We start from the raw sequence: 44,009 nt of genomic DNA, 5'->3' as shown, positions 1-44,009 counted from the left end.
TGTATATTCCTGCTTCGGTATCTTCATCATCTTCCTCTCCAATGTGACTTCGATTTTACATCACCCTTGGAAGACGATTTTTCGGGGGAAGCTCAACCCGTGAAACCAAGCAAAAGCTTGTTTTTACAAAGTCAGATACGGTTTGGTGTTGGGGAACCCAAAATATAATTAGGGAGACGTTTGGAACAGATACAAAAACTATAGAGAGTCGTGCTGTACCTCAGAATATTACTGCATCAGAGAATTTGCATGTAAAAGGATTTATTGAAGAGGCGCTGTGTGTGGCTTTATCACGCAACAGACCACTGCTGGCGAGAACAAACAAAGCATCAGCCTACCTTATCGCCGATCCACACACGGACAACGTTGATGCTCTTGAACCATTGGCACAGGTTGTTAGCAAAACCTCCGGCATAATACCGGGCCTTTTCGCAAGGCCTCATCCCGATGATGCTACGCAACAGCAGGTTGGTTGGTCGGAATCGGTACGTCTATCAATCGATTATAAAAATGGTCAGCTTTGGTTGCTGATCGATCCAGATGTATGGATTTGGCCTCTACGTGCTCGTCAGGATGCTAGAGAGTTTTTGGATAAAAGACGCGCCGATCGGTACAATAAAAAATATAATGAACTTCTGGATGCTTGGAGACAGATTATACTGGGTACAGGCGCTCTCAACGCAGAGATCAGTGTTTCTGCCTTTTCAGAGGGTGATGAAACGGAAAATCCAGTTTTTCTGATAGGAAGCCGCACAGCTTTCTCACGGAGGTTGGTAGTATGACCAGTGAGCTTTGTGGCTATTCCACAGTACCAGAGCCTGATCTGGTGTTTGCCCAAAACAAGACGAGTAAGCATCCGCTTCTCGGTTTAATAAATCATGGACCTTACGGTCTTAAGTTCGGCGCACCCAGTAGCTTACGCCTTGCACTGCTTGCGCCTACAAGAGAGATGCAGAAACTTAAGTCTCTGGTCGAAGAATTAAAAAGATCGGCACTACCAAAAGAAGCAACTAATTATTATCCGGAGTATCAAGGTTTTCAAAAGATTTTTCGTATACCAATTGCCAATCAGGATGATCGGCTTGTCATTAACTTTCCGGATCAGCTTGAAGTCCACGCCAACGCCAAAGCAAAAACTGATCTGGCCAAAGGTTTGTTTCAGTGTATAGCTCAACTACAGACCCTTAGAAGCAATTTTGACGTTGCTCTGATTTATTTGCCGGAAAGCTGGTCTGAGTGTTTTGAAGGCGAGAATTTTGATTTTCACGATTATCTCAAGGCATTTTGTGCACCTTCAAATATACCTATCCAAATCGTTAAGCAGGGCCGTTTTGATGCACGCTCATGTCGAGCCAACGTACTTTGGGGAATCAGTGTTGCTTTATACGCCAAAGCGGGAGGTATCCCGTGGAAATTGACTGGATTGAACAAAAACGAGGCATTCATAGGCATTAGTTATGCCATTAAAACCGCTCGCGACGGTAACGAATATACCACTTGTTGTAGTCAAGTGTTCGATCCAGATGGAACGGGTTTTCGTTTCGTTGCTTACGACGCCAGAGAATATACCAAGGAGGGAAAAAATCCTTTCTTATCCTACTATGAAATGCAATCTGTTCTGTCTCGTAGCCTTGAAATTTATCAAAGCGGGCATTCTGGACGTTTGCCGTCAAAGGTTACGATTCATAAAAATACAGAGTTTAAAGACGACGAAATACTCGGGGCTTTAGACAGTTTCCGTGACGGTACGGAAGTTGAATTAGTCCAGATTATTAAGGGCGTAAATTGGAAAGGAGTACGCTTCGGTACAAAAAATCCACCTGAACCGTTTGGTTACCCGATACAACGCGGAAGTTATTTCCCCGTGGCCCGAAATGAGGCGCTTCTCTGGACCCAAGGCAGCGTTACAGGCGTCCATGTAAGCAATTCTCAATACAATGTGTATAAAGAGGGGCCGTTAAAGCCCACGCCGTCTCCTGTTCTCCTGCGCCGATTTTCCGGACAAGGCGGTTGGCATGATACCTGTGCCGCAGTGATTGGCTTGACCAAGATGGATTGGAACAACAATACTCTTTACAAAAAACTGCCTGTCACGCTTATCTATTCCAAGGCTTTTTCTCAAATCATTCAGCAAAATCCCGATATGGTTAATAGCGTGTACGACTTTCGTAATTTTATGTGAAGGTCAATCTTCCGCAGCTGTTGGTACCAAAACGAAGGTTACAGACGAAAATATTTCATTTGGGTTAAGAATTGCCGAAAATTCATCGGTGGCCTCGTCATATATGATGTGTGATATGTCTGGAAAGGGGTCAACGGGATGAAGTGCATCAGGGTTGTGGTACATCACGATACTGTCACCCCATGCCTCTTCATAATCCGGATCATCGACGTCGGCTGCGAAAGGGATAGGATGAAATGACGAAGGGTCTGGGTGAGCCTTCATGCCCTGGCGGATCATTTTAATGTCTCTGCTTCCTAGTCCTGCCAGCTTCCCCATCCTATTAAATGTCGTGATAGTGGCAGCATTAGAATAAAGAACCGCACTTACATTTTCTGAGTTTGGCTGCTTGAAAAATTTTGACGGTATCGTCTTATGCTTATAAGTATGTTGTTCACTCTTAACAGTTTTGATCGTGGGTGTTGTGGACGGAGTCAAGAACACTGACCTTACTTGTCCATCAGGTCCGATCTCGACTTCATCTCTTATGAACTCAAAGCCAGCATTATATAAATAGACGTATAGATAAAGCTCCCACAGGCGAGCATCAAATCCGTCACTCTGAAATTGCTGGATATAGTTTCCATCTACATCAACAAAAGAATAGGCAATCTCTTTTATAAGGTTTCGGGCGGCTTCAAAGCGTTCTTCATTAGCGAGCATCTTGAAATATGGATGCTGCTTCTCCTCCTTTACAAAAGGACTAAAAATTTCATGGGGCGGTACAACTTCATCTCCCTGCGGATAGAAATCCTGACCATCATTTATAAATGGAATGATGGCAGTTTCTAAATCTGCATAAGCCTCTTCTGAGGTAGCAAAAAAATTTCCTGAGACGCTTATGCAGCGAAAAAGTTTTCGAGAATCTCTTCCTAAAATTATGTGTCCAAAGTCAGAATCTGTGCAATCAAAAACAATGAACGCAAGAAGCTTGCGATTTACAGCTTCAAACCATGCAATTTCCCGTGAGTAGACCCGGACAATAGGCTGCCTTACATAGCAGTAGGCATCAAACTGCTTTTTCGATATTGCTCGTAGCATTGCTCGGCCCTCGACGGCATTATTGGGGCAGTGACCAATCCACATCTGGCTCAATCTATAAAGATCTATAGATTGAAGTTTGAATGTACGTCAATCATTTCCAATGATCGTTCATTTCTTTTCTTTTACTTCCCCCGCTGGGAATAAATCAATTTAACACAGAACCTGCTTCCACCAAGTCATCCCCCAATCTTCCGCACGCCGTTTTACGGCGTTTGTGCAGACCGGGTGGTTCCCCCTGACTTGTCTCCACCAGAACCTGTGTTGTCGCTCGTACCACTCGCTTTTCTCTGGGGTTTTCCAACCCCAGCGGGGGGGTGTTTTTTAACCTTTGATAAAGCGAGGAAAAGCCATGAGTAATGAAATCAGAATTTATGTAGTTGATTTAGCCCCCTATAACGCCGGGCATTTGCATGGTGTGTGGATTGATGCCTGTGAGGATATCAGTGATATCTGGGAGCAGATCAAAACCATGCTGGTCGACAGCCCCGTTGAAAATTCGGAGGAATACGCCATTCACGATTATGAAGGGTTTGGCGGCTATGCCCTAAGTGAGTATGAAGGCATTGAAAACGCCCATGAGATTGCTTGCTTCATTGCCGAGTATCCGGATTTTGGGGGTGAACTTCTGAAGCATTTTGGCGGTGACTTGGAGGAAGCAAAAACAGCCACCGAAGACAATTATTGCGGCTGCTACCAATCTCTGGCTGATTATGCGCAGGAATTGACAGAGGAAACAACGCAGATTCCTGAGAGCCTGACTTGTTACATCGACTATGAGCGCATGGGCCGGGATATGGAGATGGGCGGTGATATTTTCACAATCGACCCCAGCTTTGAAACGGTGCATGTATTCTGGAGCCGTTAATATGGAGTAAACCAGATTAAATCTGGCGATACCTGTCAGATTTGGTCGTGACTTGAGACTGCTGTGAAGGACCGCGTTCGGCCAGAAGCAGCCCGGACGGTGTGCCTATACGACCGGCAGGTCAAGCCGCCTGATACCTGACGTTGGGGGATGCGGCACCGGGGCAGTTTCTAGGGCTCCTCCGCTGGTCCGATCCGCAGACGAGGAAGCTCGCCGCGTTCTCGTCCAACGTTGAAGACCTTATCGATGGCGGCAACGAACGACTCCTCACTGCTCAAGTGGGCCGTGTACATGGTGAGCTCGGAGTAGTCGAGTGCGATAAAGGGTACTCCAGTTTCCCTTGCGAGCTGCAAGATTGGAGGGCTGTAGCTAGCGAACTCATCGTTGAATAACTCCTTGACCACCGCAATTGCTCGCCAATGCAACCCCGCTACGTGCAAGGTCAGTTCTTGTCCGTCAATCACTATAGGCATTGGGTCTTGCCTTCTTGCATATCGAATGGCGCCGCGTAACTGAGCAATGGCTTTTTTGAGGCTCTTGAGTGCTGTCGCTCTCTTTCTCGAAAGCGGATTAGCTAAAACCTGTTCTGTGTTCGGGCTGTCTTTGGCTTGTATGAATATGAGGTGATTTTCGGTGACTACCAGAATGTCGGCAATCTCTTCTTTTTCGTATATCCGTAAGGGTCCTCTGATGATCTGCTCTGGCGTAAAGATGCGCCGCAGCAACAATGCAATGTCATGCTCGTGTAAACGTCCAGGCTCGTGCCTCACGAGAACGGTCGACGTGGCCAAAGCTGCGCCAACATAGGAGTTGTTGGTAATCGCTGCGTCGATCAGCGCAATGTCCTCTGGCATGAGCGATTCTACGAGTTGCACACTCACTGCCTCCAAGTCATCGGTCTCCGTGCGCACGGAAAACCAAGACTGCATCTGATCATCTACGCCTCTCCAAACATCGAGCGCGTACTTGCCAAACTGAGCTTGTTCAAGGCGACTGCGAGTCACTGGCGGAAGTGATATCTCCGCCCTGTAAGCCAGCATCTCGCGTGCATGTTCGTCAAAGAAATGCACGTCAATCTCAGGCGCTTGCAACATACGGACCAAGTGTTGCGAGTGAGCATCTTCCGCAAACAGCGGCGACCGAACAATCAGCGGTTCGTCTGGGATGTCAAAGAACGCCGTGATGAGTGCAATCGAATCAACACCGTCAACGTTCATAGGGGCCACATAAACGGCAAAGCTACGCTTTATACGAGCAGCTAAGATGGCTTCCTTCATCCCTTTCACGATTAAGACGAACCGGTCTACCTTTTCTGGCATGAGCACCATCAAACCAGCCGGAAAATTCTGTATGGCGGGGAGCAAGTGGGGATGAAGAATGGTCAGCACAATTGTACGTGCTCCATGAGGTGGGGCTGTTCGTGGTTCATGCGGGCTGGCTTCTTGATGCGATATTTACGAAATGCTCGGAGGTCCGCTTAGCTGCGGTCGTTAACGCTGGGAATAGAGGTTAGTGCACTTCGTGTGTTATGTCTGCCTCCGTTGCAAGCGGCCATCGAGGTAGTACCGCTGCGCTTACGCTTTGCGTCGAACCGCGACATTCATGATCCGACACATTCTATCAGGTCAAATCGCAACTTATAAAATTAATGCCAAATCGCTAGCGCGTCCATTCCGGGCCGCGCTGGCGAGGTAGCGGGCGGTCCCGGTTTCTTTCCTGGCGTTGTGTCTCAAGCTGTTCAAGGCGCTGATCGCGCATCGCCTGATATTGTGACCGGTCGTGTTCCAGTTCGTCCAGCCGGTAAGATTTCAGCGATTCCAGCCGCTCGATGCGTGCTTGCAGAGTACGGCGAGTCTCCAACTGCTGAAAAATCAGCGCATCACGTTCCTGCTGTTGGCGCACTTGGACCTGCCATGCGTCTAGTTCATTACGTTCCTCGATCTGTTTGCGCCTTCCCGTGAGACGGTCAAACAGGCCGCGCATGCCTTTGTTGAAATTGTTTTGCCATTCCTGATGTTTTTCCTGCCAGTAGGATTGCTGGATTGCTATTAATTTTTGCCGTTCAGCCTGATTCTGGCTTGCTAACGCTTGCCGCTTTTCTTCCAATTCAGCCCGGCGGGTTGCGAATACCGTCATTTGTTCCTGAGAGAGCGTATCCAGCCGCGCCGTCATATCCGTGGCAATCCGGATTCTGGCTTCATCGACCGATGGCAGGTTTTTTTCATCGGTGAGACGGGTCCGCACTTCCTTGGTTTTGATTCCAACCCATTTGGAAACGGCAAACACTTCGCCCCGGTGATCGACCGCTACAAAGCCGCGCCGGTCACCTCGGGCGAGGAGATATCCTTGTTCTTTCAGCGCATGGGCAAAAGCGTTCTGTGTTTTACCGAGCGACCAGCATTCCTGCAATACGGCTTTAATCTGCTTCGGGTCTTTGCCTATCCGCTTGGCCTGTTGCCATTCGGCCAGCGTGAAATTAAGTGGATCACGCGCATGAGCTTGCCTCAGTCCTGCGGGCATGGTCCAGCCGTGTTCCAGAAACAATTCACGGGATAAATCTATTAATCTTCGTTTGGAGAAAGAAAGCTGGACCGCTTTCATTTCGTCCAGCTTGATTCGTGACCACACCGCATGGCAATGCCTGCGCCCTTTTTTCTCATGAAAAACGATGGCGCGAGGCTGATCGTTCAGCCCAAGTTTTTCCTCGGCACGATCAATAGCCTGTTTGAATGTTTCGGTAGAAACATTCTCATGCTTGGGGGGATTGAGACTTAAGGAGAATAAAAACTGTTTGCAGCGCGTAGCGCGGCTGATGGCGTAGGCTTCATTGAGCGCAGCCATAAGATTATCCGAGGCAAACCCGCGCACCTCATGAACTTCGACATGCTCATTCTCTTGTTTGAGCAGGTGCAGGGCCAAATCCTTGGCCCCGCCGCGCTGGTTGCCGACAAGAATCATTCATCTTCCACGGACGCTACACCCAGCGCTGTAATCAGCAAAACCCGTATGGCTTGAATTTCAGCGCATGCCTGCACAATCTCACGTTCCGTCTCGGGTGTTACATCCAAAGTTCCTATATTGGCAGCTTTGGCGAGCTGGTTGATATTGGAGGCCAGACGCGACCGACCGAATTCGCCCAGTACCAGAGCCAGCAAGGCGGTGTCCGGTGTAGGTTTTTTCACTTTAAGGCGCTTCTCGGTCTGCTCGCCCAGCAAGCGGTCTCGAATATATGACCCCAGCGGCTGATTTCCCGCCAGTTCATCCAGCCGTTTACGTTCCTCGATGGTAAGCCGCAGGGAAAACGGAGGGGTATAACGCCGTTTAGATTTCTTTGGGGAAGATGCGGCAGCAGTGGAGAATGCCCGAGCTACCGATTGAAGATCGCTGGAGCCGCTCATGGTGACGGCTCCTGATAATACGAAACATTACTCTTGAGATAGTCGTTCCATTCCTCTAGAATTTCCAGAACGCGGTTCGAAGTTTCACACTCCGTCTCCGCCATTTGAATTACCAGGGAACCTCTGAATAAGTTCAGGTTTCCAAAGTTGACTCCCAAATCTTCATTTAACCGATGATCGCCCGGTGGCTTGTCCCCGGCGCATCATTCGCGCATAACCACGGCTCAAATGCATTACGGCTGAGCTGAGTGCCTTTCAAAAGGAGAAGTCCATTGGAGTTCGCCTATCCCCGCCCGCAGATGCAGCGCTCGAATTGGACTTCGCTCAACGGTACTTGGCGTTTTTGCTATGACGATGCCCGCGAGTTCGCGCAGCCGGCCCAAATCAAGTCCTGGCCGATGGAAATCAGGGTACCCTTTCCGCCTGAATCCAAGGCAAGTGGTATCGGCAACCGCGGCTTTCACCAATGGTGCTGGTACCAGCGCGATTTTGACTGCATGCCTATTTCCGGGCGGGTAATCCTGCGTTTCGGTGCGGTTGATTACAGCGCGCGGGTCTGGATCAACGGCTGTCTGGCGGTTACTCACGAGGGCGGTCATACGCCTTTCTGGGCCGATATTACCCACATGCTCGATCCGTCGGGCAAGCAGACGGTAACGGTGCAGGTGGAAGATGACCCGCATGAGCTGGCCAAGCCGCGCGGCAAGCAGGACTGGCAACTGGAGCCGCACGCCATCTGGTACCCACGAACCACGGGAATCTGGCAGACGGTCTGGCTGGAGCGGGTGCCGGACAACTATATTGAGAAGATCCGCTGGACGCCCCAGGTCGAAACCTATGCTATCGGTTTTGAAGCGCGGATCATCGGAGATGCGGCCAACGAGCTGACTGTGGATGTCGCCTTGCGGCATGGCAAAAGGCTGCTCGCGCGTGATCGCTATCAGGTGGTCGACAGGGAAGTAGACCGCATTATCGTTCTGTCCGACCCCGGTATCGACGACTATCGCAACGAGCTACTGTGGAGCCCGGAGCGTCCCACACTGATTGATGCGACCGTTCGGCTCATGCGAGGTGAAGAGGTGGTGGACGAGTTTACCTCGTACACCGCTATGCGGTCGGTACATATTCTGCGCGACCGGTTCATGCTTAACGGCCGCCCTTACATGCTCAAGCTCGTACTTGACCAGGGCTACTGGCCGGAAACGTTGCTTGCAGCGCCCGGGGACGATGCCTTAAAGCGGGATGTAGAGCTTGTGAAAGCGATGGGGTTCAATGGCGTGCGCAAGCATCAGAAAATCGAGGACCCGAGATATCTCTACTGGGCGGACAAGCTGGGACTCATGGTATGGGAAGAAATGCCGTCCGCCTATCGTTTCACGCGCAGCGCAATCAAGCGAATGGTGCGCGAGTGGACGGAAGCCATCGAGCGCGACTATAGCCATCCCTGTGTCATTGTCTGGGTCCCCTTCAATGAATCATGGGGAGTACCCGAGCTCGCCGCCGTAGGCAAGCAGCGCCATGCTGTGCAAGCCCTGTATCACCTGACCAAGACACTCGATGCCACCCGGCCGGTGATCGGGAACGACGGCTGGGAAAGCAGCGCCACCGATATCATCGGCATTCACGATTACGAGGCTAACGTCGAGCACCTGCGTCAGCGCTACGGCGCCGAGATTCAACCCGAACAGTTATTTGACCGGCGGCGGCCGGGTGGACGGCTTCTTACACTCGATGGCTATCCGCACCGGGGCCAGCCAATCATGCTGACCGAATTTGGCGGCATTGCTTTCGCCAAATGCCCGGAAGAGGGCGTCCGCCAGACCTGGGGCTATACAGTAGCCAAGGATAATGACGAGTTCGCACGGATGTTCGCCGATCTGATACACGCAGTGATCCATCTGCCACTCTTCAGCGGCTTCTGCTATACCCAGTTCGCGGATACTTTCCAGGAAGCAAACGGATTGCTTTGCGCGGATCGTACACCCAAGATACCCATCGAGTATATTGCGAAGGTGATGCATATGTCACGCACGCACATACCCGGAGGCGTCTGATGTATGCACTCGAGCTCATCAAGCCCGATGGACGACAGCTCACCCTATATTCTCACCAGCCGATCGACCCGCAAATTACCGCGCCGAGCCCGTTTGCCGAGCCGCTGAACGCAAGTCCCCACCTGCGGTGGCATCCGCTGCGAGGCGAGTGGGTCACTTATGCAGCGTATCGGCAAGGCCGCACCTTCCTGCCGCCTCCTGAATTCAATCCATTGGGTGTGACCATCGATCCCCTTCACCCGACCGAGGTCCCGGCTGGAGACTGGGACGTGGCCGTATTCGATAACCGCTTCCCCTCCTTGAGCCTATCCAGCGCGGAGCCTCCCTCACTGATCGTACCGAGCGCCCCGGCGCTCGGCCAGTGCGATGTTGTGGTCTTCACAAAAGACGCGAGCGCATCGCTTGGCACCCTTCCGCTTGCTCACATCGATTTGCTGCTGCAGGTGTGGGCTGACCGCACTCGAAAGCTGGGACAGCGCGACGAAATTGCCTACGTGTTGCCATTTGAGAACCGCGGTGCCGAGGTCGGCGTAACCATACATCATCCTCACGGCCAGATTTATGCTTACCCGGTTGTGCCCCCGGTTCCGGCGCGCATGCAACATGAAGCGCGGCTGTACCATCAAAGTAAGGGCCGTGGTGTATTGCAGGATCTTATCGCTGCGGAGCGCACGGAAGGCGCGAGGATGATTTACGAAGGACCCCATGCGGTCGCTTTCGTCCCGGTGTGCGCACGCTACCCCTATGAAGTATGGGTTGCTCCGATCGAGCCCATTGAGAGTTTCATAGGGCTTGACCCGGATCAGCGAGCTGACTTGGCGCGGGCGCTGAAAACCGTGCTGCTGAAATATGAAGGACTGTGGCAGCGCCCCTTTCCCTATTTAATGGCGTGGTACCAGGCGCCTACCGACGGCGAGCCTCACCCCGAATCGCACCTGCACTGTGAGTTCTATCCGCCCTATCGCACGCGTGATCGGCTTAAATACCTTGCTGGAACAGAGATCGCGGCGGGATTTTTTGCAATGGACGTGCTGCCTGAAGACAAGGCGCGCGAGTTGCAACAGGTGGAGGTTACCATTGAATGAACGCTTCCTCCAATCACCGGGCTGGCCGGACGCAAGACGACGGCGGAACGGTTTATCCCTTTCAAGGTACTCGTGAGCAGTTTTGAGACGGTGTTTGGCGGCATGCCCAAAGTGACGGCGCAAGCGCCAGGCCGTGTCAACCTTCTGGGCGAACACACCGATTACAACGATGGTTACGTGCTGCCGATCGCGATCGAACAGAAAACGAGCGTCAGTATGGGGCGTAATAACCGTGGCGAGTACGCGTTATGTTCCCATGAGCTCGACAGGATGGTCCACTTTACGCTCGCCGAGCCTCCAGTGGAACATTTCGCCGCTTATGTATATGGATGCCTCATGGAAGCGCGCGCCAGCGGCATCGAGACCGGGCCATTGGATATTTATGTTGAGTCAGACGTGCCCATGGGCGTCGGTCTGTCTTCCAGCGCGGCACTTGAAGTTGCTACGCTTCGGGCGCTGCGTGCCCTGACGGGAAGCTCACTTGATGACTTGCGCATCGCGCAGCTGGCGCAACACGCCGAAATCGAATACGCTGGCGTACGCTGCGGCATTATGGATCAGATGGCGTCCAGCCTCGCGGGGACAAAGAGTGCTCTGTTTCTCGATACACGCACATTGGAGCGTCGGCTGGTCCCGTTGCCGCCGGCCTCGGCAGTTCTGGTGCTTGATTCGGGCGTGGCGCGTACTCTTGCGGGAAGCGGCTACAACCAGCGGCGTGCAGAATGCGAAGAGGCGGCACTGCGCCTTGGCGTAACTTCTTTGCGCGATGTTCATGACATCTCAAAAGCGGATACCCTGCCTGAGCCGTTGAGGCGCCGAGTGCGCCATGTCGTCAGCGAAAATGTCCGTGTGTTGCGCGCGGCCAGTTGGGCAAGCGCGAAAGAGTTTGGCGCCCTGATGAATGCCTCGCACGCGAGCCTTCGCGACGACTATGAGGTTTCGATACCGGAGCTTGACCGGCTGGTGGCGCTGCTGCAGGCGCATCCCGATGTATACGGCGCGCGTTTGACTGGAGCGGGGTTCGGCGGCGCATGCGTCGCCTTATGTAAACCGGACACACTGCAACCAGTCGCCCGAACAGTGCTGCGCGATTACGCCGGCGCTGGGTTTAACGGCCGTATGCTCGTGCCGCCGTCTGACGGAGCATGGGTCGGTTGAGGGTCCGGCTGAGCATGGCTCATCAATTTACCTTTCTGCTGACATGTCGACACTAGATCACGCCATGCATGCAATGGTGCTGGACGCACCGGGGCAACCCCTGCAGAGCCGCGAAGTCCCTTGCCCACAGCCGGGCCCGGATCAACTGCTGGTAAAAATCGCCGCCTGCGCTGTTTGCCGCACAGATTTGCATGTGGTTGACGGCGAGTTGCCAGATCCGAAATTGCCCGTTATTCCGGGCCATGAAATTGTCGGGCGTGTGGCGACCTGTGGAGCAAATGTCCGCAACTTTTCCATTGATGAACGTGTTGGCATTCCTTGGCTGGGCTGGACCTGCGGCCACTGCAGTTATTGCCTGAGTGGCCATGAGAACCTGTGCATGAACGCAAAATTTACCGGATATCAGCTAGATGGAGGTTACGCGCAGTATACGGTGGCGGATGCGAGATATTGCTTCAGAATTCCCGACATGTATAGCGATGTCGAGGCAGCGCCGCTGTTATGCGCAGGGTTGATCGGCTATCGCGCGCTGAAGATGACCGACGATGCCGAGCGCGTTGGCATTTACGGTTTTGGAGCCGCAGCGCATATCGTGACCCAGATTCTGCGTCATCAAAGGCGGAAATTATTTGCCTTCACACGGCCGGGCGATGAAGCGGCACAGGATTTTGCGGCTCGGATGGGCGCTGCTTGGGTTGGCAATTCCGACGCTATGCCCCCTGAAGAACTTGATGCAGCTATTATTTTCGCCCCGGTGGGCGCACTGGTGCCCGCTGCGCTGCGCGCAGTTCGCCCCGGTGGAATTGTCGTCTGTGGCGGCATACACATGAGCGATATCCCATCATTTCCCTATGACATTCTGTGGCGGGAAAAACGCCTGGTCTCGGTTGCCAATCTCACTCGCAAGGACGCCGAAGAGTTTCTGGCGCTGGCGCCTGAAGTGCCCATCAGAGTGACAACCGAAGTTTTCCCATTAAGGCAGGCTAACACCGCGTTGGAGAATCTGAGGAGTGGAAATTTGACGGGAGCGGCGGTGCTCATACCCGATACGCGGATACCAATGTAATACATGGACTCCAATGTAATACGCGGGTACATAGCTACCTTCGATCATGAAATGCTGTAACTTATCGGCCGGTGAGTTTGTCGCCTCTTCCTCCCAAACTGTTATTAAATATATCCCATGTGAAGCGAACGTTCATATTCCTGTTAAGGGCGGTTTCCTTTGACTTGCCAGGCTACCAGTCTGATATAATTACGGGTAGCAATTGCGAATTAAAATTGAGTAACAATTGATCAGCTTTAGCGCCCGTAGCTCAGTTGGATAGAGTACTTGGCTACGAACCAAGGGGTCGTGGGTTCGAATCCTGCCGGGCGCGCCATATAAACAGAGGAGTTAGATGAAAGTCTAACTCCTTTTTTCTTTTCTTTTAGGGAAAATCCAAAAAGTGCCCAACAAAGTGCCCAACAGTTTGCGATGCTGAACAGAGCAGAGCCTTATAAAGTCAAACTCCAGAGAATTTCTAAGACTCTCACAGCGATTCGATATCACTGACACTGTGCCAGGTTAGAAGGGGGGTATGGGACCACAGGCTCGGCACCCCCGCGCTGTCTCCGAAGTATGGCTTATACAGTAAAGGCCGTTTTTTGGGTGGATGTTAAAGTAATTTACGGAAGAGAAATAACGAAGCTTTTCGACGTTTAAACGCGAAAGTTAGGTCACCAAGCGCACTGAGGAACCAATATTCGATGTGAGCAATGCGCTCATACGGCTCAGAAGCTATATGTAGCCCAACAGAAGCAGAATCACCACTACTAGCAGCACTAAACCTATGCCGCCACTGGGGCCATAACCCCAGTTGCTGCTGTAACCCCAGGCCGGAATCGCCCCCACAGCCGCGAGTATCAGCACGATCAAAAGAATGGTTCCAATAGTCATTTCGCTCTCCTCGTGTGGTTTTCGATTACACATTTTTTATTCTTGTTCTTTTCCGAAGTTTTCTCTGTTCGTTGACGAACGAAATAGCAACATCGGCCCTGACAAAACGAGGCATCGAAACGACATGAGGATGATCTGCTAAGAATCATGTAGCTACCCACAGAGTGAGTCTTCATGTTAATTTTGACATGGGGGCTATATGAAGAAGCCATTTAATGAAGAGCAAGTCATTGGCATTTTGCGTGAGGGTGAAGAGGATGGGGTGGTCATCCGCGACGTTTGCCACAAGCATAATATTACTGAGCAGACGTTTTTCCGTTGACGCACCAAGTTGGGGCGCATGACAGTATCGGATGCCCGCCGGTTGAAAGATCTTGAATCAGAGAATGCCAAGCTGAAGAAGATTGTTGCCGAGCAGATGCTAGCAATCGAAGGGCTGAACGAAATTGCAGCAAAAAAATGGTGACCCCGGCAGCCAGACGCGAGGCGCTTGGAATCCTGATAAGCAAGGGATTATCGCAGCGGTTGGCATGTCGAATGCCGGGGGTAAGTCGTCGTATTAATAGTTAGGGCTCAAGCAACCTGACAAGGATCGTGCTGTTGCTGCGCAGCTAATGAAAGCATCGGGTCGTTATCCTCGATTTGGATATCGGCGCATTGCCGTGATGACGGGCCAAAGCAGTGGCCGTGTATGGCGATTATGGAATCGGCTGGGGCTGAACTTGCCCAAACACCGGCCCAGGAAGCGGGCGGGCAGTTTTATAACAACGAGCGCCCGCATTCTGCGCTCGGCAATCGAACACCGGCTCAAGCTGGTCAGAGACGATGCCAAAATCAGAATGCTTGAACCGGAAGACTCTTTCAAAACTGACTACAAAAACTTATAGCAGGTCACCGGGACTCACGTGATCGGTTTTTGAGAAGAGGTGATGGGTGCTACGCCAATGCAAGCGCCTGACTTTTTTGCCCAGAAAACTTTGGGCTCCGGCCACCCGGTCAGAAGCTCTTCATGTACGTAAGGTTCCAGACTTCATCAGGGCAATTATAGACAGCGCAGGAAATTCTTTCGATATTGCCCTCTGCGGTTCGAATATAAGGAACGAGTTGGCTCATCATTACCCCAGACGGCATGAGGGTTTTTATAATATCCCGTAGGTTGTTATGGATGTGTCATTTTTTTGTGAAACTATAGTTTACTTAATGGGCAGAGCCTCTTCAATCTCCCGATTGCCCGCCACCCGCTGCTAACGCTAACCTGGAGTTCACGCTTGTAGGGATGAAGGTTGAGATAGCCTATTCAACTGCTTCGCCCTGTAATGTCTTACAGCTATCGGCTGTATCGAAAAGATGGTTTACTGCCCGATTCCAATCCTTCCTAAGCCGGGTGAAAGGGCAAAAATAATGTATAAGCTTGAGGCTCTCTTGATAGGTGGTGGTTGGCCCGATGTGATGATGGCCGTGCTCGGATTATTAACCAGGGCGGGATTTGTTGTTGACGTCATTTCTACCAACGCCTTTTTAACAAAAAATAAATCTGTACGGAATTATTTTCTTGCCAAAAAAAACGACGTTTTATTGAAAATTGTTTCAGAAAGAATAAAAAAAGAATATGCCCTCATTGTTATTGGCGATGATCCTACGCTTGGAAAAATATTGAATTCAAATTTGCCCGATGAAGATAAATTAAAGTTACTTCCCGTCATCTCGGATAAAAATTTTAGTCACGTTTTTTCTAAAATTGGTTTGTCAGTTGTCTTTCACAAAAACGGAGTTACAACTCCTGATTATCGGATCGCGAATAATGAGCATGAATTAAAAACTTCTGCACGAATGTTAGGTTACCCGATATTTGTGAAGGTCGATTCGTCTGCCGGTGGCCTCGGTATATTTGAATGTCTGAATGACGATGACCTGGATAATCCACTAAACAAATTGCGGACATATCCCGTTCTGGTACAGAAGAAGATAGAGGGCGTTGAGATGTCCATGGAAGCTTTTTATCAAAATGGCGAACTAATCCATTTTGCATGCTCAACACAAGAAAAATATACATACAAATTTGGCCCCACTTCCGTGAGGAGGTATACGCAACTCGCTTGTTTGGAAAAAGATGTTTTTGATGAACTTAGTTTGATCGGCAGAGCGCTTGGAGCTGATGGTTTTGTGAATATGAGCTCTATCCGGTCCGATTACGATAAGAGATTATATTTTTTTGAGGCCGACATGAGGCCCAATTTATGGGTAGGCCATTCAAAATATTTTGGCGACGATGTGGCCAAAGTGATCAGCCGGTATTTCACCAGCGGCGAAACGGTTAAGTATCCATATCCGTTTAATCCCGAATATCCTGAACAAGTTGTCATATCTCACTATTCCAGAATAAGATTGAGTGAATTGGTTTTAAACCGCTATCAGGTTTGGGAGCACCTCCCTGATAATTTTTTATATATCACGCTGCGCTATAAAATATGGGGAGGGGTAGTTTCATCCAAGGTTAGATTGTACAAGCGCCTATTGCCGAAACGGTGGCGGTTAAGAATCAATAATACCCGTCGTCAGATAAATATCCGCTTTATGCAATTGTTGTATGGGGACGGGCCTAACCCTGAAAGATGACTTAGAGAAGACGGCGATTATTCAGGGGAATTATTCAGGAGAAGAGGGTATGAGCCCAGACTCGGGGGTATCAGATCAGATAAACCTTACCGCTTGGACAATCCGAATTTGAACGGGTTACAAAGTAGGGTCACAAAGTAAGGGTTATAAAATAAGGGTCACGAAGTAAGGATCACGCAGTCATCTTTGGCGTAGCAAGACGAACGGGGGTTCGTTTGTACCTCGCTCGATAATCCGCCCCTGACCGTACTGCACTACACGGTCGTTTTTGAGAATTACCGAGTAATCGATCTTCTCTACATTAAGCCCATTGGTCAAAAGCCAGCCATTGATCTGGCGGTCAACGTAATGCAGCGCTTCATAATCCCCGCTCCGTTGAAAACCGTCGGGATTGCCGATGGTGTTTATAACTTCTGCTTTTGTCAGACCTTCCCGTAGGGCGACTGTCTTTCCTGTAGCGCAAGACGCCAAAGTCAGTGCGCAAAGCAGGGCAATAGTGAAACACTTCAAAACTCTCTCCCACTGTGCTGAAAAAAAGCCGAGCAATATATCAGCTCGGCCACATTCTGTCGTGTTCGGCGCGTTTAGCTGCTACCTCGCTGCTCACGCTTGTCGCTTCTGCCAAGTCCAGCACTTTGCAACGTCTATAAGATTCCCCACTGCCTATGCGTCGCCGCGCTTGGGATTTGCTGAAAGCGTCTTCTTATGCAGATTCTCCCTTCACGAGCGAAAGGTTCGTATCGTTCGTCAAGCCCCCTAGAAAGCGCTGGAAATGAGCATCTTTTCTCAGCACGGCACGCACGTCAATTACAAGACGCATTCGTCCACTTCCCAGCCTTAACAGCTTCAGGTAGTTGGGAAAATGATGATGCGCGGGCACAGCAATGCCGCCCCCCGGCCGGTGAGGATAATTGATCCAGTCCGGTATGAGGCCGCACTGACGCAGGGTGGCTTCCGATTCTTCGAATACATACGCAGTCACACCGATCGCCGCGCTCTTCCACTGACTAACCGGTATGAGTGTGTGCGACGCCTGAGGGCTGGATTGTGAAACGTGCACTGCTATGCGCCTGGGTTTAGGGTTCATAACACTCCTCTGTAAGCGGTAAACTCATTCCCGGCACCAGCCAAGCGCAACAACCAGGATTGAGTCCTGATAACGCTTACAATCGCCCCATGTGCCGATTATCGAGGCTGAGTTAGCCGGGAAACGTCGCGTATTTTACGGCTTTTATAACGGTTGTGCACTGGACTGAAGTACACCTCTTGCAGATATTTTTATCCTGATCCGATCAATCCAGGCTAGCGTGTCGGGTTCGTATCGGGGGTTCTAAACTGTTGGGCTGGATGAGGCTACCAGGGCAGTCCCTTTTTACCCTGTATGCTTGCAAACATCTTTACTTTGCAACCACTTTGCGGGAGTCAGCGCCTTGACGATAGCCCATGGCAAAGGCAGCAATTGCCCACAAGCGGCTGCCGCGATCAATTCGCCAGAAAGTCCGGCGGTTATCAAGCCGCGAGTGCCATGACCCAGGCTGGTATACAGCCCCGGCAATAATTCGCCGACCAGTGGCATGGCGCCGGGAACAGACCCTCTCACCGATGCGCGGCCAGACAGTTGCCCAACATCCAGCGCATCAAAATACAGGGCTCCGGCCAATGCCGGGGATATTTCCGCCAGCCTGGACAAATTCTCGGCATGATCTCGTGCGCGCAAGTCAACCCCTTCATCATTGAAATCGTGCGTCGCCCCTGCCATATGCATTCCTGCGACCGCGGGGGTTATGTATCCGCCACCGCATAGGATGGCGCGTAGCCTATTGCTGTGCAATGTGGCAGGCAGCGCGGTAATCTGCCCGCGCACCGGCGTCAATGGAAGATTAGTTAAAGGCGGGAGCGATTTCACCTGATACCCGATGCATACCGCCACGATCTGAACCTCATAAGATGAGCATCGTTTATGTGAGTTTTCCATTTTCACAAGCCAGCCATTATTCACTGCCGTCAACGATCTTACCCGATGTCCCGTAAGCTGCTGGATGGCTGGGTTGTCGGCCAGTGCGGCGCACAGGCGAGGTGGAACCAGCCAGCCAGCGGCTGGGAACAATAAGCCGCCATACGGCAATTCGATACCCGCCAGGCTGGATGCCTCAGCCGCATCCACACGCCGCATTACATGCGGTGGCCAACCGAGCGCAAACAATTTATCGATGCGTTTGGTTTCATCCGCTGAAAACGCCAATTGCAATTCTCCGCATTCCGCGCGGGCAATCCCATCGACAGGCAGTTTTTCGTCGAGCAAGCCGAGGGCATGTCCATAGGAGGCGAGTACAAAGTGCTGGAGCGGGTTCATGCCCGCGCTCAAGCGAGCGTGCAATATGCCAAGAGGATTGCCTGATGCCGCGCTGGCCAATACTGATGCGCCTTCCACCAGCGTAACTGAGATTCCTCGCATGGCGAGTGCCCAAGCGGCGGCACAACCGGATATCCCGCCCCCGATGACAATGGCTGTTGTTGGCACGGGCCCTGGGGTGCGCGCTGAGGTGTGCGAAGCGGGAAGGCAACCCCGCAGCATTTCGCGCTTGCGGCCGAAGCCGCGCGATTTGTACACTTGAAACCCGGCTTGCGCCAGGCCGCGGCGTACCGGCCCAGCGGAGGTATAGGTAGCACATGTGGCGCCCGGCCTGGACGCATTCGCGATGTGCTCCAACACCTGCTGTGTCCACATCTCGGGGTTGCGGGCCGGTGAAAAGCCATCCAGAAACCACGCGTCTATACCTCCGCGAATTTCAGGCAGTGCCTCGGCCACATCGCCTATTACCAGTGTTAGCCGTACTCGCCCGCCATCCAAGACCCATCGATTCCAACCCGGGACACGGCGCCGCCAGCGGGCAATCAGGTTGCTTGCATAATGGCGCAACTCCGGCCAAAGCGCCAAGGCATCGGTCAGCTCCTGCTCTTCAAGAGGATATTTTTCAACGCTAAAAAAATCCAGGTTACTCGTTAAAGGGGCGGTCTTGTCAAAAAGTTGCCAAGCGCATAAAAAACTCAAACCTGTGCCGAATCCTGTCTCGCCTATGGCAAATCCATCCCCACTCGACAGTGACGCAAAACGCTCAGCCAGCCGGTTGCCTTGCAAAAATGTATAGCGTTTTTCCTCGAGTCCGGTATCCCTCGAGAAATAGATATCGCTGAATTGGGATGAAAACGGTTGACCGTGCTGCCAATCAAGCATTCGGATAAGGTTTAACCGGATGTAACAGGATATTGTGGTAAATCTTCAGCTTCTGTTACCGGATGATGGAATAGGGAGCAATCTGCATGAATTTCGGTATTTGCTGAAATGGAGGTGCGGGTAAAGGAATGGAACGAAGGTACGGAACGAAGTCTGAACAAAGTACGGGACAAAAGGCAAAGGTAGAAGAAAGTTTGTAGCCCGTGGAGGAGCGCGCCAGATAGATATGTTGCTGTACTCATAGCCCTCATGAATAATCAGTCAAGATCATTCGCCCGGTTGCGGAGTTTGACGGCCTCCGCACTTTTTTTACGCATCTGAAGATTGATAAATTCGACGCTGACCGAAAAAGCCATTGCAAAATAAATGTAGCCTTTCGGGATGTGAATACCGAAACCTTCAAGTATCAGCGTGAGCCCTACCAATATCAGGAACGCAAGCGCGAGAATCTTAATGGTCGGATGAGTTTCCACAAAATCTCCGATGGGCTTTGCCGCCATGAGCATCACCAGCACGGCCAGCACAATGGCAATCGCCATCAAGGCGATATGCTCAACCAGACCGACAGCCGTAATAACCGAGTCCAGGGAAAATACGATATCCAGGACGGCAATCTGCACCAGAACCATTCCCATGCCGGTAGCCACGACCTTCGGGCTGTGTTCCCCTGCGCCTTCCAGGCTATTATGTATTTCGTGCGTCGCCTTGGCGAGAAGAAACATGCCGCCCCCGATCAGGACGATATCGCGCCCTGAAATCGAATTATTGAGTATCTTGAACCATGGTTCGGTGAGTCCCATTACCCATGAGATAGAGAAAAGCAAACCAAGCCGGGTAAGCATCGCCAGGCTAAGACCCATCCTTCGTGCAAAGTTGCGCTGAGTCTCTGGAAGACGGCCTACGAGAATCGAGATGAAAATGATGTTATCTATGCCTAAGACAATTTCAAGGGCAGTTAGCGTCACTAGCGCTACCCATGCTTCCGGGCTCGTCAGCCACTCAAACATTCATTTATCCTTTTTGCTTAGACTCTACTTGGTCGCCACTATTCTACGCGCTTCCGCAGCGGGAGATTACCATCGGATTTAAATGAATTTCAATCTGCGGATGGCTATGGGGAGGGATTGATGAACGTCCGAACAAGCAAATGCGTACGCTGGAACTAGCGAAGAGCCAACTAGCGAAGAGCCAACTAGCGAAGAGTCTTAAGCAGACTTTTTTTTATATTACCACGCCGAGGCTTACCGCGAACCAGCAATTAGAGTCTGTCCAGGTGTGTTCCACGTTGAAGCCGCCGCGCTGGAGCAAGTCCTCCAAGCATTCAATTGTGTACTTATAGCTGTTTTCCGTGTGAATGCGCTCACCCTGATAGAAGCGCAATGTCGTATCGAGGGCATCGACTCTGACCGATTGGCGACAGGTGCTTTCCAGATGCAACTCCATCCGCGACGCTGTTTCGTTCCAGAACGATACGTGGGAAAAGGCATCGGGTTCGAAATGACCGCCCAGCTCCCGGTTGATCCGGACGAGCAGATTCTTGTTGAAGGAAGCGGTGATTCCGGCACTGTCGTTATATGCCGCGTGCAACACATTGCTATCCTTCACCAGATCGACGCCAAGCAGTAACTGGTCTCCGCTTGATAAGTGCCGGGCGATATTTTGAAGCAGCGAAATGGCTTCGCGGTGTTCCAGATTCCCGATACTCGATCCGATGTACAACACCAGACGCGGCGGTGGGTGGTGCTCGATAAACGTCAAGTCCTCAAAATCCCCGACATGCGGATGCACATTCACCGCCATCAGTTCTCTTTCCAGCTCGTCTTTGGCCAACTGCAGCGCTGCATCGGAGACATCAAGGGGGAAATAATCGACACTGGGTTGCCGTTGCAGCAATGAACGCAGCAATATCCGCGTCTTGGTTGCGGTCCCGGCGCCAAGCTCGCTGACCGATATTTCCTGGCCGAGCCGAGAGCATATTTCTTCGGCATGAGTCGTTAATATTCCCGCTTCTGTCCGTGTCGGGTAATACTCGGGCAAACGGGTGATCTGTTCGAATAAAGCCGAGCCTTGCGCGTCATAAAGCAACTTCGGCGACAACATTTTTGGGGTGCGGGATAGGCCTTCGAGCACATCGCCGGCTATGGGAGACAGCGGTGCCGGTACCTGCTTTAACTGTTTAAGTGCAATCATGGGCGAGCCTTATACCGGAGAACTGCCAGCGCATCTGTGGCGGAAAAAAATTGCGGTAGGTAGTGCGTATATGCGATTCAGGTGTTACGCACGAGCCGCCACGCAATACCATTTGATTACACATGAATTTACCATTGTATTCCCCCTCTGCGCCTGCGGGCGTGTGGTAACCGGGATAAGCGGTGTACGGGCTCGAGGTCCACTCCCAGGTATCGCCAAAGATCTGTTGCAGGCTCATCTGTCCCGAGCTCATCTGTTGAGTGGGCGCCGGGTGAAAGTTTTCTCTCTCCAGCAAGTTATCCGTTTTTTTTGCTGAATCCCTGACTGAATCCGCGGCTATCTCCCACTCTAACTCCGTTGGAAGCCGGGCACCCGCCCACCGGGCGAACGCATCGGCTTCATAAAAGCTCACATGACATACGGGCTCGGCGGGGTTCAACGGTACCACGCCTTTGCAAGTGAACTGAACCCAGGTGTCACCCGCCCGTTCCCAGTAGAGCGGCGCTGTCCACCCGTTGGCACAAACATGATCCCAGGCGTCTGATAGCCACAGTTCCGTGCGGCGATAGCCGCCATTGTCCACAAAGGCCAGGTATTCCTGATTCGTGACCAGCCGGGATGCGATAGAAAAGGGTTTTATATAGGTCTCATGCCGCGGCAATTCGTTGTCAAACGCGAAGCCGCGCATGGTATGGCCTGCCTTATTATGGCCTGCCTTATAAACACCTTCATCGAAACGGCACCATGTCAGCGGCGCAATGGTTGACGCGCCGGATTCGACCGCCCGCATCTGGCTGGGTTGATAGCTTGGGCGTAAGGGATTCATCCAGAACGCATGCTTGATATCCGTAACGATGAGTTCCTGATGTTGCTGCTCGTGATTCAGCCCCAGTTCGAGCAATCGTAAAAGCTCAGCAGAGAGCCCGCGGCCGAGTAGTTCGTGCATGGCGTTGTCCACACGGGTACGGTAGAGCCGGATCTGATCGAGGGACGGGCGAGAGAACGTGCTGCGGAGCGTACGATGAGGGTGACCTCCAAGTTGCTTGTAATAGGAATTGAAGAGGAAGCTGAAGCGCGCATCGAAAGGGGCATAACCGCGCAGGTGCGGCACAAGAATAAACGTCTCGAAGAACCATGTGGTATGCGCGATGTGCCATTTTGCCGGACTGGCCTCAGGCATGGACTGAACCATCTGGTCTTCCGGCGTGAGGGTTTCGACAAGCTTCAACGTTTGATGGCGAACATTATCGTATCGCTCAGTCCATTCGCGCGATAGCAATAATGGGTCGGTAAGCAAACTGGAAGTCTGGGGCATACTTTATCTTCCCTTTTATGAGCGCTACCTTAAATCAGCTGGAAACTATCCTGCCAAAGACAGTAAACCTTATGAATCTGATTAATCGTACGGAGCTCCTGAACAACAATCAGAAGACCTGATCGCTCATTGGCGGCTGAACGACAGGTAGTGAGATTCACGGACCATTCGTAGTTACGGCCGTGAATGTGCATTAATTTCATGGGCCTTAATTAAGCGGAGACTCCATCGAAAACAAGTTCTACTCATCGGTTATTCGGTTCTGTCGCAGTTGGTTCTGCTCGTTTCCGAGTAAATAACCAGGTAACTAATCGGTTTGGGTCTTGCTCGTTTATAGATAAATTATCATCGAACCTGGGAATCTCGCTCTGTGCGCTGGCAGACATACGCCACGCTCAACGTCAGGCTGGTTCTGTCAGATTGAAGCAGATGGGAGGCAATAAGGGGTTTTTGTACGTTACCGCACCGACCTCTTCCATCAGTTACCGCATCCTGTACACGTCTGGAACGCGCTGGTTCCATGGTTCCACATCGGAAGGCGGAAGGGCGCGTCAGGGGATAAGAAGAAATGGAAAAGACCAGGAATCGAAACCACTTTTACAGGAGATAAACATGAGCTACGAAGACCGAGATACCTATGGCATGTATAAAAGCTCCGGCGAAGGGCCGGGGCCCCGCTTGATGGGAGCGAGTACCCTCATAGGAGAGGATGTTTATAATCATAAGGACGAAGACCTCGGCGATATCAAGGAGATCATGCTCGACATGAACAATGGCAAGGTCGCCTATGCAGTGTTGTCCTTCGGGGGATTTCTTGGGATTGCTGACAAACTTTTCGCCGTTCCGTGGAGCGCGCTGAAGCTTGACACGGAGAACAAGCGGTTCATTCTCAATGTGGATAAGGAACGTCTGGAATCCGCTCCCGGATTCGATAAGGACCACTGGCCGGATATGGCGGACCCCAGCTGGCAGAACACGATCAACGCCTACTATGGAACTCAGCCATATACTAATACAAGCCGTGCAGACACAACGTACACAGAGAAAAAATCATCCCAGGTAAAATAATACCGCAGGCGCCCAGTGGTGCGGGCAGAGTAGTGGACAAGCGCAACGAAGCGTCCGTGCGCTGGAATTCGAAACTACTTTAACAGGAGATAAATATGAGCTATGAAGAACGAGATACCTATGGCATGTATAAAAGCTACGGCGAAGGGCCGGGGCCCCGCTTAATGGGAGCGGACACACTCATAGGAGAGGATGTTTATAACCATAAGGACGAAGACCTCGGCGATATCAAGGAGATCATGCTCGACATGAACAATGGCAAGGTCGCCTATGCAGTGTTGTCCTTCGGGGGATTTCTTGGGATTGCTGACAAACTTTTCGCCGTTCCGTGGAGCGCGCTGAAGCTTGACACGGAGAACAAGCGGTTCATTCTCAATGTGGATAAGGAACGTCTGGAATCCGCTCCCGGATTCGATAAAGACCATTGGCCGGATATGGCAGACCCCAGCTGGCAGAACACGATTAGCGCCTTCTACGGAACCCAGTCATATACTGAACCAAGCCATGCAGATACAAGCTACAGAGGCAAAAAATCAACGCCGGAAGAACTAATACCGGAGGCGCCGCCTGGTGCGGACAAAGTAGTGGACAAGCGCAAAGAAGCATATGAGGCGCTGGCGGACCATAAACCCGCCCCACCGCCGGATACCCCCGTACCGGAGTCGCCGAGTGGTCCCGGCATAGTAATAGACAAGCGCAACGAAGCATACAAGCCGGACACAAGACCCGCCAAACCATCGGATAGAATAATACCGGAGGCGCCGAGTGGCCCCGGCATAGTAATAGACAAGCGCAACGAATAAAAAATACCCTATCTTGCTCCATAAAGGGGGTGGGTTGATCCTTTACAGTTCTCTTTGTAGTTCTTTTTCACAAAAGGGGCAGGATCATCCTGCCCCTTTTGCCTTATTTCGTTCCACTTTCCACCAGCGTGGCAGCAGGCGAAGAACGTCCACCTGAGTAAACCTGTCATCGATAAGATAGATCACGCCCTCATCCAGTTGCGTGCGAATCACTCGCCCCGCAGCTTGCACGATCTTTTGCATGCCTGGAAAGAAATACGCATATTCATAGCCCGCATGAAAAATAGCCTCCATGCGTCGCCTGATTTGTTCATTGACGGGATTGACCTGCGGTAGTCCGAGGGTGGCAATGAAGGCACCTCTCAGGCGTTTGCCGGGAAGATCGATACCTTCAGCGAATGATCCACCCAGCACCGCAAATCCTATTCCCTGGCCGGTTGGCATAAAGCATGCGATAAATTGATCCTGCTCGGCCTCGTCCATTCCACGAGTTTGTTGCCAAAGGGGTATGTCCGGATACCTTGATTTAAATAGAAGGACTACACTTTGCATATAGTCAAAGCTGCTGAAGAATGCGAGATAATTTCCGGGCTCTTTTGCATATTGTCCGGATATCAAGTCAACAATTGGTGAAACGGAAGCGTTGCGATGCCGATATCGGGTTGAAATATTGCTGACGACCCGGACCGATAATTGCTCGGATTTAAATGGCGATTGCACCTCAATCGCCGCCACATTTACAGGCAGCCCCAACATATCCTTATAAAAGTGCGTGGGACTTAATGTCGCGGAAAATAGCACAATGGACTTCGCGGCGGCAAAATGCTTTGTAAGAAAGGGGGCAGGAATAACGTTTCTAAGGCAGAGCACCGAGTGGATCCTGTTATTTTCCGGGAATTTTCCGTCATCCCCTACGATTTTCGTTAAATCGAACAGCGAGTGCCGATCAAATAATTCACCCATCCGGGAGAAGTGCAGCGCATCGAAGTAGAAGCGTTGCAATTCTTCGCTGATGCCATTGGGGTTCTCGGTAAGATAACCCGTGATGGCGAAGATGGCTTGCTGCAATGCCATTAAAAACTTATCGGATACCGCAGGGTAAACCTCATAGGCGGTTGCCTGTTCCTTATTCAGTTCGTTCCAGCAGCGGTTGACGCGATCAAGACCCTTCTTGAGCGCTACGGGTGCGGATCGGCGCATTTTCTTGAAATCGGTTTGATCCAGTTCGGCTGTATACATCATCCGCGCACGGTCGAGCAGGTTGTGAGCTTCATCGACCAATATGCTTACATGCCACTGGTTGGCGATGGTCAATCCATATAGCGTTGCGTTCAGGTCGAAGTAATGATTGTAGTCGCCGACGATTACATCGCACCAACGGACCAACTCCTGGGCGAGATAGTAGGGACAAACCTGATGCTCGCGGGCGATAGCGCGCAGCGAACTCTTGTCCAGCACGCCCGCGCACTCCGCGTTACCCCCATTTGTCGGGCCCGTTTTGAGCGCAGCGGCTCGCGCCTTCGGAAGCCGGTCATAGAATCCCCGGGCCAGCGGGCACGACTCGCCATGGCACGCCTTTTCGGGGTGCTCGCACGCCTTATCCCGTGCTGTTAATTCGAGCACTCTCAGAGGCAACGCGGCCTCACCCTCTTTAATCAGCTTGAGTGCATCGAGCGCAAGCCCGCGGCCGGAAGTCTTGGCCGTTAAAAAAAATATCTTGTCCAGTTCCTGGCTGGGACAGGCTTTGAGCAGCGGGAACAATGTGCCAATGGTTTTACCGATCCCGGTGGGCGCCTGCGCGATGAGGCAGCGGCCGTCGCGCGCTGCGCGGTACACAGCTTCAGCCAATTGCCGCTGACCCTGGCGAAATGATGAATGGGGAAAGCGCAGGGCAGTCAACGCCCGGTTGCGCGTCGTCCGATGCGCCACTTCCTGTTCAGCCCAGGACAGGAAGCGTTCGCACTGGTCTTCAAAATATCGCTCGAGTGTGGCGGCCTCATGGGATTCGCTCAGCAGAGTTTCCTCCTTGCTGACGATATCGAAGTACACCAGCGCTAGACCAATTCGGGGCAGTTCCAGTTTCTGGCACAGCAGCCAACCGTAGATCCTGACCTGGGCCCAGTGGAGGCGACGATGATTGTCGGGCATCGTGCTGAGGTCGCCCCGGAATGTTTTGATCTCTTCGAGCTGGTTCTCAATTGGGTCGAAGCCGTCTGCCCGGCCGCGAACATGCAACTGCTTGTAATTTCCCGTTAGGGTTACTTCCGGCTGGTAGTGAGAAGCCCGGCGCGACGTAACCGTACCATGCCCGGTAATGCCTTCCTCGGCTGAGGGCCCCGGGGTGAAGCGCCGATCGAGATCGCCTTGCTTGGCAGTGAATTCGCACAGCGAACGCACGGAGATTTCATATTTCATCCGGTCCCCCAAGTCGCTTGTTTCAGCTCTGGGGTTGAGCTTTTGCTGCAACACTTTATCTTAATAGGTTGTGAAAAGAACAATTCTAGATTTTCCTATAAATTGCGCCCGGCGAGGTGGCGTATTTATCGCGTTGAAGCCTAAGCATCATCGCCGGGTGGGTGGATGTCCGGGCCGGCTCGTTCCTTGACAGTCTTGGGTTTGTGGCCTAGGTTGAGGAGGCATACTCAAAGATTTTTTTACCCATGTAGACACCATCCTTAGTAATTATCATAGGAAAATGGGCATGAAACAAAAGAATGAACCCAGTGCTCCACGGCGCCAGTTCGTGGGTGAAGTGACAGCCGGCCTTGTCGCAGTGCTCGTGCCCCCAGCCTTTGCACAAGAAGGAAAAGCTCCTGCCGACTCACGGCGCACGCCCGGTCAATCCGGCAAACGGGATCCAACTACGCAATACCCCCGCCCCCCCTTCCGCCCGCAGCGGCAGGACCCGCCTGGCCTTGCGGGCAAAATGGATCCTCGGCCCGATCATGGTGAAACAAGCTATCAGGGCTCCGGCCGGTTGGTAGGTCGAAAGGCACTCCTGACAGGCGGCGATTCAGGCATTGGCCGTGCCGCCGCAATTGCCTTCGCGCGCGAGGGTGCCGACGTCGCGATCAATTATCTCCCGGTCGAGGAGCCAGATGCTCGAGAGGTAATTGAGCTGATCCGTGCGGAAGGGCGCAAGGCGATAGCAATTCCGGGTGACATTCGTAACGAGGGCTTCTGCCACAGGCTGGTTACAACTGCTGTTCGCGAACTGGGCGGCCTAGATATCCTTGTCAACAATGCAGCCATGCAGACCGCACAGCCCTCAATTGCAGATCTTACCACCGAGCAGTTTGACTCGACTTTCAAGACCAACGTTTATGCGATGTTTTGGATCACCAAAGCGGCCATGCCTCACCTTGAGCCCGGCGCGGCAATTATTAATACGGCTTCCGTTCAGGCTTATGATCCGTCTCCGACGCTGCTCGATTATGCGCAGACTAAAGCATGTATTGTTGCTTTCACAAAATCATTGGCTAAGCAGGTTGCCAAGCAGGGCATACGGGTAAATGCAGTGGCGCCGGGGCCGTTCTGGACCCCCTTGCAACCGAGCGGCGGGCAACCGCCGGATAGAATTACCACATTCGGCGGCGATACTCCGCTTGGTCGTCCAGGTCAGCCGGCGGAATTGGGACCCCTGTACGTCTTGCTTGCTTCGCAGGAATCAAGCTACGCGACCGGTCAAGTGCTCGGTGAGTCGGGTGGAAGTGGCCAACCCTAGCGCCGCGGCAAGGGTCGTCGGAAAAGCAGCGTTTGCCCGCATTACGAGCAGTGGCCTAAACCGGTTTTTTGCTTTTTCCCCATCTCTTGTTGAAGGCCGTTACCTCCATCCAGGCGGGTTCTATGGTTGGTGCGCGCCTTGGTCGATCGCTGGTTTGCACCTGGGCAGTCATGGTTCAAAGTCGACGCAGATGATGGAAATATATACGTGCTTCGATATGACGGGGAGAGCGGCAATTGGGAAATTGCTGCGCACCATTCCGGGATGATTCGCTAAATCGCATTTCCACTTCCGGAATTCTCCATCATATTCCGGCCCCCATAACAGAAGTTACCGCCCTTTCGGCAGACCGGTCAGGGCTAGGTGGAACTCTTCGCGCGGTGGCGAAGCAGATTCCTCCTGAACTTACGCCCTAGGCGGTTTTGCCGCCAGAATGTGCCAAACCAGAGCCATTAATTGATAGTGGCAACGTTTATCTGCTTCTCTCCCCTTGCCTGTTAAAATCGGGCAAATGCATCCCATTCCTTACTGGCGCCTTTCGGGCTTTTATTTCTTCCATTTCGCTTTTATCGGCGCTTTTGCTCCTTACTGGAGCCTGTATTTGAAATCCCTTTCCTTTAGTGCCTTCCAGATTGGCGTGCTGATGTCTCTTTTGCATGTGACCCGCATTTTTGCTCCGGCTGCGTGGGGCTGGCTAGCCGATCATATTGGCAAACGGGTGGTAATCGTGCAAGCGGCCGCGGTCACGGGTTTAATAAGCTATTGCGGAGTATTTTTGGGCGAGTCGTTCGCCTGGTTGTTCGTAGTCATGCTGCTGATGAGTTTTTTCTGGAGCGCATCATTGCCGCTCATTGAAGCCACCACGCTATCTTATCTTGGCGCAAGCACGGCAAGATATGGACGTATCCGGGTTTGGGGTTCGGTGGGGTTTATTTGTGCGGTAACCGGCATCGGCTATATGCTGGATTTCATGGATATCGCTTCACTGTTGTGGGCTGTGCTCGGATTCAAGCTGGGCATAGTCATCTTTTCGCGCCAGATTCCTGAAGCTGTGGTTATGGTTCACCCAGCCGATACTCTGCCTGTCCGGCAAATTTTTAAGCGCCCGGAGGTACTGGCATTCTTTGCGGCCTGCATGCTGATGGCGCTCGCCCACGGGCCATATTACACTTTTTATTCCATTTATCTGGTGGAGCACGGTTATAGCAAGAGTATTATTGGCTGGCTATGGGCCATAGGCGTTATATGTGAAATCGGCGTGTTTTTCCTGATGCCGCAGCTCATGCACCGCTTCCGCCTCAAGCAGGTGATGGCTTTCAGTTTTGGTTGCGCGATAGTTCGTTTTCTGATGATAGGTTGGGGCGTGGAATGGCCGTCCGTAGTGCTGGCGGCGCAAATCCTTCACGCTGCGACATATGGCGCGCATCATGCGACCGCCATGCTGCTGATCCATCATTACTTCCGCGGCCGCAACCAGGCGAAAGGACAGGCACTATACACCAGCCTTACATTCGGCCTTGGCGGTACGCTGGGGGGACTGTTCAGCGGTTATGGCTGGGAGCGGCTGGGGCCGGGCCTCACGTTTACCATGAGCGCCGCGGCCGTTTTGCTCGGTCTGGTATTGGTAGCGTGGAAGATGGATGCTGATCATTAAAGCGAAAGCACGGTAGGCTATTGATATTTATTTGTTTCTTGATGCATTGTTATGGGATAATTTAACATCAATCCGCAATAATTCCTCCAATATGCAGACCTTATACGACAAACTCTGGCAAAGCCATGTGGTTTACGAAGAGTCCGATAACCAGGGTAAGCAGGATGGCACAGCGCTGCTCTATATCGACCGCCACCTGGTGCATGAAGTCACCAGTCCGCAAGCCTTTGAAGGGCTGAAGCTGGCCGGACGCAGGCCATGGCGGCGCAATTCCATTCTTGCTGTGGCTGACCATAATGTGCCGACCACCGGACGCAGCCATGGTATCAGCGATCCCATATCACGTGTTCAGGTGGAAACGCTCGACCAGAATTGCGAGGAACTGGACATTACCGAGTTCAGGATGAACGACATTCGCCAAGGTATCGTCCATGTGATTGGGCCGGAGCAGGGTGCTACGCTGCCGGGTATGACAGTAGTATGCGGTGATTCGCATACCAGCACGCATGGTGCGTTCGGCTGTCTGGCTTTTGGCATAGGTACTTCGGAAGTCGAACACGTGCTGGCCACGCAATGCCTGCTGACGAAAAAAGCGAAAGCCATGCAGATTGTAGTCGAAGGCGAACTTGGCCATGGCGTTACGGCCAAGGACATCGCGCTCGCCATTGTTGGCGAGATCGGTACCGCAGGAGGTACGGGCTACGCTGTCGAATTCGCGGGAAGCGCCATCCGTGCGCTTTCCATGGAAGGGCGGATGACGCTATGCAATATGGCTATCGAGGCGGGCGCCCGTGCCGGGATGATAGCGGTGGACGATACCACGATTGAATATATCCGCGGGAGGCCTTTCGCGCCTGTAGGCGATCTATGGGAAAAGGCCATTGCCTATTGGCGCACACTGAAAAGTGATGAGGGTGCGCGCTTTGACAGGGTGGTGACATTGGCTGCAGCACAAATCAAGCCGCAGGTAACGTGGGGAACATCCCCCGAAATGGTAACAACCATTGACGGTAAGGTGCCTGACCCGTCCCGGATCGACGATATCGTGAAACGCCACGACATGGAGCATGCGCTAAAATATATGGGCCTTGCGCCCAATACCCCCATCAGCGAAATTCGCCCGGACAAGATATTCATTGGTTCCTGCACGAATTCCCGCATAGAGGACTTGCGCGCTGCGGCGAAGGTGGTCAGAGGCCGGCATATTGCTGCGAACATTAAACTTGCCATGGTCGTGCCGGGTTCCGGCCTGGTCAAGCAACAGGCGGAACAGGAAGGACTCGACAAGATATTTCTCGACGCGGGATTCGAATGGCGTGAGCCTGGGTGCTCGATGTGCCTTGCGATGAACGATGACCGGCTTGCACCGGGCGAACGTTGTGCTTCGACTTCCAACCGCAACTTCGAAGGCCGGCAGGGCCCAGGGGGGCGAACTCATCTGGTGAGTCCGGCAATGGCCGCGGCTGCCGCGGTGGCGGGTCATTTTGTGGATGTGCGAGAAATAAACTAAAATTAAGGCGTTAGGCGGTTTTATTTTATTAAAAGAGGAGGTTGCTATGAAAATGTTATCCGCAATGATCGCGTTGATCGCTGTTTTCCAGCTGTCCGCGTGTAATACTGTGGGTGGGATGGGGAAAGATATCCAGAAGGGTGGACAGGCGATTGAGAAATCGTCGAAGTAGCTAGTGAAAAAATTTTTTTCCTGTGAAGGGTTGGTGGCGCCATTGGATCGTGCCAATGTCGATACCGATGCCATCATTCCCAAACAATTTCTGAAATCCATCAAACGATCCGGTTTCGGCCAGAATCTCTTTGATGAGTGGCGTTATCTCGATCACGGCGAGCCAGGAATGGATTCGTCCCAGCGTAAGCCCAACCCGGATTTCATACTCAACATGCCGCGTTATAGCGGTGCCGAGATATTGCTTGCGCGCGCAAATTTCGGCTGCGGTTCGAGCCGCGAACATGCGCCTTGGGCTCTTCAGGATTACGGCTTTCAGGTGATCATCGCACCCAGCTTTGCCGACATTTTTTTTAACAACTGTTTCAAGATCGGTTTGCTTCCGATTGCGCTCGATGCAGACACCGTGGATCAACTGTTCCATGAAATCGAAGCGACACAAGGCTATCGTTTGGCGGTCAATTTGCGGGATCAGTCGGTGACGACTCCCAGCGGTAAACTTTTCCAGTTCGATATCGATTCTTTCCGCAAACACAGCCTGTTGAATGGTCTGGATGAGATCGGCCTGACTTTGCAACATTCGGACAAGATCAGAGCGTTCGAGGAGAAATATCGAGCTGCACAGCCGTGGCTATTTACGTGAAAGGCGCTTATCCAGGAAGATGATTTAATGAAGATTGCAGTCTTGGCCGGGGACGGTATCGGCCCGGAAATCATTGCTCAAGCCGTGCGCGTACTGGAAGCATTGAGGAGCGACGGGTTAAAAATTGAACTGGAATGGGGTCTGCTGGGCGGTTGTGCGGTAGAAGCCGCCGGCGAGCCATTTCCCGAGGCGACACGCAAGCTTGCCACCGATGCCGACGCTGTGATTCTGGGCGCAGTGGGCGGGCCGCAGTACGACGCCCTGCCGCGTCCGCTACGGCCGGAAAGAGGGTTGCTCGGCATACGCAAGGCCTTGAACCTTTTTGCCAATCTTCGCCCGGCGCTGCTCTACCCCGAGCTTGCCAATGCCTCCACGCTGAAACCCGAGATCGTCGCGGGGCTCGACATTCTGATTGTGAGAGAGTTGACCGGGGATATTTATTTTGGGGAACCACGCGGCATCGAGCAGCGCGAGGGCCAGCGCGTCGGCTTCAACACCATGGTATACAGCGAGGCGGAGATAGACAGAATTGCCCGGGTGGCCTTTGGAGCGGCGCGTAGACGCAATCGCAGGCTTTGCTCGGTTGATAAAATGAATGTGCTGGAATGCACCCAGTTATGGCGCGACGTAGTGACGGAGACCGCCGAGGAATATCCGGACGTCGAGCTCTCGCACATGCTGGTGGATAATGCCGCGATGCAGTTGATACGCGATCCCAGGCAATTCGATGTTATGGTGACGGGCAACATGTTTGGCGATATCCTATCGGATGAAGCGTCCATGTTGACCGGCTCGATCGGGATGTTGCCTTCGGCGTCACTCGATGAGAATAACAAGGGGTTATATGAACCGATACACGGTTCGGCCCCTGATATTGCCGGAAAGAACGTGGCCAACCCCCTGGCAACGATATTATCGGCGGCGATGATGTTGCGCTATACCTTTGATCTGGAATCTGCAGCCGCACGCATTGAAGGTGCCGTAAAAAAAGTTCTGGCAGAGGGTTACCGCACGGCGGATATTTATGAACCAGGAATGAAGAAGCTTGGCACCGCGGAGATGGGCGGCGCGGTTCTGGCTAATCTCTAAGATCTCAAGTAGGGGCGATCAATGAAGCGAGTAGGATTTATTGGCTGGCGCGGCATGGTAGGCTCGGTCCTCATGCAAAGAATGCGGGAAGAAAATGACTTCGCATTGGTTGAGCCTGTATTTTTCACAACGTCGCAGAAGGGTGGTAAAAGTCCGGACATAGGGAAAGGGAAGGAAACGCCACCGCTCAAGGATGCGTACAACATAGACGAGCTCAAGGCTATGGATATCCTCATATCCTGCCAGGGCGGCGACTATACCAGTGAGGTTTTCAGCAAGCTGCGCCAGGCGGGCTGGCAAGGATATTGGATCGATGCAGCTTCCACATTGCGCATGGGTCAGGACGCTGTCATTATACTTGATCCGGTCAATATGCCGGTCATCAAGCAGGCTTTGCATGATGACGTAAAAAATTACATCGGTGGGAATTGCACCGTGAGCCTGATGCTTATGGCGGTGGGCGGATTGTTCGAAGCAGACATGGTGGAATGGATGAGCGCCATGACTTATCAGGCGGCTTCCGGCGCTGGCGCGCAGAACATGCGGGAATTACTGCTGCAGATGGGTGAAGCCCATCGCGTGGCGAAAGACCTGCTGGATGACCCCGCTTCAGGCATCCTTGACATTGACCGTGAAGTGGCCGGAACCCTGCGTAACGTTGCTTTCCCAACCGAGAACTTCGGCGTTCCGCTGGCGGGCAGTCTCATACCCTGGATAGACAGGGATCTTGGCAACGGACAGACTCGGGAGGAGTGGAAGGGTCAGTCCGAGACAAATAAAATCCTCGGGCGTACCGATCAGGTGGTTCCTGTTGACGGCATCTGTGTACGTGTCGGCGCAATGCGCTGCCATAGTCAGGCACTCACCATCAAGCTCAAGCAGGATGTACCATTGGATGAGATCGAGGATATTCTGGCTGCTTCCAACAGTTGGGTGCGGGTGATTCCCAATCAGCGCGAAAGCACCTTGAAGGAGTTGACCCCGGCTGCTGTAACGGGGAACTTGACTATACCGGTGGGGCGTATGCGCAAGCTTGCCATGGGAGGGGAATACCTTTCAGCCTTCACGGTGGGGGATCAGCTATTGTGGGGTGCGGCGGAACCGCTACGCCGGATGCTGCGGATTTTGGTGGAAGCTTGAGATCGGGAAGCCGCGGAGTTGGTCTTTTTTCTGAAAGAGCTTGAATCATATTCGATAAGGTCTTGGTGGGCCGAGTAGCATGGGGCTGATATTCTGCACTTCAGGTCCTTATTGCCGCGACGAGCGAGGCATTCATTGTACACATTGGGTGCGATGCGTTTATTGTTGGTGATCCCTTACAAGTGAAATTTCAGCGGATTTTGAATCCGGCCCATCCTATTTACATATGGATTTCTTTAGAGCCATGCCATGTTAAAGCGTACTAAAGCATATTTGCTTTTCATTGCGCTTGTCGTTGCGTTCACGGCGCCACTGGCAGCCACCGCGGCGGGGCTGGGCAGGCTGACCGTCATGTCCGCTCCGGGGCAACCGTTCAAGGCTGAAATCGAACTGGTTGCGGTAAAAAAAGAGGAGAAACTCTTTTTAAGCGCGCGTCTGGCGCCGCAAGAAACGTTCCGCCAGGCAAACGTTGATTTTTTACCCATTCTTTCCACGTTCAAAGCAACCGTCGAAACCCGTTTCGACGGGTTGCCCTATGTCAAGATCGTTTCCCCGCAGGCCATTGCCGAACCCTTGCTGAATATGTTGGTCGAGTTGAATTGGTCGTCGGGACGATTGTTGCGTGAATATACTGTTGTCCTTGCTCATCCGGAAAATGATGCATCCCCGCTTGGGAAGCCGGTAACGCAGGCCAGTTCTACCGGTTCGGCCAAGGGTGAGCCGGCTACCGAGAAAACTCACGAGAAAACTCATGAGAAAACTCACTCATCCATCAAGCATGAGGAGAAAACGCCGGTAGCAGCGGAATCGGCGGCGTCGGCCGGCAAAACCAATAGCATCCATGGCCCGGTAAAGCAGGGCGATACGTTAGGTGGGATAGCAAGCAACATTGTTCTGCCTGCCGGAGCAAGTTTTAATCAGGTGCTGGTTGCCCTGCACCACGCAAACCCTGACGCTTTCATCGATAATAATATGCACCAGCTTAAGGCGGGGCCAATTTTAAGGATACCGAACAGTAGTGAAATCAATGCGATAAGCCCAGCGGAAGCCAACAAGGAAGTACAAGCGCAGACTATGGATTGGAACCGGCGGAGGCTCCCCGCGGCAATAGGGACGGTGGAAGAACTGAAACAAACCGTTACCGGAAAAATCGATCGGACCGTTGAGGCAGATAGCATTGCGGCCGGGGAGCCCGCCGGGGAGGTTTTAAGGCTTTCCAAGGGTGCAGAGCCGTTGAATGGCGATAAGGACGCGAGCAATATGGGCGCGAACCCGGGCGAAAAGCGGCTCGAGCAACCAGGCGTTCAGGATCGGCTTCATGCAATGGAAGAGGATGTCATAGCGAAGAACAGAGCGCTTCGTGAAGCCAATGAGCGAATCGCGCTGCTTGAGAAAAATATAAAGGAATTGCAACAACTGCTCGAGTTGAAAAATCTGGCCTTGGCGGAGATGCAGAAACGGGTGGAAACCGTCCCGGCGAGTACCGCAACGGTATCCATTCCACCGGCGGCCGTTTCGCCTCAGTCTGAGTCGAGCCCAGAAGCAGCCGTGATAGTGCAGCCGCTAACCCAGCCAACAGAACCGCTCTCATCCTCTGAAACTAAAACAGATGAGCCGGAACACGCTGCGCCACATCAGGTAACTGCGCAGGTGACGGCAGATGAGCCTGTTGAAATAGCTAAACCTGTACAATCGGCAAAACTAACCCATGAGCAGACCCCTGGAGCAGATATGGGAACGCGCACACGCGGCAAAGGTACAATCATCGATGACCTTGTGGCCAATTTTGAATATCTGGGGGGTGCGCTTGTTCTTCTGATTACAGGTATAGTCGGGGTATCGATGGTGCGGGGGCCGAAGTCGTCAGTGTTTGGTTCCGATGAGGATGTGATCTCCAGCGCGTCCGACTCTCAGCCGCATGATAAAGTTCAGGACCTGCCCATGAGCTCGGGCGCGAATACCACCGAGCTGGCTCGGGAGGCGCACCCAGCTCCCCTCGCTGAACGCGAACTGGCTGACATTACTCTGAGCATTGGGGCCGCGCAACCAGCGGAAGACGTAAAAGAGGAGTTTGAGCAAAGGAATACCCATTGGCATGAAATCGTTAACAAAATAGATCTTGCCAGAGCTTATCAGGAAATGGGCGATAAGGATGCTGCAAGGCAGATTCTTCGCGAAGTCATCCAGGAAGGTGATGTCAGGCAGCAGGAAAGCGCGAGGCTGATGCTCGCAAAACTGTGAGCGCTTCCTCGGATCATCAGTCAGATGATTTCATTTTTTAGCGATTGCACCGCGGATCGCAATGGGCGCCCCAAAGCGTCGCCCGAGGGGTCGACAAGCGAGGATCGGGCAGCGGAGGGGATGGCAGACCGCATATACTGGAGCGCCTGCATCCTGCTACGGGGTCGCATCTTCCTTCGGAAGACACTGCTCTGCCCTTCGCGGTCGCGCCCCAAAGCGTCGCCCGAGGGGTCGCCAAGCGAGGATCGGGCAGCGGAGGGGATGGCAGTTCGCATATACTGGGGCGCCTGCATCCCGCTACGGGGTCGCATCTTCCTTCGGAAGACACTGCTCTGCCCTTCGCGGTCGCTCGGTTCCGCGGGTTCCCTCTTGAAAATTTCTGAAAGTTTCTCAGCAATTACCATGAATGCGCCTGTGCTGTGAGGGTTGCGTTGGCATTGGAGTACGATGGCAGCGGTTTCTGCGGCTGGCAAAGCCAGCGTTCAGGCGGCTCGGTGCAGGATGCGTTGGAGGCCGCATTATCCAAAATCGCGGATGGCGACATCCGCGTCGTGACGGCGGGACGAACCGATGCCGGGGTCCACGCGGTGTATCAGGTCGTGCATTTTGACACTCAGGCGCAGCGGCCCGAGACAGCCTGGGTGCGCGGGGTCAATGCGCTGTTGCCTGACAGTATCGCAGTTCGGTGGGCCTCGCGAATGCCGGATGACTTTCATGCGCGCTATTGCGCCATTGAACGCCGCTATCTTTATCTGCTGTTGAACAGTTCGGTGCGCCCTGGTCTTTACCATCACAAGATGGGTTGGTTTCACCAGGCGCTTGATCTTGCATCCATGCAGGCCGCCGCTCGCCTGCTCCTGGGCGAGCACGACTTCAGCGCGTTTCGGGCCGCCGAGTGCCAAGCCAAATCCCCCATACGCACTCTGACGAAGATCGATATTACCCGCCAAGATGACGTTATCGCATTCGAACTCCGAGCCAACGCATTCCTGCATCACATGGTGCGCAATATTCTGGGGTGCCTCATTTATGTGGGCAAGCGCAAATATCCCCCGGAATGGATACGCGAAGTGCTGACAGGCCGTCGACGCAGCGATGCTGCGCCCACGTTTCCTGCAGCCGGACTATACCTCGCAGGGGTCAGCTATGATGACAAGTGGAAACTTCCCCGTTTTGCCGAGCCGCCGCTTGCGGCAGTATTGTCCGCGACCGGCAGGCTGAGCTGGGCGCAGGATTCTCCCAACGAGCGCACATGAGGGATCAACAGTAATGTTATTCCGGACGTATCGGAAATACGTCCAATGATAGGATAAGCATCGATAAAGATCGACTCTATGGCTATTCGAATTAAAATTTGCGGTATTACACGTGGTGAGGACGCACTGACAGCAGTGCGCCACGGCGCCAACGCCATCGGTTTCGTGTTCTGGAGGCAAAGCGCACGCTATATCACCCCGGCAAAAGCTCAGGAAATTATCGCTGCGCTACCGCCATTCGTTACCGCAGTGGGTGTTTATGTCGATCCCGATGCGGAGTGGGTAAAGGAAACTTCATCAGTTGCGGGACTCCATTTGCTGCAATTCCACGGCAATGAGTCTCCGGATTTTTGCGGTCAATTTTTCCTGCCTTATATAAAGGCAGTGCGCGTCAGGACTGGGGTAGATTTGATACAATACGCGACCCGCTATGGCGGAGCCAGAGGATTGCTGCTGGATACCTATGTTGAAGGTGAGCCGGGCGGTACCGGTAATGTTTTTGACTGGAATCTGATCCCTCGGAATCTACCGCTTCCGCTGATTCTTTCCGGGGGGTTGCAGCCTGATAATGTTATGGAGGCAATCAGGCGGATCCGACCGTGGGCAGTAGATGTATCCAGCGGTGTGGAAACAGCCAAAGGCATCAAAGACACGGAGAAGATTGCCGCTTTCATGCGAGGAGTTCGAGCCAGTGAAAATTTATGATCTTCCCGACAGCCAGGGGCACTTCGGTCCCTATGGCGGCGTGTTCGTCGCTGAAACGCTGATTGCAGCGCTGGAAGATCTGCGCGTACAGTACGAGCGCTATCGCAACGACGCCGATTTTCTGGCGGAATTCGCCTATGAATTGAAGCATTATGTGGGACGGCCCAGCCCCATCTATCATGCCAAAAGATGGTCGGAGCATCTGGGAGGCGCGCAGATTTTGCTGAAACGGGAAGATCTGAATCATACCGGCGCGCACAAGATCAATAATGCCATCGGCCAGGCGCTCTTGGCTCGGCGCATGGGTAAATCGCGCATCATTGCCGAGACTGGAGCGGGTCAGCATGGCGTCGCCAGTGCCACGGTGGCTGCGCGCTATGGCATGCAATGCGTCGTCTATATGGGTTCCACGGATGTCCAACGCCAGGCTGCCAACGTGTACCGGATGAAGTTGCTGGGCGCAACGGTGGTTCCGGTCGAATCGGGTTCCAGGACGTTGAAAGATGCGTTGAACGAGGCCATGCGCGACTGGGTGACCAACGTCGAGGATACCTTCTATATCATTGGCACGGTGGCGGGACCGCATCCTTATCCGATGATGGTGCGGGATTTCCAGGCAATCATCGGACGCGAATCCATCCTGCAGATGCAGGAAGAGTACGGCCGGCAGCCGGATGTGCTGATCGCTTGCGTCGGGGGCGGATCGAATGCCATTGGCTTGTTTTACCCCTACATCGACAGCGACATTCGCATGGTAGGTGTAGAGGCGGCAGGGCTTGGAATCGAAAGCGGTCAGCACGCCGCTACCCTGACTAGCGGAAAACCCGGAGTATTGCATGGTAACCGCACCTATCTGATCCAGGATGAAAACGGACAGATTGTCGAGACCCACTCCATTTCAGCCGGTCTGGATTATCCTGGGGTGGGCCCCGAACATGCCTGGCTCAAAGACAGCAATCGCGCTGAATATGTCGGGATAACGGATGCCGAGGCGTTGGAAGCGTTCCATAGCCTGTGCCATTATGAGGGTATCATACCTGCTCTGGAATCCAGTCACGCGCTGGCGTATGCCGCCCGGCTCGCACCCACGCTCAGCCGCAATAAGCTCCTGCTGGTAAATCTTTCCGGGCGCGGCGACAAGGATATGGCCACCGTGGCGCAGGCCTCCGGTATCACTTTTTGATATAAAACGCTTTCCATGTCCCGTATTACAACCGTATTCGACAAGCTTCGCCAACAAAAACGGAAAGCTCTGATTCCTTTCATCACTGCAGGCGATCCCGAACCTGCAATGATGACTTCATTGATGCATGAGCTGGTCAAGGCGGGGGCGGACATCATAGAGCTGGGCGTTCCGTTCTCCGATCCCATGGCTGATGGGCCTTCCATACAGCGGGCTTCCGAGCGGGCTTTGAAGCACCACGTGTGCTTGAAGGATGTGCTGACCATGGTGGAAGACTTCAGAAAAAACAATCAGAGCACCCCGGTCGTACTGATGGGGTATGCGAATCCAATAGAGGCGATGGGCTATGAGACATTCGCCGCAAGAGCAAAAGAATGCGGCGTAGATGGCGTATTGACGGTGGATTATCCGCCGGAAGAATCCGCAGAATGGGTAAAGTATCTCAGGCGTCATAAAATCGACGCTATTTTTCTTCTCTCGCCGACTACCCCGCAAGCGCGCATCGCGCACGTGGCGCAACTGGCACAAGGTTATGTTTATTATGTGTCATTGAAGGGCGTGACCGGTTCCCTCAATCTTGACCTGCGCGATGTCGCAAACAAATTGGCCCAGTTGCGTTCACATATTTCCATCCCTATTGGCGTCGGTTTTGGTATACGCGATAGAACCACAGCCAAGGCAGTGGCGGAACTCGCGGATGCTGTGGTCGTAGGGAGTCGCATCGTCGAGGAAATAGAGAAATCCGCAAAAACGGAAGTCCTGTCAAATGTATACCGATTGGTGAAAAGCCTGCGGACCGCTGTCGACGAAGCGGGCCCTGCACATTAGCCGGTATATTTCACCAAACCGGCTTGAAATTGCGGAAGTGGTATGAACAACGAGATCTGGTCAACAGGGTTGAAATGCAATGGACGCTCTCGGGCCTTCATGGGTGCTGACGGGTATTTTACGGCATCTTTGCGCCCCCGCTTCGCGCGAATAGGCTCGTCTATTAGCTTAACGCGGGATACCCAAAAGCTGTTTCCGAAGTATCTTGCCATGATCCCGCCAGCCGTTGAAATATCCGGGCTAGCGGGTGAAAGTGCTATTTTCGGTCTTCCACTGAATCGCTGTCATTACCGCGCAAGCTTATGAGCTGGTTTCAGAAACTCCTCCCGCCAAAAATCAAGCGTAAGGAAAGCGGCGAAAAAAAAGTCGTGCCCGAGGGTTTGTGGAGCAAATGCGCCTCATGCGATGCGGTGCTGTATTACTCTGATCTCGGAAACAATCTTAATGTATGCCCCAAGTGTAACCATCACAACAGAATTTCCGCCAGGGTTCGCCTCGATCTGTTTCTGGATACCCAGGGGCGCTACGAGATCGGCCCTGAAGTGCAATCGCTTGATCCATTGAAATTCAAGGACAGCAAGCGCTATGTCGATCGGTTAGCGGAGGCAAAACGGGATACTGATGAAGATGATTCCCTGGTAGTGATGCAGGGTAGTGTCAAAACGGTCCCGCTGGTTGCGGCAGCGTTCGAATTCGGCTTCATGGGCGGATCGATGGGTTCCGTCGTAGGCGAGCGCTTCGTTCGCGGGGTACAGGTTTGCGTTGAGCAACGGCTGGCTTTTGTGTGCTTCGCAGCCAGTGGTGGCGCGCGCATGCAGGAAGGTTTGCTATCGTTAATGCAAATGGCGAAAACAACAGCTGCGCTTGCTCAATTGAGCGAGGAACGGCTTCCCTTTATTTCCGTGCTGACGGATCCCACCATGGGCGGCGTATCGGCGAGTTTTGCTTTCCTTGGCGATGTCGTCATCGCTGAGCCGGCCGCGCTGATCGGTTTCGCAGGCCCTCGGGTAATCGAACAGACGGTACGCCAAACCCTGCCGGAAGGTTTTCAGCGCTCTGAATTCCTGCTGGAACATGGGGCGATCGACATGATCGTGGATCGGAGGCGCATGCGCGATAAGATTGCAAACCTGTGCACGTTACTGATGCGTGCCCCCCCGGTATCCTGAGAATCTGCGGTACGAGAAACAGGTTGTGTTGCAGGCGCGTCGGGTTCACTCAGCCGTCCGCCGATTCCCGGTTGGTCTTATCATTTTTTATCCTCTTCATACCTTCAAACCAGGCAGCGGGGCTCAGACACCGTCATGGTCAAACCTCATTCAGAATCCCGGACGCTTTCGGATTGGTTAACTTATCTGGAAGGTCTCCATCCGACGACCATCGAGATGGGACTGGGGCGCGTGGATCGGGTCAGGGCTGAGCTAGGCCTCGTCCCGTCTTTTCCCGTTATCACGGTTGGCGGAACCAACGGTAAAGGGTCAACATGCGCCATGATGGAAGCCATTTTGAGCTGCGCCGGGTATCGTGTCGGTTGCTACACTTCACCCCATTTACTCCGTTATAACGAACGGGTGCGAGTAGCTCAGCGGGAAGCGACTGACGGCGAATTATGCAGTGCTTTCGAGGCGGTGGAAACAGCGAGGACAAGCTGTGGCGTTTCACTGACTTATTTCGAATTCGGTACGCTGGCAGCGGTACATCTCTTCACAAAGGCAGAGATAGAGATTGCCATTCTGGAGGTGGGGCTGGGCGGACGATTGGATGCAGTCAATATTTTCAATGCCGATTGCGCGGTGGTGACCAGTGTCGATTTCGACCATATGGATTATCTCGGCAACACGCGGGAGAAAATCGGATTCGAGAAAGCTGGAATTTTCAGAAAGGGGAAGATCGCAATCTGTTCGGAGCCGGATATTCCCGTGACTGTTCGTCAGTATGCGAATGAAATTGGTGCAAAACTTCTCCACATTGGCGAACACTTCGGCTACTCGACCAGCGAGGCAGGGTGGGGCTACTGGGATGAGCAAGGAAAACGCCATTCGCTTCCCTATCCTGCTCTGCGAGGAGCCTATCAGTTGCATAATGCTAGTGCCTGCCTGGCCGCACTCGATGCCGTGAAGGACAATCTGCCGGTTACCATGGGCGATATACGCCGAGGCTTACTGGAGGTTAATTGGCCCGCGCGATTTCAGGTATTACCCGGGCGGCCGGTAACCGTGCTGGATGTGGCGCATAATCCGGGCGCTGCGCGTGCGTTGGCCGATAACCTCGATCGCATGGATCGTTTTAACAGGACTTATGCAGTATTTGCCATGCTCAAAGACAAGGATATCCCTGGCGTTGCACAGGCGATGGCCAGCAAGGTCGATATATGGCTGACGGCGGGTATCGGTGCCCGTCGTGGCGCTTCGTCCAATGAAATCGTGCAGGCACTCCGTGCCGCAGGACTAGGGAAAGACGTTATGGCAGGGGAAGAGTCAATCCGCACTTTTCCGGATCCTGCCGCAGCCTATGCATATGCCTGTGAGCGAGCAACCGGAAGTGATAGAATCTGCGTTTTTGGCTCATTTCATACCGTAGCGGAAGTGTTGCGGTACCGGATACGGTTGAGCGTGGTTGAGCACGCGGCAATCAAAAAATCGAGAGATGGCAAAGACAGTTAGCGAAGAAGAAATTCAGCTCAGAAAACGCGCCAGAAGGCGTCTGGTCGGGGCCGTTACCCTGGTGGTGGCCGCGATTGTAATCCTACCGATGTTGCTGGACAGTAAACCGGAAGAGCGAAGTCAAGAGATTGACATTCGCATACCTGCGGAAGACTCTGCGGAGGAATTTGATTCCGGCGCTGTGGGTTCCAGCCAAGCGACAGATGCGGCT

The 44,009-nt window shown here is 52.9% G+C and carries 39 protein-coding genes and 1 tRNA gene (1 of these 40 only partly in view); 28 read left to right on the top strand and 12 right to left on the bottom strand.

All coding sequences use genetic code 11. The annotated features are described in order from the left end of the window. Positions 1 to 245 precede the first annotated feature (245 nt). Both BMX00_RS08815 and BMX00_RS08810 read left to right on the top strand, forming a co-directional pair. Entirely contained in the window at positions 246 to 782 is a 537-nt protein-coding gene (locus BMX00_RS08815; protein WP_090828645.1) for a hypothetical protein, read from the top strand. Continuing rightward, entirely contained in the window at positions 779 to 2,182 is a 1,404-nt protein-coding gene (locus tag BMX00_RS08810; protein ID WP_090828644.1) for an argonaute/piwi family protein, read from the top strand. The genes BMX00_RS08815 and BMX00_RS08810 overlap by 4 nt, the downstream gene beginning before the upstream one ends. A gap of 3 nt (positions 2,183 to 2,185) precedes the next feature. Here the strand turns inward: BMX00_RS08810 and BMX00_RS08805 are convergent, their stop codons facing one another. Beyond that, positions 2,186 to 3,316 (bottom strand): hypothetical protein, encoded by a 1,131-nt coding sequence (locus BMX00_RS08805; protein ID WP_177171815.1) that lies wholly within the window; start codon positions 3,314 to 3,316, stop codon positions 2,186 to 2,188. A 298-nt stretch (positions 3,317 to 3,614) separates the two neighbouring features. On the opposite strand from BMX00_RS08805, the gene BMX00_RS08800 reads away from it, so the two are divergent. Next, positions 3,615 to 4,130 (top strand): antirestriction protein ArdA, encoded by a 516-nt coding sequence (locus BMX00_RS08800; protein ID WP_090828642.1) that lies wholly within the window; start codon positions 3,615 to 3,617, stop codon positions 4,128 to 4,130. A gap of 170 nt (positions 4,131 to 4,300) precedes the next feature. On the opposite strand, the gene BMX00_RS08795 is transcribed toward BMX00_RS08800, so the two are convergent. The 3 genes from BMX00_RS08795 to BMX00_RS08785 all read right to left on the bottom strand — a co-directional run bounded on the left by BMX00_RS08795 (position 4,301) and on the right by BMX00_RS08785 (position 7,528). Then, on the bottom strand, positions 4,301 to 5,518 hold the full coding sequence (locus tag BMX00_RS08795) for a hypothetical protein (RefSeq protein ID WP_090828641.1): 1,218 nt from the start codon (positions 5,516 to 5,518) through the stop codon (positions 4,301 to 4,303). 271 nt (positions 5,519 to 5,789) lie between these two features. Next, entirely contained in the window at positions 5,790 to 7,088 is a 1,299-nt protein-coding gene (locus BMX00_RS08790) for a relaxase/mobilization nuclease domain-containing protein (protein WP_090828640.1), read from the bottom strand. Further along, positions 7,085 to 7,528 carry a MobC family plasmid mobilization relaxosome protein gene (locus BMX00_RS08785; protein WP_245727957.1) on the bottom strand — a complete coding sequence of 148 codons (444 nt, stop codon included), beginning with the start codon at positions 7,526 to 7,528 and terminating at the stop codon, positions 7,085 to 7,087. The genes BMX00_RS08790 and BMX00_RS08785 overlap by 4 nt, the downstream gene beginning before the upstream one ends. A 272-nt stretch (positions 7,529 to 7,800) precedes the next feature. On the opposite strand from BMX00_RS08785, the gene BMX00_RS08780 reads away from it, so the two are divergent. The 5 genes from BMX00_RS08780 to BMX00_RS08760 all read left to right on the top strand — a co-directional run bounded on the left by BMX00_RS08780 (position 7,801) and on the right by BMX00_RS08760 (position 13,207). Beyond that, positions 7,801 to 9,582, top strand: coding sequence for a glycoside hydrolase family 2 protein (locus tag BMX00_RS08780; RefSeq protein WP_218141523.1), 1,782 nt, complete (start codon positions 7,801 to 7,803; stop codon positions 9,580 to 9,582). Beyond that, positions 9,582 to 10,667, top strand: a complete 1,086-nt coding sequence (gene galT / locus BMX00_RS08775) for a galactose-1-phosphate uridylyltransferase (RefSeq protein WP_090828639.1) — start codon at positions 9,582 to 9,584, stop codon at positions 10,665 to 10,667. The genes BMX00_RS08780 and galT overlap by 1 nt, the downstream gene beginning before the upstream one ends. A 72-nt stretch (positions 10,668 to 10,739) precedes the next feature. Beyond that, positions 10,740 to 11,825, top strand: coding sequence for a galactokinase (galK, locus tag BMX00_RS08770; RefSeq protein WP_090828638.1), 1,086 nt, complete (start codon positions 10,740 to 10,742; stop codon positions 11,823 to 11,825). A gap of 43 nt (positions 11,826 to 11,868) precedes the next feature. Then, a complete protein-coding gene (locus BMX00_RS08765; RefSeq protein ID WP_090828637.1) occupies positions 11,869 to 12,891 on the top strand; it encodes a zinc-dependent alcohol dehydrogenase family protein in 1,023 nt (340 codons plus the stop codon). A gap of 239 nt (positions 12,892 to 13,130) precedes the next feature. After that, a tRNA-Arg gene (locus BMX00_RS08760) sits at positions 13,131 to 13,207 on the top strand. Between the two features lie 398 nt (positions 13,208 to 13,605). On the opposite strand, the gene BMX00_RS08755 is transcribed toward BMX00_RS08760, so the two are convergent. Beyond that, positions 13,606 to 13,764: a DUF3309 family protein gene (locus tag BMX00_RS08755; protein ID WP_090828636.1), complete on the bottom strand. Its 159-nt coding sequence runs from the start codon at positions 13,762 to 13,764 to the stop codon at positions 13,606 to 13,608. 199 nt (positions 13,765 to 13,963) lie between these two features. On the opposite strand from BMX00_RS08755, the gene BMX00_RS14350 reads away from it, so the two are divergent. The 3 genes from BMX00_RS14350 (at position 13,964) to BMX00_RS08745 (ending at position 16,380) form a co-directional block, all read left to right on the top strand. Further along, positions 13,964 to 14,086, top strand: coding sequence for a transposase (locus BMX00_RS14350; protein ID WP_143053072.1), 123 nt, complete (start codon positions 13,964 to 13,966; stop codon positions 14,084 to 14,086). 18 nt (positions 14,087 to 14,104) lie between these two features. Next, positions 14,105 to 14,230, top strand: a complete 126-nt coding sequence (locus tag BMX00_RS14990; RefSeq protein WP_281245902.1) for a hypothetical protein — start codon at positions 14,105 to 14,107, stop codon at positions 14,228 to 14,230. Between the two features lie 935 nt (positions 14,231 to 15,165). Beyond that, positions 15,166 to 16,380, top strand: a complete 1,215-nt coding sequence (locus BMX00_RS08745) for an ATP-grasp domain-containing protein (RefSeq protein ID WP_090828634.1) — start codon at positions 15,166 to 15,168, stop codon at positions 16,378 to 16,380. 180 nt (positions 16,381 to 16,560) lie between these two features. Here the strand turns inward: BMX00_RS08745 and BMX00_RS08740 are convergent, their stop codons facing one another. The 6 genes from BMX00_RS08740 to egtB all read right to left on the bottom strand — a co-directional run bounded on the left by BMX00_RS08740 (position 16,561) and on the right by egtB (position 23,120). Beyond that, complete coding sequence (locus BMX00_RS08740; RefSeq protein ID WP_090828633.1) at positions 16,561 to 16,890, bottom strand: uS11 family ribosomal protein; 330 nt, start codon at positions 16,888 to 16,890, stop codon at positions 16,561 to 16,563. Positions 16,891 to 17,083: 193 nt separating this feature from the next. After that, positions 17,084 to 17,467, bottom strand: coding sequence for a hypothetical protein (locus tag BMX00_RS08735; RefSeq protein ID WP_143053070.1), 384 nt, complete (start codon positions 17,465 to 17,467; stop codon positions 17,084 to 17,086). A gap of 285 nt (positions 17,468 to 17,752) precedes the next feature. Then, complete coding sequence (gene mnmC, locus BMX00_RS08730) at positions 17,753 to 19,615, bottom strand: bifunctional tRNA (5-methylaminomethyl-2-thiouridine)(34)-methyltransferase MnmC2/FAD-dependent 5-carboxymethylaminomethyl-2-thiouridine(34) oxidoreductase MnmC1 (protein ID WP_090828631.1); 1,863 nt, start codon at positions 19,613 to 19,615, stop codon at positions 17,753 to 17,755. 257 nt (positions 19,616 to 19,872) lie between these two features. Further along, complete coding sequence (locus BMX00_RS08725; protein WP_090828630.1) at positions 19,873 to 20,622, bottom strand: TerC family protein; 750 nt, start codon at positions 20,620 to 20,622, stop codon at positions 19,873 to 19,875. A gap of 214 nt (positions 20,623 to 20,836) precedes the next feature. Next, positions 20,837 to 21,805: an L-histidine N(alpha)-methyltransferase gene (gene egtD, locus BMX00_RS08720; protein WP_090828629.1), complete on the bottom strand. Its 969-nt coding sequence runs from the start codon at positions 21,803 to 21,805 to the stop codon at positions 20,837 to 20,839. After that, on the bottom strand, positions 21,792 to 23,120 hold the full coding sequence (gene egtB, locus BMX00_RS08715; protein WP_090828628.1) for an ergothioneine biosynthesis protein EgtB: 1,329 nt from the start codon (positions 23,118 to 23,120) through the stop codon (positions 21,792 to 21,794). Before egtB ends, egtD begins: the two co-directional genes overlap by 14 nt. A gap of 612 nt (positions 23,121 to 23,732) precedes the next feature. Here egtB and BMX00_RS08710 point away from each other — a divergent pair. Together BMX00_RS08710 and BMX00_RS15030 are read left to right on the top strand one after the other, a co-directional pair. Further along, complete coding sequence (locus tag BMX00_RS08710; RefSeq protein WP_090828627.1) at positions 23,733 to 24,188, top strand: PRC-barrel domain-containing protein; 456 nt, start codon at positions 23,733 to 23,735, stop codon at positions 24,186 to 24,188. 95 nt (positions 24,189 to 24,283) lie between these two features. Next, positions 24,284 to 24,991 carry a PRC-barrel domain-containing protein gene (locus BMX00_RS15030; protein ID WP_342707149.1) on the top strand — a complete coding sequence of 236 codons (708 nt, stop codon included), beginning with the start codon at positions 24,284 to 24,286 and terminating at the stop codon, positions 24,989 to 24,991. 84 nt (positions 24,992 to 25,075) lie between these two features. Here the strand turns inward: BMX00_RS15030 and BMX00_RS08700 are convergent, their stop codons facing one another. Continuing rightward, entirely contained in the window at positions 25,076 to 27,460 is a 2,385-nt protein-coding gene (locus BMX00_RS08700; protein ID WP_245727955.1) for an ATP-dependent DNA helicase, read from the bottom strand. 232 nt (positions 27,461 to 27,692) lie between these two features. Here BMX00_RS08700 and BMX00_RS08695 point away from each other — a divergent pair, with 232 nt between their 5' ends. The 15 genes from BMX00_RS08695 to BMX00_RS08615 all read left to right on the top strand — a co-directional run. Then, complete coding sequence (locus tag BMX00_RS08695) at positions 27,693 to 28,715, top strand: SDR family oxidoreductase (RefSeq protein WP_090828625.1); 1,023 nt, start codon at positions 27,693 to 27,695, stop codon at positions 28,713 to 28,715. A gap of 511 nt (positions 28,716 to 29,226) precedes the next feature. Beyond that, on the top strand, positions 29,227 to 30,369 hold the full coding sequence (locus BMX00_RS08690) for an MFS transporter (protein WP_090828666.1): 1,143 nt from the start codon (positions 29,227 to 29,229) through the stop codon (positions 30,367 to 30,369). A 91-nt stretch (positions 30,370 to 30,460) separates the two neighbouring features. Next, on the top strand, positions 30,461 to 31,879 hold the full coding sequence (gene leuC / locus BMX00_RS08685; protein WP_090828624.1) for a 3-isopropylmalate dehydratase large subunit: 1,419 nt from the start codon (positions 30,461 to 30,463) through the stop codon (positions 31,877 to 31,879). 64 nt (positions 31,880 to 31,943) lie between these two features. Beyond that, positions 31,944 to 32,051, top strand: a complete 108-nt coding sequence (locus tag BMX00_RS08680; RefSeq protein ID WP_425433884.1) for an entericidin A/B family lipoprotein — start codon at positions 31,944 to 31,946, stop codon at positions 32,049 to 32,051. 3 nt (positions 32,052 to 32,054) lie between these two features. Beyond that, complete coding sequence (gene leuD / locus BMX00_RS08675; RefSeq protein WP_090828623.1) at positions 32,055 to 32,693, top strand: 3-isopropylmalate dehydratase small subunit; 639 nt, start codon at positions 32,055 to 32,057, stop codon at positions 32,691 to 32,693. A gap of 27 nt (positions 32,694 to 32,720) precedes the next feature. Continuing rightward, positions 32,721 to 33,782, top strand: coding sequence for a 3-isopropylmalate dehydrogenase (gene leuB / locus BMX00_RS08670; RefSeq protein WP_090828622.1), 1,062 nt, complete (start codon positions 32,721 to 32,723; stop codon positions 33,780 to 33,782). Positions 33,783 to 33,803: 21 nt separating this feature from the next. Beyond that, positions 33,804 to 34,922 carry an aspartate-semialdehyde dehydrogenase gene (asd, locus tag BMX00_RS08665; protein WP_090828621.1) on the top strand — a complete coding sequence of 373 codons (1,119 nt, stop codon included), beginning with the start codon at positions 33,804 to 33,806 and terminating at the stop codon, positions 34,920 to 34,922. Between the two features lie 249 nt (positions 34,923 to 35,171). Continuing rightward, positions 35,172 to 37,163: a motility hub landmark protein FimV gene (locus tag BMX00_RS08660; protein WP_090828620.1), complete on the top strand. Its 1,992-nt coding sequence runs from the start codon at positions 35,172 to 35,174 to the stop codon at positions 37,161 to 37,163. A 419-nt stretch (positions 37,164 to 37,582) separates the two neighbouring features. Further along, the gene (gene truA / locus BMX00_RS08650; RefSeq protein WP_090828618.1) at positions 37,583 to 38,419 is read left to right on the top strand and encodes a tRNA pseudouridine(38-40) synthase TruA; all 837 of its coding nucleotides are present in this window, start codon (positions 37,583 to 37,585) and stop codon (positions 38,417 to 38,419) included. Positions 38,420 to 38,497: 78 nt separating this feature from the next. Beyond that, entirely contained in the window at positions 38,498 to 39,124 is a 627-nt protein-coding gene (locus BMX00_RS08645) for a phosphoribosylanthranilate isomerase (RefSeq protein ID WP_090828617.1), read from the top strand. Further along, positions 39,111 to 40,307, top strand: coding sequence for a tryptophan synthase subunit beta (gene trpB / locus BMX00_RS08640; RefSeq protein WP_090828616.1), 1,197 nt, complete (start codon positions 39,111 to 39,113; stop codon positions 40,305 to 40,307). Before BMX00_RS08645 ends, trpB begins: the two co-directional genes overlap by 14 nt. Positions 40,308 to 40,322: 15 nt before the next feature. Then, positions 40,323 to 41,135, top strand: a complete 813-nt coding sequence (gene trpA / locus BMX00_RS08635; RefSeq protein ID WP_090828615.1) for a tryptophan synthase subunit alpha — start codon at positions 40,323 to 40,325, stop codon at positions 41,133 to 41,135. A 302-nt stretch (positions 41,136 to 41,437) separates the two neighbouring features. Further along, positions 41,438 to 42,304, top strand: coding sequence for an acetyl-CoA carboxylase, carboxyltransferase subunit beta (accD, locus tag BMX00_RS08625; RefSeq protein ID WP_090828613.1), 867 nt, complete (start codon positions 41,438 to 41,440; stop codon positions 42,302 to 42,304). Between the two features lie 135 nt (positions 42,305 to 42,439). Then, entirely contained in the window at positions 42,440 to 43,798 is a 1,359-nt protein-coding gene (gene folC / locus BMX00_RS08620) for a bifunctional tetrahydrofolate synthase/dihydrofolate synthase (protein WP_090828612.1), read from the top strand. Further along, a protein-coding gene (locus BMX00_RS08615; protein WP_090828611.1) for an SPOR domain-containing protein crosses the window boundary here: on the top strand, positions 43,782 to 44,009 show its 5' portion. It continues 447 nt past the right edge of the window; 228 of the gene's 675 nt are visible here — the first part of the coding sequence; it begins with the start codon at positions 43,782 to 43,784; its stop codon lies beyond the right edge, outside the window. The genes folC and BMX00_RS08615 overlap by 17 nt, the downstream gene beginning before the upstream one ends.

The organism is Nitrosovibrio tenuis (assembly GCF_900109785.1).
GTDB lineage: Bacteria > Pseudomonadota > Gammaproteobacteria > Burkholderiales > Nitrosomonadaceae > Nitrosospira > Nitrosospira tenuis_A.
This window is presented reverse-complemented; position numbering and strand designations above follow the sequence as displayed.

What these genes read in the sequence shown, in the direction of transcription:
- BMX00_RS08810 (WP_090828644.1), top strand. Translation starts at nt 779, where the DNA reads ATGACCAGTGAGCTTTGTGGCTATTCCACAGTACCAGAGCCTGATCTG.
- BMX00_RS08800 (WP_090828642.1), top strand. Translation starts at nt 3,615, where the DNA reads ATGAGTAATGAAATCAGAATTTATGTAGTTGATTTAGCCCCCTATAAC.
- BMX00_RS08790 (WP_090828640.1), bottom strand. Translation starts at nt 7,088, where the DNA reads ATGATTCTTGTCGGCAACCAGCGCGGCGGGGCCAAGGATTTGGCCCTG.
- BMX00_RS08785 (WP_245727957.1), bottom strand. Translation starts at nt 7,528, where the DNA reads ATGAGCGGCTCCAGCGATCTTCAATCGGTAGCTCGGGCATTCTCCACT.
- galT (WP_090828639.1), top strand. Translation starts at nt 9,582, where the DNA reads ATGTATGCACTCGAGCTCATCAAGCCCGATGGACGACAGCTCACCCTA.
- BMX00_RS08765 (WP_090828637.1), top strand. Translation starts at nt 11,869, where the DNA reads ATGTCGACACTAGATCACGCCATGCATGCAATGGTGCTGGACGCACCG.
- BMX00_RS08755 (WP_090828636.1), bottom strand. Translation starts at nt 13,764, where the DNA reads ATGACTATTGGAACCATTCTTTTGATCGTGCTGATACTCGCGGCTGTG.
- BMX00_RS14350 (WP_143053072.1), top strand. Translation starts at nt 13,964, where the DNA reads ATGAAGAAGCCATTTAATGAAGAGCAAGTCATTGGCATTTTGCGTGAG.
- BMX00_RS14990 (WP_281245902.1), top strand. Translation starts at nt 14,105, where the DNA reads ATGACAGTATCGGATGCCCGCCGGTTGAAAGATCTTGAATCAGAGAAT.
- BMX00_RS08745 (WP_090828634.1), top strand. Translation starts at nt 15,166, where the DNA reads ATGTATAAGCTTGAGGCTCTCTTGATAGGTGGTGGTTGGCCCGATGTG.
- BMX00_RS08735 (WP_143053070.1), bottom strand. Translation starts at nt 17,467, where the DNA reads ATGAACCCTAAACCCAGGCGCATAGCAGTGCACGTTTCACAATCCAGC.
- mnmC (WP_090828631.1), bottom strand. Translation starts at nt 19,615, where the DNA reads ATGCTTGATTGGCAGCACGGTCAACCGTTTTCATCCCAATTCAGCGAT.
- BMX00_RS08725 (WP_090828630.1), bottom strand. Translation starts at nt 20,622, where the DNA reads ATGTTTGAGTGGCTGACGAGCCCGGAAGCATGGGTAGCGCTAGTGACG.
- egtD (WP_090828629.1), bottom strand. Translation starts at nt 21,805, where the DNA reads ATGATTGCACTTAAACAGTTAAAGCAGGTACCGGCACCGCTGTCTCCC.
- egtB (WP_090828628.1), bottom strand. Translation starts at nt 23,120, where the DNA reads ATGCCCCAGACTTCCAGTTTGCTTACCGACCCATTATTGCTATCGCGC.
- BMX00_RS08710 (WP_090828627.1), top strand. Translation starts at nt 23,733, where the DNA reads ATGAGCTACGAAGACCGAGATACCTATGGCATGTATAAAAGCTCCGGC.
- BMX00_RS15030 (WP_342707149.1), top strand. Translation starts at nt 24,284, where the DNA reads ATGAGCTATGAAGAACGAGATACCTATGGCATGTATAAAAGCTACGGC.
- BMX00_RS08695 (WP_090828625.1), top strand. Translation starts at nt 27,693, where the DNA reads ATGAAACAAAAGAATGAACCCAGTGCTCCACGGCGCCAGTTCGTGGGT.
- BMX00_RS08690 (WP_090828666.1), top strand. Translation starts at nt 29,227, where the DNA reads ATGCATCCCATTCCTTACTGGCGCCTTTCGGGCTTTTATTTCTTCCAT.
- leuC (WP_090828624.1), top strand. Translation starts at nt 30,461, where the DNA reads ATGCAGACCTTATACGACAAACTCTGGCAAAGCCATGTGGTTTACGAA.
- BMX00_RS08680 (WP_425433884.1), top strand. Translation starts at nt 31,944, where the DNA reads ATGATCGCGTTGATCGCTGTTTTCCAGCTGTCCGCGTGTAATACTGTG.
- leuB (WP_090828622.1), top strand. Translation starts at nt 32,721, where the DNA reads ATGAAGATTGCAGTCTTGGCCGGGGACGGTATCGGCCCGGAAATCATT.
- asd (WP_090828621.1), top strand. Translation starts at nt 33,804, where the DNA reads ATGAAGCGAGTAGGATTTATTGGCTGGCGCGGCATGGTAGGCTCGGTC.
- BMX00_RS08660 (WP_090828620.1), top strand. Translation starts at nt 35,172, where the DNA reads ATGTTAAAGCGTACTAAAGCATATTTGCTTTTCATTGCGCTTGTCGTT.
- BMX00_RS08645 (WP_090828617.1), top strand. Translation starts at nt 38,498, where the DNA reads ATGGCTATTCGAATTAAAATTTGCGGTATTACACGTGGTGAGGACGCA.
- trpA (WP_090828615.1), top strand. Translation starts at nt 40,323, where the DNA reads ATGTCCCGTATTACAACCGTATTCGACAAGCTTCGCCAACAAAAACGG.
- accD (WP_090828613.1), top strand. Translation starts at nt 41,438, where the DNA reads ATGAGCTGGTTTCAGAAACTCCTCCCGCCAAAAATCAAGCGTAAGGAA.
- folC (WP_090828612.1), top strand. Translation starts at nt 42,440, where the DNA reads ATGGTCAAACCTCATTCAGAATCCCGGACGCTTTCGGATTGGTTAACT.